Source organism: Bacillus sp. FSL R5-0523, from assembly GCF_037975295.1.
GTDB classification, from domain to species: domain Bacteria; phylum Bacillota; class Bacilli; order Bacillales; family Bacillaceae; genus Bacillus; species Bacillus subtilis.
The window spans coordinates 2,607,598-2,665,268 of the sequence record NZ_CP150251.1; the positions used below are offsets into that span (position 1 = coordinate 2,607,598).

The 57,671-nt window shown below is 44.5% G+C and carries 59 protein-coding genes, 1 other RNA gene and 1 other annotated feature (2 of these 61 only partly in view); of the genes, 11 read left to right on the plus strand and 49 right to left on the minus strand.

Annotation, left to right across the window (positions count from 1 at the left end):
• On the minus strand, window positions 1-729 hold the 5' portion of the coding sequence (locus tag NYE53_RS13425) for a formate/nitrite transporter family protein (RefSeq protein ID WP_003229815.1). Its footprint begins 72 nt before the window's first position; only the first 729 of its 801 coding nucleotides appear in the window; the start codon lies at window positions 727-729; the stop codon falls past the left edge of the window.
• A gap of 262 nt (window positions 730-991) precedes the next feature.
• A complete protein-coding gene (locus NYE53_RS13430) occupies window positions 992-1,360 on the minus strand; it encodes a DUF2294 domain-containing protein (RefSeq protein ID WP_004398508.1) in 369 nt (122 codons plus the stop codon).
• 315 nt (window positions 1,361-1,675) lie between these two features.
• On the opposite strand from NYE53_RS13430, the gene fdhF reads away from it, so the two are divergent.
• Together fdhF and NYE53_RS13440 are read left to right on the plus strand one after the other, a co-directional pair.
• Complete coding sequence (fdhF, locus tag NYE53_RS13435) at window positions 1,676-4,618, plus strand: formate dehydrogenase subunit alpha (protein WP_080015520.1); 2,943 nt, start codon at window positions 1,676-1,678, stop codon at window positions 4,616-4,618.
• A gap of 18 nt (window positions 4,619-4,636) precedes the next feature.
• Window positions 4,637-5,119, plus strand: a complete 483-nt coding sequence (locus tag NYE53_RS13440; protein ID WP_003229812.1) for a DUF1641 domain-containing protein — start codon at window positions 4,637-4,639, stop codon at window positions 5,117-5,119.
• 36 nt (window positions 5,120-5,155) lie between these two features.
• On the opposite strand, the gene NYE53_RS13445 is transcribed toward NYE53_RS13440, so the two are convergent.
• From NYE53_RS13445 to NYE53_RS13465, 5 genes are all read right to left on the minus strand, one after another.
• Window positions 5,156-5,386, minus strand: coding sequence for a YrhC family protein (locus NYE53_RS13445; protein WP_003237358.1), 231 nt, complete (start codon window positions 5,384-5,386; stop codon window positions 5,156-5,158).
• Between the two features lie 82 nt (window positions 5,387-5,468).
• The gene (locus tag NYE53_RS13450; RefSeq protein ID WP_017696065.1) at window positions 5,469-6,608 is read right to left on the minus strand and encodes a bifunctional cystathionine gamma-lyase/homocysteine desulfhydrase; all 1,140 of its coding nucleotides are present in this window, start codon (window positions 6,606-6,608) and stop codon (window positions 5,469-5,471) included.
• A gap of 1 nt (window position 6,609) precedes the next feature.
• Window positions 6,610-7,533 carry an O-acetylserine dependent cystathionine beta-synthase gene (locus NYE53_RS13455; RefSeq protein ID WP_014477492.1) on the minus strand — a complete coding sequence of 308 codons (924 nt, stop codon included), beginning with the start codon at window positions 7,531-7,533 and terminating at the stop codon, window positions 6,610-6,612.
• Window positions 7,534-7,596: 63 nt separating this feature from the next.
• Window positions 7,597-8,292: a 5'-methylthioadenosine/S-adenosylhomocysteine nucleosidase gene (mtnN, locus tag NYE53_RS13460; RefSeq protein WP_009967881.1), complete on the minus strand. Its 696-nt coding sequence runs from the start codon at window positions 8,290-8,292 to the stop codon at window positions 7,597-7,599.
• A gap of 20 nt (window positions 8,293-8,312) precedes the next feature.
• A complete protein-coding gene (locus NYE53_RS13465; RefSeq protein ID WP_041339565.1) occupies window positions 8,313-8,954 on the minus strand; it encodes a class I SAM-dependent methyltransferase in 642 nt (213 codons plus the stop codon).
• A 192-nt stretch (window positions 8,955-9,146) separates the two neighbouring features.
• Here NYE53_RS13465 and NYE53_RS13470 point away from each other — a divergent pair, with 192 nt between their 5' ends.
• Window positions 9,147-9,350, plus strand: coding sequence for a YrzA family protein (locus tag NYE53_RS13470; protein WP_014477495.1), 204 nt, complete (start codon window positions 9,147-9,149; stop codon window positions 9,348-9,350).
• 36 nt (window positions 9,351-9,386) lie between these two features.
• Here the strand turns inward: NYE53_RS13470 and NYE53_RS13475 are convergent, their stop codons facing one another.
• The 13 genes from NYE53_RS13475 to NYE53_RS13535 form a co-directional block, all read right to left on the minus strand.
• Window positions 9,387-10,088 carry a YrrS family protein gene (locus NYE53_RS13475; RefSeq protein WP_003246156.1) on the minus strand — a complete coding sequence of 234 codons (702 nt, stop codon included), beginning with the start codon at window positions 10,086-10,088 and terminating at the stop codon, window positions 9,387-9,389.
• 64 nt (window positions 10,089-10,152) lie between these two features.
• Window positions 10,153-11,907, minus strand: coding sequence for a penicillin-binding protein 2 (locus tag NYE53_RS13480; protein WP_024572771.1), 1,755 nt, complete (start codon window positions 11,905-11,907; stop codon window positions 10,153-10,155).
• Window positions 11,908-11,960: 53 nt separating this feature from the next.
• Entirely contained in the window at window positions 11,961-12,434 is a 474-nt protein-coding gene (gene greA / locus NYE53_RS13485; protein WP_004399078.1) for a transcription elongation factor GreA, read from the minus strand.
• Window positions 12,435-12,684: 250 nt separating this feature from the next.
• A complete protein-coding gene (gene udk / locus NYE53_RS13490; RefSeq protein WP_003225916.1) occupies window positions 12,685-13,320 on the minus strand; it encodes a uridine kinase in 636 nt (211 codons plus the stop codon).
• Window positions 13,321-13,326: 6 nt separating this feature from the next.
• A complete protein-coding gene (locus NYE53_RS13495; protein WP_064670987.1) occupies window positions 13,327-14,595 on the minus strand; it encodes a U32 family peptidase in 1,269 nt (422 codons plus the stop codon).
• An 18-nt stretch (window positions 14,596-14,613) separates the two neighbouring features.
• Window positions 14,614-15,543, minus strand: a complete 930-nt coding sequence (locus NYE53_RS13500; protein ID WP_339245130.1) for a peptidase U32 family protein — start codon at window positions 15,541-15,543, stop codon at window positions 14,614-14,616.
• A gap of 5 nt (window positions 15,544-15,548) precedes the next feature.
• Window positions 15,549-16,202 carry an O-methyltransferase gene (locus NYE53_RS13505; protein ID WP_014480416.1) on the minus strand — a complete coding sequence of 218 codons (654 nt, stop codon included), beginning with the start codon at window positions 16,200-16,202 and terminating at the stop codon, window positions 15,549-15,551.
• A 151-nt stretch (window positions 16,203-16,353) separates the two neighbouring features.
• On the minus strand, window positions 16,354-17,436 hold the full coding sequence (gene mltG / locus NYE53_RS13510; protein ID WP_003229799.1) for an endolytic transglycosylase MltG: 1,083 nt from the start codon (window positions 17,434-17,436) through the stop codon (window positions 16,354-16,356).
• A gap of 130 nt (window positions 17,437-17,566) precedes the next feature.
• Window positions 17,567-17,848, minus strand: a complete 282-nt coding sequence (locus tag NYE53_RS13515; RefSeq protein ID WP_003246199.1) for a DUF1292 domain-containing protein — start codon at window positions 17,846-17,848, stop codon at window positions 17,567-17,569.
• Between the two features lie 17 nt (window positions 17,849-17,865).
• Entirely contained in the window at window positions 17,866-18,282 is a 417-nt protein-coding gene (ruvX, locus tag NYE53_RS13520; protein WP_003229795.1) for a Holliday junction resolvase RuvX, read from the minus strand.
• A 7-nt stretch (window positions 18,283-18,289) separates the two neighbouring features.
• Complete coding sequence (locus NYE53_RS13525) at window positions 18,290-18,556, minus strand: IreB family regulatory phosphoprotein (RefSeq protein WP_003225903.1); 267 nt, start codon at window positions 18,554-18,556, stop codon at window positions 18,290-18,292.
• Window positions 18,557-18,640: 84 nt separating this feature from the next.
• On the minus strand, window positions 18,641-21,277 hold the full coding sequence (alaS, locus tag NYE53_RS13530) for an alanine--tRNA ligase (RefSeq protein ID WP_046160680.1): 2,637 nt from the start codon (window positions 21,275-21,277) through the stop codon (window positions 18,641-18,643).
• A gap of 330 nt (window positions 21,278-21,607) precedes the next feature.
• Complete coding sequence (locus NYE53_RS13535) at window positions 21,608-22,669, minus strand: AI-2E family transporter (RefSeq protein WP_339245132.1); 1,062 nt, start codon at window positions 22,667-22,669, stop codon at window positions 21,608-21,610.
• Window positions 22,670-22,827: 158 nt separating this feature from the next.
• Between NYE53_RS13535 and NYE53_RS13540 the strand changes: the two genes are divergently transcribed.
• From NYE53_RS13540 to NYE53_RS13555, 4 genes are read left to right on the plus strand one after another with little or no spacing between them, the layout of a single operon-like run.
• Window positions 22,828-23,556 (plus strand): amino acid ABC transporter ATP-binding protein, encoded by a 729-nt coding sequence (locus NYE53_RS13540; protein WP_015384232.1) that lies wholly within the window; start codon window positions 22,828-22,830, stop codon window positions 23,554-23,556.
• 21 nt (window positions 23,557-23,577) lie between these two features.
• Window positions 23,578-24,399, plus strand: coding sequence for a glutamine ABC transporter substrate-binding protein GlnH (glnH, locus tag NYE53_RS13545; protein ID WP_015384233.1), 822 nt, complete (start codon window positions 23,578-23,580; stop codon window positions 24,397-24,399).
• 60 nt (window positions 24,400-24,459) lie between these two features.
• A complete protein-coding gene (locus NYE53_RS13550; RefSeq protein ID WP_038829647.1) occupies window positions 24,460-25,110 on the plus strand; it encodes an amino acid ABC transporter permease in 651 nt (216 codons plus the stop codon).
• Window positions 25,111-25,126: 16 nt separating this feature from the next.
• Window positions 25,127-25,783, plus strand: coding sequence for an amino acid ABC transporter permease (locus tag NYE53_RS13555; RefSeq protein WP_339245135.1), 657 nt, complete (start codon window positions 25,127-25,129; stop codon window positions 25,781-25,783).
• A 34-nt stretch (window positions 25,784-25,817) separates the two neighbouring features.
• Here NYE53_RS13555 and NYE53_RS13560 read toward each other — a convergent pair whose 3' ends face one another.
• The 8 genes from NYE53_RS13560 to cymR form a co-directional block, all read right to left on the minus strand.
• Window positions 25,818-25,949 (minus strand): YrzQ family protein, encoded by a 132-nt coding sequence (locus tag NYE53_RS13560; RefSeq protein WP_003229780.1) that lies wholly within the window; start codon window positions 25,947-25,949, stop codon window positions 25,818-25,820.
• A 21-nt stretch (window positions 25,950-25,970) separates the two neighbouring features.
• Entirely contained in the window at window positions 25,971-26,162 is a 192-nt protein-coding gene (locus tag NYE53_RS13565) for a hypothetical protein (RefSeq protein ID WP_003225893.1), read from the minus strand.
• Window positions 26,163-26,173: 11 nt separating this feature from the next.
• The gene (locus NYE53_RS13570) at window positions 26,174-26,698 is read right to left on the minus strand and encodes a hypothetical protein (protein WP_080010572.1); all 525 of its coding nucleotides are present in this window, start codon (window positions 26,696-26,698) and stop codon (window positions 26,174-26,176) included.
• 56 nt (window positions 26,699-26,754) lie between these two features.
• Window positions 26,755-29,151: an ATP-dependent RecD-like DNA helicase gene (locus tag NYE53_RS13575; protein WP_339245138.1), complete on the minus strand. Its 2,397-nt coding sequence runs from the start codon at window positions 29,149-29,151 to the stop codon at window positions 26,755-26,757.
• A gap of 24 nt (window positions 29,152-29,175) precedes the next feature.
• A complete protein-coding gene (locus NYE53_RS13580; protein WP_339248547.1) occupies window positions 29,176-29,796 on the minus strand; it encodes a tetratricopeptide repeat protein in 621 nt (206 codons plus the stop codon).
• Between the two features lie 85 nt (window positions 29,797-29,881).
• Window positions 29,882-30,997 carry a tRNA 2-thiouridine(34) synthase MnmA gene (gene mnmA, locus NYE53_RS13585; RefSeq protein WP_339245141.1) on the minus strand — a complete coding sequence of 372 codons (1,116 nt, stop codon included), beginning with the start codon at window positions 30,995-30,997 and terminating at the stop codon, window positions 29,882-29,884.
• 30 nt (window positions 30,998-31,027) lie between these two features.
• Window positions 31,028-32,167 (minus strand): cysteine desulfurase family protein, encoded by a 1,140-nt coding sequence (locus tag NYE53_RS13590; protein WP_339245144.1) that lies wholly within the window; start codon window positions 32,165-32,167, stop codon window positions 31,028-31,030.
• Window positions 32,168-32,185: 18 nt separating this feature from the next.
• On the minus strand, window positions 32,186-32,602 hold the full coding sequence (cymR, locus tag NYE53_RS13595; protein WP_003225879.1) for a cysteine metabolism transcriptional regulator CymR: 417 nt from the start codon (window positions 32,600-32,602) through the stop codon (window positions 32,186-32,188).
• Between the two features lie 202 nt (window positions 32,603-32,804).
• On the opposite strand from cymR, the gene NYE53_RS13600 reads away from it, so the two are divergent.
• Window positions 32,805-34,070 (plus strand): replication-associated recombination protein A, encoded by a 1,266-nt coding sequence (locus NYE53_RS13600; protein WP_015714437.1) that lies wholly within the window; start codon window positions 32,805-32,807, stop codon window positions 34,068-34,070.
• A 39-nt stretch (window positions 34,071-34,109) separates the two neighbouring features.
• Here NYE53_RS13600 and NYE53_RS13605 read toward each other — a convergent pair whose 3' ends face one another.
• The 5 genes from NYE53_RS13605 to NYE53_RS13625 all read right to left on the minus strand — a co-directional run bounded on the left by NYE53_RS13605 (window position 34,110) and on the right by NYE53_RS13625 (window position 38,827).
• Entirely contained in the window at window positions 34,110-34,874 is a 765-nt protein-coding gene (locus NYE53_RS13605; RefSeq protein WP_014477514.1) for a tRNA threonylcarbamoyladenosine dehydratase, read from the minus strand.
• Between the two features lie 81 nt (window positions 34,875-34,955).
• Window positions 34,956-35,148: non-coding RNA, 6S RNA (gene ssrS / locus NYE53_RS13610), on the minus strand.
• 60 nt (window positions 35,149-35,208) lie between these two features.
• Window positions 35,209-36,987: an aspartate--tRNA ligase gene (gene aspS / locus NYE53_RS13615; protein ID WP_339245148.1), complete on the minus strand. Its 1,779-nt coding sequence runs from the start codon at window positions 36,985-36,987 to the stop codon at window positions 35,209-35,211.
• Between the two features lie 13 nt (window positions 36,988-37,000).
• Window positions 37,001-38,275, minus strand: a complete 1,275-nt coding sequence (gene hisS / locus NYE53_RS13620) for a histidine--tRNA ligase (RefSeq protein WP_014480430.1) — start codon at window positions 38,273-38,275, stop codon at window positions 37,001-37,003.
• An 89-nt stretch (window positions 38,276-38,364) separates the two neighbouring features.
• Window positions 38,365-38,597, minus strand: a binding site (T-box leader).
• A gap of 59 nt (window positions 38,598-38,656) precedes the next feature.
• A complete protein-coding gene (locus tag NYE53_RS13625) occupies window positions 38,657-38,827 on the minus strand; it encodes a YrzK family protein (protein WP_004399157.1) in 171 nt (56 codons plus the stop codon).
• A 132-nt stretch (window positions 38,828-38,959) separates the two neighbouring features.
• On the opposite strand from NYE53_RS13625, the gene NYE53_RS13630 reads away from it, so the two are divergent.
• Entirely contained in the window at window positions 38,960-40,516 is a 1,557-nt protein-coding gene (locus NYE53_RS13630; RefSeq protein WP_339245150.1) for an SH3 domain-containing protein, read from the plus strand.
• A gap of 26 nt (window positions 40,517-40,542) precedes the next feature.
• On the opposite strand, the gene dtd is transcribed toward NYE53_RS13630, so the two are convergent.
• The 8 genes from dtd to comN form a co-directional block, all read right to left on the minus strand.
• Window positions 40,543-40,983: a D-aminoacyl-tRNA deacylase gene (dtd, locus tag NYE53_RS13635; protein ID WP_004398689.1), complete on the minus strand. Its 441-nt coding sequence runs from the start codon at window positions 40,981-40,983 to the stop codon at window positions 40,543-40,545.
• Between the two features lie 12 nt (window positions 40,984-40,995).
• Complete coding sequence (relA, locus tag NYE53_RS13640; protein ID WP_003229747.1) at window positions 40,996-43,200, minus strand: GTP diphosphokinase; 2,205 nt, start codon at window positions 43,198-43,200, stop codon at window positions 40,996-40,998.
• Between the two features lie 167 nt (window positions 43,201-43,367).
• Window positions 43,368-43,880, minus strand: a complete 513-nt coding sequence (locus tag NYE53_RS13645) for an adenine phosphoribosyltransferase (RefSeq protein WP_003229745.1) — start codon at window positions 43,878-43,880, stop codon at window positions 43,368-43,370.
• 5 nt (window positions 43,881-43,885) lie between these two features.
• On the minus strand, window positions 43,886-46,246 hold the full coding sequence (gene recJ, locus NYE53_RS13650) for a single-stranded-DNA-specific exonuclease RecJ (RefSeq protein ID WP_339245152.1): 2,361 nt from the start codon (window positions 46,244-46,246) through the stop codon (window positions 43,886-43,888).
• Window positions 46,247-46,312: 66 nt separating this feature from the next.
• Complete coding sequence (locus NYE53_RS13655; RefSeq protein ID WP_339245155.1) at window positions 46,313-46,636, minus strand: lipopolysaccharide assembly LapA domain-containing protein; 324 nt, start codon at window positions 46,634-46,636, stop codon at window positions 46,313-46,315.
• Window positions 46,637-46,711: 75 nt separating this feature from the next.
• On the minus strand, window positions 46,712-47,209 hold the full coding sequence (locus NYE53_RS13660) for a cation:proton antiporter regulatory subunit (RefSeq protein ID WP_047182962.1): 498 nt from the start codon (window positions 47,207-47,209) through the stop codon (window positions 46,712-46,714).
• A gap of 157 nt (window positions 47,210-47,366) precedes the next feature.
• On the minus strand, window positions 47,367-49,580 hold the full coding sequence (gene secDF, locus NYE53_RS13665) for a protein translocase subunit SecDF (RefSeq protein WP_015714442.1): 2,214 nt from the start codon (window positions 49,578-49,580) through the stop codon (window positions 47,367-47,369).
• A gap of 38 nt (window positions 49,581-49,618) precedes the next feature.
• Window positions 49,619-49,915, minus strand: a complete 297-nt coding sequence (comN, locus tag NYE53_RS13670) for a post-transcriptional regulator ComN (RefSeq protein ID WP_003229735.1) — start codon at window positions 49,913-49,915, stop codon at window positions 49,619-49,621.
• Window positions 49,916-50,030: 115 nt separating this feature from the next.
• On the opposite strand from comN, the gene spoVB reads away from it, so the two are divergent.
• Window positions 50,031-51,587, plus strand: a complete 1,557-nt coding sequence (gene spoVB, locus NYE53_RS13675; RefSeq protein ID WP_015251562.1) for a stage V sporulation protein B — start codon at window positions 50,031-50,033, stop codon at window positions 51,585-51,587.
• Between the two features lie 3 nt (window positions 51,588-51,590).
• On the opposite strand, the gene NYE53_RS13680 is transcribed toward spoVB, so the two are convergent.
• Window positions 51,591-52,247, minus strand: coding sequence for a DUF421 domain-containing protein (locus NYE53_RS13680; protein ID WP_015483509.1), 657 nt, complete (start codon window positions 52,245-52,247; stop codon window positions 51,591-51,593).
• Window positions 52,248-52,444: 197 nt separating this feature from the next.
• Here NYE53_RS13680 and NYE53_RS13685 point away from each other — a divergent pair, with 197 nt between their 5' ends.
• On the plus strand, window positions 52,445-52,834 hold the full coding sequence (locus NYE53_RS13685) for a TIGR04086 family membrane protein (RefSeq protein WP_251187560.1): 390 nt from the start codon (window positions 52,445-52,447) through the stop codon (window positions 52,832-52,834).
• Between the two features lie 57 nt (window positions 52,835-52,891).
• Here NYE53_RS13685 and yajC read toward each other — a convergent pair whose 3' ends face one another.
• The 7 genes from yajC to bofC form a co-directional block, all read right to left on the minus strand.
• Window positions 52,892-53,158, minus strand: coding sequence for a preprotein translocase subunit YajC (yajC, locus tag NYE53_RS13690; RefSeq protein WP_004398708.1), 267 nt, complete (start codon window positions 53,156-53,158; stop codon window positions 52,892-52,894).
• Window positions 53,159-53,194: 36 nt separating this feature from the next.
• On the minus strand, window positions 53,195-54,340 hold the full coding sequence (gene tgt, locus NYE53_RS13695; protein WP_003229725.1) for a tRNA guanosine(34) transglycosylase Tgt: 1,146 nt from the start codon (window positions 54,338-54,340) through the stop codon (window positions 53,195-53,197).
• Window positions 54,341-54,366: 26 nt separating this feature from the next.
• Window positions 54,367-55,395, minus strand: coding sequence for a tRNA preQ1(34) S-adenosylmethionine ribosyltransferase-isomerase QueA (gene queA, locus NYE53_RS13700; RefSeq protein WP_003229723.1), 1,029 nt, complete (start codon window positions 55,393-55,395; stop codon window positions 54,367-54,369).
• A gap of 29 nt (window positions 55,396-55,424) precedes the next feature.
• Window positions 55,425-55,625: a DUF2905 domain-containing protein gene (locus tag NYE53_RS13705; protein WP_003222669.1), complete on the minus strand. Its 201-nt coding sequence runs from the start codon at window positions 55,623-55,625 to the stop codon at window positions 55,425-55,427.
• Window positions 55,618-56,622, minus strand: a complete 1,005-nt coding sequence (gene ruvB / locus NYE53_RS13710; protein ID WP_003229718.1) for a Holliday junction branch migration DNA helicase RuvB — start codon at window positions 56,620-56,622, stop codon at window positions 55,618-55,620. Before ruvB ends, NYE53_RS13705 begins: the two co-directional genes overlap by 8 nt.
• 10 nt (window positions 56,623-56,632) lie before the next feature.
• Complete coding sequence (gene ruvA, locus NYE53_RS13715) at window positions 56,633-57,238, minus strand: Holliday junction branch migration protein RuvA (RefSeq protein ID WP_003229717.1); 606 nt, start codon at window positions 57,236-57,238, stop codon at window positions 56,633-56,635.
• Window positions 57,239-57,375: 137 nt separating this feature from the next.
• Window positions 57,376-57,671, minus strand: the 3' portion of a protein-coding gene (gene bofC, locus NYE53_RS13720) for a sporulation cell-cell signaling protein BofC (RefSeq protein WP_339245159.1). Its footprint extends 217 nt past the window's final position; 296 of the gene's 513 nt are visible here — the last part of the coding sequence; its start codon lies off the right edge, out of view; it ends in the stop codon at window positions 57,376-57,378.

Genomic DNA, 57,671 nt, shown 5'->3' on the forward strand with positions numbered 1-57,671 from the left:
AAATACAGCTCCGCCGATGACATTACCGATAAAAGCCGGAATGATGTTTCCGATGAACTGCCCCCACGTGAATGAGCCTGCAAAAATGGCAGCAGGAATCACAAACATGTTGGCGACAACGTGCTGAAATCCGATAGCCACAAAAGCCATGATTGGGAACCAGATGCCAAGGATTTTTCCTGCTGCGTCTTGGGCGCCGAAAGAAAGCCACACTGCAAGACATACAAGCCAGTTACAGCCGATGGCGGAAATGAGAACCTTGCCAAAGCTCATATCAAGCTTTCCTTGGGCAACGGCAATCGTTTTTTCTAAATAAGGACCTGTTTCAGTCAATCCAACCAAATGCCCGAAAAAGTACGCAACAAACAATGCGCCGATTAAGTTCATAATTGTGACGATTCCCCAGTTAATCGCCAACTCTTTTACTGATATTTTTCTCGAGAATAACGCCATCGCAACTGACATCATATTGCCTGTGATCAGTTCAGCGCCAGCGAGAACGACTAGGATCAGGCCTACTGGAAATACTGCTGCACCAATCAAACTGGACAGGCTCCCCCATTCTTTCGGAAGATCGCCGATTACCCTGATATCAAGCAAATACCCAAGCGCGATAAATGCACCGCCTAAAAACCCCAGCACAAGCAGTGACGGCAGCGGGAGCTTAATTTTTTTCATCCCTGCTTCAATTGCTGCTTCCGCTATTTCATCCGGTTTTCGAAAAGCCATAATTAAACGCCTCCATTACTTCTTCTTTTCTCACAGTTATGCAAGAAAGGCAATAAAAAAGGCAGCACTCAAATAACCTGTGTCAAACCAGGCGTTTGAATGCTGCCTAACTTGTATGCATACCCATACAACAATATCAAGCAGTATGTGAGATATTGAAAGAGAATATATACAGTTCGTGCATACATTCCATTGCTTTAGCCTTCTATAACTGTAGCAACATCATATCAAATGTGACAAATTTGTGTCAATGACAAATATACTAGCTTTGCAGAGCTTCTTTTTGCTCATCTATTTTTCGGTCAAAAACAAATACAGATACAGCGATGTTTTCCTCAATTTTAATATCAGAAAACAAATGGACTAGCTTAGCTCCCATGAGTTCCTCCATTCCTTCCGGTGTTTGTTTGGAATAAAGGTCTTGAATTAGGCTTGTCCGGGCCGCATGTACCATCTCTCTTCCTTCAGGCGTGCGGGCGATAAACTGCTCGCTTGCACTCAGATTTCCGTACAGTGTTGAAACTGCCATGTTTTCTACAAATACAGTATGAATTCTCTCAGGCCCTTTTCCGAACAATTCTTTGCGAAGTTTTCGAATAATATCATTGAATTCATGAATTTTTTTAGACATGCTGATTACCCCTTCCGATATTGCCTTATAAAGGCTTTTCCCGGTTCCCCTCAGGACATTTCACTTGGTTAAAATTTTCCTGCCATATTGTATTATAATAAATATCACATTATAATAAAAGCAGTGTTGATGGATTTGTAATAGGATCTTGTTATGAGTCTATCGTTTTATAAAAATCAAGGATTGGTCTGTTAGTAAGACTTGCTAGTGAACTATTCCGCCATGTGTGTTTACACCTTCTTAGAATTAAGGGCAGGTGTATCTATACATGGCTTTTTTTGACTTCTTGAAAGAAAGATGGAGGGGAATATGAATATGATGGACGTTAAGTCGATCAGTGTCCGTGTAGACGGAACAGAAATTCAAGCACGAGCAGGGGCCACAATTTTAGATATTTTAAATGAAAACGGAATTGAGTACCCGCAGATTTGCCACGTACCAGAGGTTGACCCGATTCAAACTTGTGATACTTGCATAGTAGAGGCAAACGGCAAGCTGGTTCGTTCATGCGCGACGGTTGCAGAAAACGGGATGTCTATTGATCTTTCAGGAAATCGAGTGAAAGAAGCGCAAACCGAAGCGATGGACCGCCTTCTTGAAAATCATTTGCTGTATTGTACAGTTTGCGATAACAACAATGGAAACTGTACGCTGCATAATACAGCGGAAATGATGGGGATCGAGCATCAAAAATACCCATACACGCCAAAAGAAGATCCTTCTTGCGCGGTTGATATGTCTCATCCTTTTTACCGCTATGATCCAAACCAATGTATTGCCTGCGGCCAGTGTGTTGAGGTCTGTCAAAACCTTCAGGTAAATGAAACACTCTCAATCGACTGGGAACGCGAACGCCCTCGCGTTATTTGGGATGAGGGAGTTCCGATCAATGAATCTTCTTGTGTCAGCTGCGGTCAGTGTGTCACAGTATGTCCATGTAATGCATTGATGGAAAAATCAATGCTCGGGCAGGCTGGCTTTATGACAGGGATTAAAGAGGACGTTATGGAGCCGATGATTGACCTCGTGAAAAACGTTGAACCGGGATATGGCAGCATTTTTGCCATTTCGGAAGTTGAAGCGGCCATGCGAGAAACGAGAACGAAAAAAACAAAAACTGTATGTACGTTCTGCGGTGTCGGGTGTTCATTTGAAGTATGGACAAAAGGCCGGGATATTCTAAAGATCCAGCCTGTTTCTGATGCTCCGGTTAACGCGATTTCCACATGTGTCAAAGGGAAATTCGGCTGGGATTTCGTCAATTCTGAAGAGCGGATCACAAAACCTTTAATCCGTAAAAACGGAGCTTTTGTGGAATCTTCTTGGGAAGAGGCCCTCGATCTTGTTGCAAGCAGACTAGGATCAATTAAAGAGCAGTACGGTAAAGGCTCTGTAGGGTTTATCTCTTCTTCTAAAATTACGAATGAAGAAAACTACGTCATTCAAAAGCTAGCGCGTCAGGTATTTGAAACAAACAACGTCGATAACTGTTCACGCTACTGTCAGTCTCCTGCTACAGACGGATTGTTCCGCACTGTCGGCATGGGCGGTGACGCCGGCACGATTAAAGATATCGCCAAAGCCGGTCTCGTCATCATCGTCGGCGCCAATCCGGCGGAAGGACACCCGGTGCTCGCAACACGCGTCAAACGGGCGCACAAGCTTCACGGTCAAAAACTGATTGTTGCCGACCTGCGTAAAAATGAGATGGCCGAGCGATCTGATCTGTTCATCAGCCCTAAACAAGGCACAGACCAAGTTTGGCTGATGGCTGTTACGAAATATATGATTGACCAAGGCTGGCACGATCAGGCGTTTATTGATGAGAACGTCAATTACTTTGAAGATTATAAAGAAACCCTTAAAACGTATACGCTTGATTATGCAGAACGCATCACAGGCCTTTCAAAAGAAAACATCATTCAAATTGCTGAAATGATTCGTGATGCTGACGGCACTTGTGTCCTTTGGGGAATGGGTGTCACACAAAATACAGGCGGTTCTGATACATCAGCAGCCATTTCAAACCTGCTTCTCGCTACGGGCAACTATCGCCGTCCAGGTGCCGGCGCTTATCCTCTGCGCGGACACAATAACGTGCAAGGCGCATGTGATATGGGAACATTGCCTGGCTGGCTGCCGGGATATCAGCATATTACAGATGACAAAGCACGCGCTAAATTTGAAGAGGCATATGGTGTCGAGATTGATGGAAAGCCTGGTTTAGATAATATTCAAATGCTTCATGCCATTGAAGAAGGAAAAATGAAAGCTATGTATCTTGTCGGTGAGGATATGGCACTGGTCGATTCAAACGCGAACCATGTGCATGATATTTTATCAAGCCTTGATTTCTTCGTGGTACAGGACATCTTCCTGTCAAGAACAGCTCAATATGCTGATGTCGTCTTGCCGGCCACTCCTTCACTTGAAAAAGACGGAACATTTACCAACACAGAACGCCGTGTCCAGCGATTGTACCAGGCGCTTCCGACGCTTGGTGACGCAAAACCGGACTGGTGGATTATTCAAGAGGTGGCAAACCGTTTAGGAGCGAATTGGAATTACAGCCATCCAAGTGACATTTTCTCTGAAATGGCAAGTCTTTCTCCTCTGTTTGCCAAAGCAAGCTATGAGGTGCTAGAAGGCTGGAACAGCTTCCTATGGGGCAGCTTCACAGGTGAAAGCACACCGCTTCTGTATGAAGACGGATTTAATTTCCCTGACAAAAAAGCCCGCTTTGCCCTTTCTGATTGGACTGAGCCAGCGGCATTTCCGGAGGAATATGACCTTCATATCAATAACGGCCGGATGCTGGAGCATTTCCACGAAGGAAACATGACAAATAAATCGAAAGGCATCCAAGCGAAAGTGCCGAATGTATTCGTTGAGATCTCGCCTGAGCTTGCACAAGAGCGAGGTGTTTGTGACGGTTCGCTTGTACGGCTCGTTTCTCCGTTCGGAGCAGTCAAATTGAACGCGCTGATCACAGACCGGGTACGGAAAAATGAACTCTATCTGCCAATGAACTCGACAGACAAGGAGTCAGCGATTAACTTCTTGACGGGCCCTGCAGCTGATAAACGGACGAACACGCCTGCTTATAAACAGACAAAGGTCCGCATGGAAGTGCTTGGCGGCTGTGAAACAGCGCCGCTTCCAAAAACAAATCCGCGCAACAAAAAACGGCATCCGCAAAACGGAGTCGAAGCAGAAAGAAAATGGAACCGTCCTGGCTATGTCCATCTGACTGATTAAACGATAGGAGGAAAACGAATGGCCACTCCGATTACGACGATCAAAAAAGAAACAAAAACAGCCGAGCAAATTAAGCTTGAAAAAATAGAAGAACTGAAAGAGCTGCTGGCGGAAAATGAGGACGCCGTCTCTAAAACGATGACGTTAATGAATGAACTCAATGATCTTGGAATTTTTGATGCGGCAACAAGCATGCTCAGAGCGAAGGAAGACATTGCCAAGATTGCGCTTGGCCAAGTTTCCCGCGAGCCTGTCACCAACCTCATCAACACGATGATGGCCGCCGGAGGCGCATTGACAAAAGCCGATCCTGAGTTTACAGCAAAGCTTTTAGAAAGCGTAATGGCTGGGACTGAACAGGCACAAAGCTTTTTAAAAGAAGACAAGAAAGTCGGGGTTCTCGACCTGTTAAAAGCAATGAACGACCCTGACATCAACAGAGCCGTCGGCTTCGGCCTTCAGTTTTTAAAAGGCATGGGAAAAGAACTTCGAGAACAATAACAGAAAAACAGCCATCGCTTGATGATGGCTGTTTTTTTATTCGTCGGCTTCTTCCAAACGCTTCTTGTAAATAAGTGAACGGTCAGCGCAAAAGAAGGCACCGGCTAAAAATACGCAATCCGCTAAAAACATCGTCGATTTCTGGCCTAATGTTAAGCCTTGATCAGGGAGAACTGCGCCTATATATAAAAAAGTGCTGACTGCAAGCAATGTAAAAGCAAAATGCTTGTAGTCTTCTTTTAAAGATTTCATTCTATTTTTGTTCAAAAGAATCACCTGCCAGATTCATAGTATACGACTATTATAATATAATCCGGCGGCTTACAGAGAAAGTAATTCTATCCATTTGTTATATATTTTCAAGCGCTTGGCCGATATCTTCCAACAAGTCTTCCGCATCTTCAATTCCTACAGAAATTCTGATCAAGCCGTCCGTAATGCCGAGCTCAAGCCGGCGTTCTCTCGGAATAGAGGCATGTGTCATTCTTGCAGGAACAGAAATTAAGCTTTCAACCGCCCCCAGGCTTTCAGCAATGGTAAACAGTTTCAGATTTCCTAAAAACGCATCAACCCGTTCTTCACTGCCAATATCAAAGGAGATCATGCCGCCGAAGCCCGATCCTTGCGTTTTTGCAAGCTCATGTCCGGGATGATTTGAAGAACCAGGGTAATATAACGTTTGGACAGCAGGGTGATTCTCAAGAAAGCTTGCGATTTTCCGCGCATTTTGATCGATCGCTTCCATTCTGAGTCCCAACGTTTTGATTCCTCTCATTAACAGCCAGGAATCTTGAGGGCCAAGCACGCCGCCTGTGGAGTTTTGCACAAAATGCAGCTCTTCTCCAAGCTCTTTCGAAGCTGTCACAACTAAACCTCCGACGACATCACTGTGTCCGCCAAGATATTTTGTCGCACTGTGAAGTACGATATCAGCGCCTAAAGTAAGCGGCTGCTGAAAATAAGGAGTGTTAAAGGTATTGTCTACAATAAGCAGAACACCCGCTTTTTTTGCGATATCAGCCATGAGCGTCAGGTCGGTGATTTTGAGCAACGGGTTTGTCGGTGTTTCAATATAAATGGCTTTTGTATTAGGGCGAATCGCTTTTTCAACTTCTTCCCTGCTGCTCGTATCAACAAATGTTGATTCAATGCCAAGACGGTTAAGCACCTTTGTCATCACGCGATATGTTCCGCCGTACACATCATCAGTCAACACGACATGATCTCCGCTGTTAAACAGCATCATAACCGCTGTAATGGCAGCCATTCCTGAGCTGAACGCATAGCCTGCTTCCCCGCTTTCCAGTTCTGTCACAAGTGCTTCGAGAGCGGTTCGAGTCGGATTGGCCGTTCTTGAATACTCGTAGCCTGTATGCTGTCCTGCTTTCGGCTGCTTGTACGTGCTTACTTGATAAATGGGCACGGAAACTGCGCCTGTTTTCTCATCACCTGTGATTCCGCCATGTATCATCAATGTTTTTTTCTTCATATCAGATGCCTCCTTCGTATATTTGTTTGCTGATATATCGATCGCTGCTGTCAGGAAATACTGTGACAATGTTAGTTCCAGCGGATGCTTTTTTCGCTTCCTCCAATGCCGCATAAAGCGCTGCACCTGAAGAGCTTCCGATCAGCAGGCCTTCTTTTTCTGCCGCTTCTTTCACAAGTCTAAACGCATTCTCATCTGTTACGGTGTAGATCTCGTCAAAATGGCTCTTATCCATATAATCGGGGATAAACTCCATGCCGATGCCTTCTGTTTTATGAGCGTGAGGCTCTCCTCCGTTTAAAATCGAGCCCTCCGGTTCAACAATCACCGTTTTGACTGCTGGATTTTTTTCTTTTAAGAAGGAAGCAGTTCCTGCGAACGTGCCCCCTGATCCTGCCCCTGCGACAAACGTATGAATATTCCCATCAAGCGCTTCCCACATTTCAGGTCCAAGCGTCTTATAGTAAGTCGATGGATTTACTCGGTTTTTAAATTGCAAAACGCAATAAGAATTTTCAATTTCAGTCTCCAGCTGAATGGCTTTTTGAATGGCGCCCTGCATTCCGTCTTGACGCGGTGTATGAATGATTGATGCGCCAAGCGCTTGCATAATTTGCTGTTTCTCTCTGCTGAAATGTTCAGGGACACAGAAAATCGCTTTCAGCCCATATTTTCTGGCACTTAACGCAAGGCCGATCCCTGTATTGCCTGCCGTAGCTTCTATAATCACTCCGCCGGGCTTCACCTTGCCTGAATCGAGCGCGTCACGAATCAGCATATCTCCCAGTCTGTCTTTGATGCTTCCCCCTGGATTCATCATTTCAAGCTTGGCATACACCGCGACTCCTTCTGGAACATCAAAGTTCTTCAAGCGGAGAAGCGGTGTATTCCCAATCAGCTCGGTAATGTCCGTAATCACTGTCATATATGTCCTCCTCCTTATTAGAGGGTGTTTTTAGAAAAAACGGAGGAGAACGTTCTCCCCGTTTTAATGAATTCGTTTGATCACCTTTAACACAAGCTCTGTTGAATGGACAGCCGCCTGCTCTAAAAATTGGTCAAATGAAACATGTGATTCTTTTCCTGCGATATCAGATAGCGCTCTGATGACGACAAACGGCGTTTTAAATTGATGGCACACTTGAGCCACTGCCGCAGCCTCCATTTCAACCGCATACAAATCAGAAAATCTCGCACGCACCTCTTCAACCCGCTTCGGATCGTTCATGAAAGAATCGCCTGTTGCAATCGTTCCTTTTGCAACCTGAATGCCGTCGAGTTCAGATACCGCTTCTTCAGTGATGCTGATCAGCTTTTCATCCGCCGCATAAGCAGCCGGAAGACCCGGCACTTGGCCGTATTCATAGTCAAAAGCCGTTACGTCTACATCATGATGGCGAACGTCAGTAGAAATGACGACATCCCCTACATTCAATGTATGATGAAATCCGCCGGCTGAGCCTGTGTTAATGACATAATCAGGCTTGTAACGGTCAAGCAGAAGCGTCGTGCTGATCGCAGCATTTACTTTTCCAATTCCTGATTTTAAAAGAATCACTTCAGTTCCTTCATATTCGCCTGTTGTAAATTCACAGTGTGCGATCGTTTCTGTTTTTGCATTTTCAAGTTTGTTTCTTAAGATGGTAACTTCCTCTTCCATTGCTCCGATGACTGCTAGTCTCATCTATTCACATTCCCTTCACTTTACCGTTTGATCGCCTCCATTATCCACACGAAGTCGTTTTGCTGAGTGAATCGGACTGCAAAACCTTCAGCTGTAAACATTTCTTTCAACGCATCCAATGTAGGATAATGCTCTGTCTCTAAATCATTTGCAAGCTGATAAAAGCCTTGAGAACGGGCTTTATCGATAGCCTGTTGATACGCTTGCGCATCTTCAAAGACGGTATCGGCAAACACTATTTTATCATGCAAGTGAAGGTATTTGCCATATTGCTTTATGGCAGCCCGCTTTTCTTCGTCAGTCAAATGATGAAAAGCATATGAACTGACAATTGTATCAGCCTGAAATGGCGGCTCAGGGAATGTCAGGAAGTCTCCATCAACGATTTCCGATCTGCCTGAAAGCTTGTCAGAAGCCAGTTTACGCATTGCTGGAGAAGGTTCGATTCCAAATACAGTTTTGCCTGCATCGAGCAGCTTAGCCGTCAAATTCCCTGTCCCCGGGCCAAATTCTAACACATGCGTTCCAGATTTGCTGACGATGGCATCAAGGATATGATCGTAGCCTCTGAACGCTTCTTTATACTGAATATCTAAACCTTGTACTGTTTGATCATAAGTTGCTGCCCAATCTTCAAAGAGAGGGATAAATTCACGTCCCATATTTGTCACACTCCATATTTAATAATTCCTATAAGCATACTATGAATTAATGATGGAACAGTTCCTATAATACCACATCTTCTGAAAAGCAGGTACTAAAACACTTTGTGTATTTTATGCCATCTCATATTGCGCATTGACCGCAAAAAAGCTTATACTTCATATGACTTGTGAAAGCTGGAGGGTCAAGACATGAATTTTCAATTAGATCTGATTAAAGACAAAGTGGAATTTTTTGAAGCCGCTTCATTGCAGGAGCTTGAAAAGAAAATCAATACACAAATTGAAAACAATAAAGCCATCATGCTCCGGGTGAAATCTGTTTCACACCAAACTGCTGTGGCAGAAGGAAGAATATTGTACAGCGCGGTGGTTCATTTCGCAGCTGAAGCCTAAAACAAAAGCAGCCGGTTTTAACCCGGCTGCTTTTGTTTATTTTAGCTTTTCTACTTTTGTCGGCTTCCAGCCTTTTTCATCGACCCATGTAATCGTGACTTGATATTTATTCCCAGTCGCCTTGTCCAAAATCTTGCCTTTGGCATCCTGAGGGCTGCCGTTATTTCCGAGCCAGAGCACCGTCATGTTATCTGTTGAGACACCAGTTGCGTATGAAATGGCTTTCAGCATCTCAGCCCAGTCTTGTGAGCTTGAATCATAAGTAGCGGCATGCTCGCCAGTCTGCTCAGTTCCGACTGCTTTCCAGTCAGGATTTTCATACGTTTTTTCCACATCGCTCGATGAGCCGCCTTCTGTTACTTTTGCATCTTTAAGCCCGTCACCGGCTGAATCTGAGCTTGAATCTGAATCAGAGTCATCTTTTTTAGAAGAAGAATCATCTTTTTTGGAATCAGAGTCAGAAGACTTCTCAGAATCCTTTTCGCTGTCAGATGTATCTTTCTTGCTGTCTTTTATATCCTCATCCGATTTCTTTTCCGTCTTTCCTGAAGCCGGAGATTCCTGTTTTTGCGCCGTTTCAGAATCCTTGCTGACATCTTTGCTAGAAGGACTGTTAATGAAGAGATTCGCTGCTACTACGACAATTAGTATGGATACGATTGCGATTAAAATGTTAAGCACTAAATTGGCTTTTCTGCGTTTATCACGATTTTCATAACGAGATTGATTATTGCTCAATAATTCTGCACTCCTTTATCCCTCTTGGCTCAGCATATATTTTAACATGTGCTGAGAAGTTGTTCTATTTCTGATTGATTTCAATTTCGTGTACTTTTTTAACAATATCATAAAACACCGAATTTGTCAGAGCCTTATCTCCCGGTGTATCCATGTGTAAAACAACCAGAGCGTATTTCGGCTTATCCGCGGGAAAATATCCGGCAAACCATTTTTCATAGAGCGTTTCCTTCTCTTTTGAAAGCTTGCCTGTTTGGGCTGTGCCCGACTTCCCTGCTACAGTATACGGAAGATCTTGAAACCTTCTGCCCGTTCCGGAAGGAGATTCTACCACCCGCCGCAGTATTTTTTGAAGCTGCTGTGACGTATATTTGTCTATCGTTTCCCCTTTGAGCTTCTGATCTTTAAACGTAACGAGCGTTGTGCCGTTCTTATACTCAATTTGTTCGGCAATTTTCACCTGCCGTTTTTCTCCGCCGCGGGCGATTGTCGCCATCATATTGGCTACCTCCAGCGGCGTTACCTTTACGTTTTTCTGCCCGATTGCTGTTTGCGCAATGGCTTTTTTGACTGATTTGTCTTTTTCATCCCCCCAAATCACGCCGCTTTTTTCGTTATACAGCTGGCGGAAATCGGTTTCGTGGTACAGTTTTCCCTCCCAGCCTGCCCGATCAGTGAGAGCCAGCTTCTCGGACATATCTTCAATAACCGAGCTGTCTTTTTTCATTAATTGTTCTGCAAGACTCGTAAATGTGTAATTACAGCTTTGTGCAAAACTTTCATCAAAAGACAAGGTTCCTTTGTCGTCCCCCGGTTCCCCGTACAGGTTTAAATTGCAATTAAAGGTTTGACTAGGCTTCACCATATTATTTTCGATTGCAGCTGCGGCAATGACTGTTTTAAAAACTGATCCGGGATAGATTGGCGTCAGCATATAATTTTGAAGTGTGTTTTGCCGGGACACATCCGCATCTGGTTTGCTTACAATTCCCAGAACACTGCTATTTTCGATGTCCAGCAGCACAGCTCCTCCCTTTTTCAGCCCCTGTTCATCCAATACCTCCTCCATCGCTTTTTGAATGCTTTGATCGATCGTTGTTTTGACCTGGAGCGGATAAAATGTATTGGCTTCAGCTGTATATTTGACGTCCATGCCAAACAAAGGGTTTCCTTTTCCGTCCACATGATATAAAAGCTTTGTGTCTTGTTCCGGAAGCAAAAACTCGTCAAATGTCCGTTCTAAACCAGTTGTTCCGATTTCTGTTGTAATCGGAAGGCTCTCCTTGTCAGGATATTTCTTGCGAAGCAGCGCCGGATCTTGGTTCGTGCTCCCTATCGTATGTGAAGCAAGGCTGGGCTTGTCTTCATTCTCCATATATACGCCGTAAATGCCGGGATATTTCAAAGAATTGATTTTTGTGATAGATTGTTTTGAAAGTGTTTTGATTTTCTTTTGCTGCAAAATGACCGGTTTTTTTGCCTTACCTAGTGTCTGGCGCAAATCATCTTCAGACATGCCGAGGATGTCCGCAACTTTTTTGATCGGCCAATCCTGCGTCAGCAGAAAAGGGAACAAAACAACCGCAGGCTCGCTTTGTCCTGTCAGCGCCCGCCCGTTTCGATCTAAAAAAGAGCCTCTTCCATCTGAAATAAGCACTTCCTCCGTCCGCTGTTTCACACTTTCTTGAATCAAATTAATTTTCTTTTTAGAAAATGATTCTGTGAAAAACAGCTGGATTTCTGCAAGCCTCAGCAGAAGCAGAAAAAATACAATCAAAAATGCGATGACTGCCAGCTTCATTCGTTTCGATATCTTCATAAAAAAACACCTCACCCACATTGTGGACGAGGTGTTTCGCTGCTAAACAAATATTATGAAATTTTCACAATTTTCACGAGCATTTCTCCGCCCGGTGTTTGTACTGTGACTTCTTCATCTACTTTTTTGCCCAAGAGGCTTTTTGCGATCGGTGAGTCGTTTGAGATTTTCCCTTCAAACGGGTCAGCTTCCGCGCTTCCGACGATCGTATATGATTCTTCATCACCGTCAGGCAGTTCGACGAAAGTGACGGTTTTACCCAAACCGACAACGTTAGAGCCGCCGTCATCTTCAATGATTTTCGCATTGCGAATCATATTTTCAAGAGTCGTCACGCGGCCCTCTACAAATGCCTGCTCTTCTTTCGCTGAATCGTATTCAGAGTTCTCGGAAAGGTCTCCGAAGCTTCTCGCAATTTTGATTCGCTCTACTACTTCTTTTCGTTTAACCGTTTTCAAATATTCTAATTCTTGTTCAAGTTTTTGTTTTCCTTCTGCAGTCATAGGAAAAACTTTCTCTTGTGCCATGTCCCTTCACTCCTTCTGGTTGTCCCTCAACATCTTCGATTATGTATGAGAGCATAAACTAAAAAATACAAGAATGAGAACACAGGGCAGTCCTCGTTCTTCTCTCCCATATAGGTACTGTTTATCTTAAACTGAATCGTGTCGTTCTGCAAATATTTCGCGTTTATAAACAGGGAAAGAAGGGAATTCGCACATTCCCTTCCTGCCTATACATAATATGGTCAGAGTTATTTATGTCTATGCTATGGTATTACAAAATCGCGTTTTGTTCAAGAATGGTTTGAATTTTTGTGACCATCAGATCAATTGCGACGTGATTCTGACCGCCTTCCGGGATAATAATATCAGCGTATCGTTTCGTCGGCTCGACGAATTGGTTATGCATCGGACGGACCACTGATACATATTGTTCAATGACAGAATCAATAGAGCGTCCGCGCTCATTAATATCTCTCATAATCCGTCTGATGATACGCAAGTCAGCGTCCGTATCAACATAAAGCTTGATATCCATCAGATCACGAAGCCTTTTGTCTTCAAGAACAAGAATGCCTTCAAGGATAATAACATCCTTTGGCTCTACGTGAACCGTTTCTTCTGAACGTGTGTGAAGCTTATAGTCATAAATCGGCTTTTCAATCGGGCGGTAATTCAATAGATCCTGAATATGCTCGATTAAATAGTCATTATCAAACGCAAGCGGATGATCATAGTTTGTGTTCAGCCTTTCTTCAAACGGAAGATGGCTTTGGTCTTTATAATAAAGGTCCTGCTGGATCATTAAAATTGAGTGTCCTTTAAACTGTTCATAAATGGACCGTGTGACACTCGTTTTTCCTGAACCGGAACCTCCTGCGATTCCAATGACTACTGGATTCTTACCCATGGGCTGTTACTTCCCCTTTCTCATCATGTTGCTCGGATAAATCTTTTTGTCTAGTTTGAATTTGACAATTTGCAGGGGATGGCGGGCAGCATCTAGCTCATTTCCGTCTTCGTCCCAAATGGTTTCAATCGTATGTGTAAAGTTTTCGATTTCTGGTCCGAAAAATTCCACTTCGTCGCCTTTTTTGAAGAAATTGCGCTGCTGAAGCGTGACCATTTGTGTATCTTCATCATAATTCAGCACTAAGCCGACAAAATCATATGTCGTTTTCTTGGCGTGTTCGCCGAACATTTGCTCTTCATAGCCTGGCGTTCCTTCAAAGAAAGCTGTCGCAGTGTCCCTGTTGGCGCACTTATCAAGCTCTTCAAGCCATTCTTTTTGAATCACAAAGTTCTCTGGATCAGCGCAATAAGCGTCGATTACTTTGCGGTATACGCTGACAACAGTTGCTACATAGTGAATGGATTTCATGCGGCCTTCAATCTTTAAGCTGTCGATCCCCATTTCAATCATTTTTGGAATGGATTCAATCAGCTTCAAATCTTTCGGGCTCATCGCAAATGGTGCATCTTCTTCACCATACAAAGCAACGGCGTTGGCACCGTCTGTTTGATAGAGATCATAATCCCAGCGGCATGACTGGCAGCAGCCTCCGCGATTGGAATCCCGCGCTGTCATGTGATTGCTCAGCACGCAGCGGCCGGAATATGCAATACACATTGCGCCATGAATGAAGGATTCGATTTCGATATCTACCTTTTCTTTCATTTCTCTGATTTCAAGAGCGCTAGTTTCACGTGCCAGCACGACGCGGTCGAGACCTTCTTCCTTCCAGAACTGGACAGCCTTCCAGTTCGAAAGAGACTGCTGTGTGCTCAAGTGAACCTCAACATTCGGCGCCACTCTGCGGCATGTTTCGATAATAAGCGGATCTGCCACAATGATACCGGCAACGTTGGCGTCTCCAAGTGCTTTTAAATAGTCTTCAAGCCCGTCCATGTTTTCATTATGGGCGAAAATATTCGTTGTTACGTAGATCTTCGCGCCATATTTCTTTGCGAATTCAACGCCTTCTGCAATTTCTTCGATCGTAAAGTTATCGGCATTCGAGCGCAGCCCGTATTCCTGTCCCCCGATAAAGACCGCGTCCGCTCCGTAATGAACAGCGATTTTCAGCTTTTCAAGATTACCCGCAGGTGCGAGAAGCTCCGGCTTTTTCATAATCACACGCTTTCCATTAACGATTGTGGATATTTTATCATTTACGGCAGTCATAGCTTAACCTCCTTTTGATTAATAAACCGTTTCCTTGAAGAAGAATCCGGTATCAATTTTTCTGTTTACTGGCTGGATGCTTTCAATGTGTTCGATCCAGTCTTCTTTTTTCGCTTCGTATTCGTCACGGTTTTCCACGCACAAATCAATTGCTTCTCTGTACATTTTGGTGACTGCTATTAGGTATTCAGGCGTTTTCAAAACACCATCGATTTTGAAAGAATCAATTCCGGCATCTATCAATTCCTCGAGCTCATCAATGATGCACACATCGTTCGGGCTCATGATGTGAGTGCCGTTTTCATCTTCGAAAATCGGATATTTATTATCACGTTCTTTATCGTGTAAAAACATGCCTGATTCTTTTTTCTTTCTTTCAATGTCCATGACTTTGCCCTGATATTCAAAATAGTTTCCAATCAAAGAACGCTTCGATTGGAACATGCACGTCATTCCATGCACCTGGATTTCAATTTCGACTTCAGCATTTTCTTTAATCTCAACAATGCTGTCCATGTTTAATTCTCTGGCAAGCACAGAACGCGCCGCACCCTTGCGTCCCCAGTAGTTGCATGTATAATAGTTGGTGCCTGTCGTTTCTGTGCTCCAATGAAGCTTCAGATCAGGCGCAGATTCACGGGCAGCCATCAGCACGGCAGGATCGCCGAATACCGCTGCATCGACACCGGCTTCTGCTAAGAAAGCCAGATATTCGCCAAGCTCACCCACTTTATCGTTATGGAAAATTGCATTTACAGCAACGTATATTTTTGCCCCTTCTTTGTGAGCAATCTCTACGGCTTTTGTTACATCTTCACGAGAAAATTCTCCGGCTAATCTCAAGCCGTATCTCTGTTCCCCAACTAAAAACGCAGTTGCCCCAGCCTGTATGAGCGGCAAAATGTCCGCTGTACTCGTCGGCGTCACTAAGAGCTCTGGTTTTTTCATGACGTTCACCTCTTCTTTTTACTAATCGCAAGTCCGTCCCCGACAGGAATAATCGCAGTTTGATAATCCGGATGATTCATCAGCCAATGATTATATTCATCAATTTTTGCTACAAGCCTGCGCCTTCTCTTCGGTTCTATTTTGCTGTAATCCTCTGCCACCAGACCTTTAAACAGCACGTTGTCTGTTATAATCACCCCGTCCGGTGAAAGCATCGGTTCATATAAATGAAAAAAGTTTTGATACTGACCTTTTGCAGCGTCAATAAAAATGACATCGTAAGGCGCAGTTACATGAACGGCGTCGGCTAATTCAAGCGCATCTCCGTAAAAAACATGAATCCGGTCATCAAGCTGAAATTCCTTGATATTGTTTACCGCTTCTTCATGCCGTTTCTCATTGCGTTCAATTGTATATATTTCAGCAGACGGCAGCTCCAGCGCCATTCGAATAGCTGAATAACCAATGGCCGTTCCGATTTCTAGTATTTTTTTCGGCTGTTTCACAGACAAAATTTGAAGCAGCACCTCCATGCCCGCTTTTTCCATGATCGGGACATGATGTTCTTCTGCATATGCTTCAAGCTTCTTCACGTTATCCGGCCGAGGCTTTAATAATGCTTCTATATAGTCATTTATTTGTTCATACCGGTCAGTCACTACAAACAGCCTCCCGTTCTAAAAAGGAGTGCCCCAGTCTTATGCGCAGGACACTCTCTGAATACATCATGATACATCGGTAAACAACCCGATATATTTTATCATAAAACCTTGCGGAAAGCGAACAAAAGGAGAGCTTTTTGCTCTCCTTTTATTTCTCGTTTTTTGAGGAAATGTATTTTTCTTTTGCTTTATTATGCTCTTTTAGCGTTTTTGTAAATACGACCTCACCATTTGATTTGGCCAAGAAATACAGATAGTCCGTTTTATCCGGATGCAGCGCCGCTTCCCATGATGACATACCGGCATTGGCAATCGGCCCTGGCGTCAGCCCTGTGTTTTTATACGTATTGTATGGCGAATCGATTTCCAGATCCTTATAAAGAACCCGATCTTTATGCTTGCCTGCCGCGTACAGCACGGTCGGATCTGTTTGGAGCGGCATTTTCTTTTTCAGGCGGTTATAAAAGACGCTCGCAATTTTATGGCGGTCGGCTTTTTCAGTCGCTTCTTCTTCTATCAAAGAAGCCATTGTCAGCAGCTTATGCACAGAGACTTTGTTTTTCTTCATTTCTGATTTATATGTTTCCACATAAGAATTTGTCTGCTTAATCATTGCCTTGATAATGTCTTCAAGTGATGTGTCCGGATCGTTAAAAGGGTATGTAGCCGGGAATAGGTACCCTTCAAGCGGGTGCTTAATGTTTTTATTGAAAACATCATTTGTCACAGTGTCCGGGAATTCTTTCTTCAGCTGATTGATAAATGTTTCATCGTCCAGCTTCGCTATGACTTGTTTTTTAGAGTATTTTGTTTCATCAGCAATAGCAGCCGCGATTTGGGTCAGCTGTGCTCCCTCAGTTACTGTGATTTGAAAAGCGTAGCCTGTAGCCCCGCTTGTCAGCTTCTGAATAATGGCATCTAAATCCATACCTTTATTCAGATGGTAGAATCCGGCCTGAAACCCGGAAGCACCTTTATATTTCACATAGTACTGAAACGCCTTCTCGCTTTTTATGACATCATTTTTCTTTAATATCGATGCGATGGCTGAAACAGACGAACCGCTCGGAATGTTAATATTAACTGTCGTTTTACTGTCTTTTTCAACAGGTTCAAGCAATGATTTCCCATATAAAAATGCCCCGCCAATGATGAGAAACAGCACAACAATGGAAGACAGTATGATTCTTTTTTTATTAAAAAACGATTTTTTTTGCTGATTGATATACATTAGGTCTCCTCCCATCAGCTCTTATACTACATGATTCATTGTATTTCGGCAATTTATTACAAAAAGAGGCCTGCATAAAGCAGAAAAAAGCCGGAGCAGTATAGCTCCGGCTTTGGTTTGGCGCGATGTTTTACTCTTCGTCTTCGTCCGCTAAGAATGTGTTTAATGTTTCTTCGATCATATCCCATTCTTCGTCAGTTTCAATCGGGAATAGCTCACCGTTTTCACCGTCTTCGTTGGGCGTGAAGCTGGAAGCAAGAATTTCTACTTCTTCGTCATCTTTTGATTCGATTGGATAGTACAAGACATAAGACTTGCCAAACTCTTCGTTTTCAAATGTAAACAGCACTTCACAAAGCTGTTCATTTCCTTGATCGTCAACAATTGTAATATTTTTTTCGCCGTGTTCCATTTTCTTCACCTCTGGCTTTAATTTAAGCTGTCAAGATATCCTTGTAAAATCATAACAGCCGCCATTTTATCAATGACTTTTTTTCGTTTTTGCCTGCTGACGTCAGCTGCAATCAGCATTTTTTCAGCCGCCATTGTGGTAAGACGCTCGTCCCACAGCACAACAGGAACATTGTACGTTGTTTCAAGCACTTTCGCAAATGTTTGGCTGGCTTCGCCTCTCGGGCCGACTGTTCCGTTCATGTTCTTAGGAAAGCCGAGCACGATTTTATCTATAGTATAGTCCTTTATCAGTTCAGATAAACGGGATAAACCATAATCGCCTTCTGCTTCATTTATCTTTATGGTCTCAATGCCTTGAGCAGTCCAGCCCATTTCATCGCTCAGAGCTACACCGAGTGTTTTGGTTCCTAAATCGAGTCCTAATATTCTCATTCTTTATTTACGCCTCTTTATGCTGTTCTAAATAAGACTTTACCAATTCCTCGATTAATTCGTCTCTTTCAAGTTTGCGAATTAAATTGCGAGCGTCACGATGCCTAGGAATATAAGCGGGATCACCTGACAGCAAGTATCCGACAATCTGGTTGATTGGATTGTAGCCCTTTTCCTGAAGCGCGTCATACACTGTAATCAGCACCTCATTTACGTTAGTCTCAGCAGAATCATCGGAGAAATTAAATTTCATCGTTTTATCAAACGAGCTCACCGTTTTGCACCTCTTTCCCAAATTCGCAGGCAAAGTTCAGCCTGGGGTCCTAATCTTACCATCATTCTACACTACATGGGCGAATTATAAAACGGATTTCACCCAATCTTCTACAGAAGCCAAAGCTTCTTCTAATTTTTCCGGCTGTTTACCGCCTGCCTGCGCCATGTCCGGACGGCCTCCGCCGCCTCCGCCGCAAACTTCCGCAGCTTGTTTAACCAGCTTGCCGGCGTGAAGGCCTTTCTCAATGAGGTCCTTTGTGACTCCGGCAGAGATATTAACTTTATCGTTTTGTACCGCACCAAGCACGATCACCGCAGAGCCAAGCTTTGCTTTGAGTTCATCGACCATAGTGCGGAGATGATTCATGTCTTTTGCATTTACTTTTGCCGCAAGCACGTTTACGCCGTCAACTTCTTTTACTTTCGACAGGATTGCTCCTGCTTCCACGTTGCCTAGTTTTGCAAGAAGAGATTCATTTTCTCTTTGTGCATCCTTCAGTTCAGCCTGCAGAGCCGCAACCCGTTTCGGCACTTCTTTGATATTTGTTTTCAGCTCGTCAGCGGTTTGCTTCAATACAGAAATCTGGCTGTTCATTTCGACGTAAGCGCCTTGTCCCGTTACAGCTTCAATCCGTCTTGTGCCTGCTCCGATTCCGGATTCAGAAACGATTTTAAACAAGCCGATTTCTGCTGTATTTCTGACATGGCAGCCGCCGCACAACTCTAAGCTGTAATCTCCAACTTGAACGACACGGACAATATCGCCATATTTCTCGCCGAACAGTGCCATCGCACCCATTTCTTTTGCTTCAGCGATCGGTTTCAAATCAATGCTGACCGGGATGCTCGCCCAGATCTTTTCGTTTACGATTCTTTCAATTTGTTCGAGCTCTTCTTTTGTCACTTGGCCAAAGTGCGAGAAGTCAAAACGAAGACGGTTTTCCGTTACAAGAGAGCCCGCCTGATTGACATGAGTTCCAAGAACATCTTTTAGAGCCTGATGCAATAAATGCGTTGCCGTGTGGTTTTTAATGACGCCGCTTCTCATATGGTCTTCAACTTCAGCCGTAACATGCAGGCCTTTTTGAACAGTACCGCTCTCTACAACACCTTCATGCACATGCTGGCCGTTCGGCGCTTTTTGAACATCTTTAATTCTTACAACGGCCTGCTCGTTTCGGAGATAGCCTTTATCGCCGATTTGGCCGCCGCTTTCTGCATAGAACGGTGTTTCATCAAGAATGATTTGAACGCTTTCTCCTTCATGAGCCTCTTCGATTAGTTGGCCGTCCTGAAGAAGCACAATGATATTGGCATCAGCTTTGGTTTGAGAGTAGCCGACAAATGTGCTTTCATCTGTCACGTCGCGCAGTGCGCCGCCCTGCACCTGCATGCTGCCGACATCCTGGCGGGCGTTTCTTGCCCGTTCACGCTGCTGGTTCATTTCCTCCTCAAAACCCTCATGATCAACCGTCATGTTCTCGTCTTCTGCGTATTCTTCAGTCAATTCAACCGGGAATCCATACGTATCATACAGTTTAAACACATCAGCACCTGAGATAACGCTGCTGCCCTTGTCTTTTTCTTTTTTGATCATTTCTGACAGGATCGCAAGCCCTTCATTAAGGGTCTCATGGAAGCGTTCTTCCTCGGTTTTAATGACTTTTGCGATGAAATCCGCTTTCTCTTTCACTTCAGGATAGAAATCAGCCATGATTTCTGCGACAACCGGCACTAAATCAAACATGAACGGACGATGGATGTTGATCGTTTTGGCATAACGCACGGCACGGCGTAATAAGCGTCTTAATACATAGCCGCGGCCTTCATTTGACGGCAGCGCACCGTCACTGACAGCAAAGGCAACCGTTCTGATATGGTCGGCAATCACTTTAAACGCAGTGTCTTTCACATTGTCTTTGCCATATGTTTCACCAGAAATCGATTCTGTTGCTTTAATGATCGGAACAAACAAATCGGTGTCAAAGTTTGTCGGAACATTCTGGATGACAGATACCATTCTTTCAAGACCCATGCCTGTATCAATGTTTTTCTTTGGAAGCGGTGTGTACGTGCCGTCAGGGTTATGGTTGAACTCTGAGAACACAAGGTTCCATACTTCCAGGTAACGGTCGTTTTCCCCGCCTGGGTAAAGCTCCGGATCTTCTGGATCATTACCGTATGCTTCACCGCGGTCGTAAAAGATTTCCGTATTCGGTCCGCTCGGCCCTTCACCGATATCCCAGAAGTTCCCTTCCAGACGGATAATTCTTTCTTCAGGAATACCGATTTTTTTCGCCCAAAACTCATATGCCTCTTCATCTTCAGGATGAACCGTAACAGAGAGAAGCTCTTTGTCGAAGCCAATCCACTTGTCGCTCGTTAAAAACTCCCAAGCCCATGTAATGGCTTCTTCTTTGAAATAATCGCCGATGGAAAAGTTTCCGAGCATTTCAAAGAAAGTGTGATGGCGCGCAGTTTTACCTACATTTTCTATATCGTTTGTTCTGATCGCTTTTTGAGCGTTTACGATTCTTGGATTTTCCGGCACGACACGGCCGTCAAAATATTTTTTCAGCGTCGCAACACCGCTGTTGATCCAAAGCAGTGAAGGATCCTCATGAGGCACTAATGACGCGCTTGGCTCTACCGCATGTCCTTTTTCTTTAAAGAAATCCAAAAACATTTGACGCACTTCCGCAGAAGTTAAGTGTTTCATTGTATTTCCTCCTCTATAAAAATCGAAATTCTCTTCAGTGACAGCAAAAAAGCCCTCCCCCTATGCAAACCAACGTTTACACAGGGACGAGAGCTGTCTCGCGGTACCACCCTGATTACGGGCATTCATGCGCCCGTCACCTTTAACCCTGTAACGCAGGATAAGCGGCAGTGATTAACTGCACTCAGGATTAGCTTCCTCCGATCTTCTGATAAAGCTCCTTTCAGCTTATGGAGCTTCTCTCTTTAACAGGGCTTCGGCGTACTCAGATCCGTCACTCGAGATTCGTATGTATTCTACGAGAAATTATAGACAAGCGGCACGCCGATGTCAATGCTCCGTCCTCATCCGCAAAAAATGGATCATCATTACTTTTAAAACAGCCGTCGCAGGAACAGCCAGAATCATCCCGACGATTCCCGCAAGCTCCCCTCCGGCAAGGAGTGCAAGCATGATAACGACCGGATGCATTTTAAGGCTTCTGCCGACAATGAACGGACTGAGGATATTTCCTTCCATAAACTGCAGAATAAACACCGTAATCACCACAACAAGAACCGCCTTCACTGAGATCGTCATCGCAATTAACAATGCAGGAACAGCTCCAATGAAAGGGCCAAAATACGGGATGACATTCGTTACTCCAGAGATAAGGCCAAGTATCAGCGGATATGGAAGCCCAAATACCCAGAACGAAATGCCTGCAATCACGCCAAGAATCAAGCAGACCAAAAGCTGGCCGCGGATATAATCGCCAAGCGAATCATCCACATCCCGCAAAAAGGCGCTGCCCCGCTTTCTCCACGACTTCGGAGTCAAGTACCATACTGTCTTTTTCATTAACTCAATGTCCTTCACCATATAAAACACGAGAAAAGGGATTGTTGCAGCAATTAAGAAGTAATCAAGCACATTGCGGATCCCGCTGATCGCACCCTCGATCGTTCCCGCAAAAAACGCCTCCGTCTGGCGGATCATTTTATCTATACGGTGATGCATACCATCAGGCCAGTCATCCGTATGGTTATGCACATGAAGAAGAAGCCCGTTATACGTTTCGGCAAACATGGGTATATTTTCTGACAAATCCGTCAGCTGCACGATTAAAACAGGCACCCCTTTATACAACGCCCAGCCAATCCCGCCAAAAAAAAGAACATAAATGACCAAGATGCTCAAAGTCCTAGGCAATCCTTTGCTATGCAGCCATTCCGTGACCGGAAGCAATAAATAAGATATAAAAATAGAAATGATCAAGGGAATAAAGATCGTTTTTATGACGAACCAAAAGGGTGACCATAACATATCAAGCATAAAAAAGACATAGACTGTTAACAGAACCAGCAAACAAATAGCCACCCACAACAAAAGCTGCACCGGTTTTTGGAGCATCTGCTTTCACCTCACCTATATCTTTTGAGGTTTACACGGAATTATTCTTTATGTTTCTTTAGTCAGCCAGAAGTCATGGACATTTTTCCGCATTTAATTTTCAGAAAAGTTTGATTTCATGTATACTTTTTAGTCAAATTTCTGATAGGAGGATTGCGATGATCACATTTCAAAATGTAAACAAGCATTACGGAGATTTTCACGCGTTAAAACAAATTAATCTTCAAATCGAAAAAGGGGAAGTCGTTGTTATCATCGGCCCATCCGGTTCCGGTAAAAGCACATTGCTCAGATGCATCAACAAACTTGAGACGATCAATGAGGGAGTGCTCACAGTAAACGGCACCGCCATTAACGACAGAAAAACTGATATCAATCAAGTGCGGAGGAATATCGGGATGGTGTTTCAGCACTTTCATTTATATCCGCATAAAACAGTGCTGCAGAACATCATGCTGGCTCCGGTAAAAGTGCTTAGACAATCACCTGAACAAGCAAAGGAAACGGCGCGGTACTATCTTGAAAAAGTCGGCATCCCAGACAAGGCTGACGCCTATCCTTCCCAGCTTTCCGGCGGGCAGCAGCAGCGTGTTGCCATCGCAAGAGGACTGGCGATGAAGCCGGAGGTCATGCTGTTTGACGAGCCGACATCAGCACTTGATCCTGAAATGATCGGCGAGGTGCTAGATGTCATGAAAACTCTCGCCAAAGAAGGCATGACAATGGTTGTCGTGACACACGAAATGGGGTTTGCCAAAGAAGTTGCCGACCGGATTGTCTTCATTGACGAAGGAAAAATTTTAGAAGAAGCAGTGCCGGCTGAGTTTTACGCGAACCCGAAGGAAGAACGGGCCCGCTTATTCTTAAGCCGTATTTTAAATCATTAAAACAGAAATGGGGGAGCTTGTATGAAAAAGATTTTTTCTTTAGCATTGATTTCTTTATTCGCTGTCATCTTGCTTGCCGCTTGCGGCAGCAAGGGATCAAACGGAGAAGCCTCAAAGGAGAGCAAAAAAGATACGCTAGCCGCCATTAAAGACAATGACAAAATTGTCTTCGGCGTAAAAACGGACACTCGACTGTTCGGTCTTAAAAATCCAAGCTCAGGTGAGATTGAGGGTTTTGATATTGATATTGCCAAACAAATCGCTAAAGACATTTTAGGTGATGAGAAAAAAGCTGAATTTAAAGAGGTCACCTCAAAAACAAGGATTCCTATGCTGCAAAACGGCGATATCGACGCCATTGTCGCCACAATGACGATCACTGATGAACGAAAAAAGGAAGTTGACTTTTCTGATGTCTATTTCGAGGCCGGGCAATCGCTTCTCGTGAAAAAAGGCAGCAAAATCAAGAGTGTCGAGAATCTTGGCAAAGGCTCAAAAGTTCTTGCAGTAAAAGGCTCCACCTCCTCTCAAAACATTCGTGAAAAGGCGCCTGAAGCATCGGTTTTAGAATTTGAAAACTACGCAGAAGCCTTTACAGCCCTTAAATCGGGGCAAGGCGATGCCCTCACCACAGATAATGCGATTTTATATGGAATGGCTGATGAAAATAAAAATTATCAATTAACAGGAAAGCCTTTTACAGATGAGCCTTACGGGATCGCCGTGAAAAAAGGGCAATCGGCTCTCGCGAAAGAAATCAACGCTTCACTTAAAAAGATGAAGTCGGATGGCAGATACGATGAAATTTACAAAAAATGGATTAAAGAAGACCCAGCTGAATAACAACCATCCCGGGATGAGCAGGCGATGCTCATCCCAATTTGATAAGGAGTGAATAGGCTGATGAATGTGTCAATTCTTTTCGATAACTTTGGCATGTATATGGACGGTTTTTACCATACCTTGCTCGCAAGTGTTATCGCGCTGGCCGGCAGTTTTGTCCTCGGCGTTGCTGTAGCGGTTATGAGAATAACAGTCTTTAAGCCGCTGCAATGGCTCGGGACCGCATATGTAGAGTTCATCCGCAACATCCCTCTTCTTTTAATTACCTTTGTTTTCTATTTCGGACTTCCAAACGCAGGCCTGAGGCTTGACGGTTTTCAAGCGGGAACGGTTGCTCTCACCATTTATACCTCTGCGTTTATCGCTGAAGCCATCAGAGCAGGCATCCAGTCTGTTTCAAAAGGGCAGATGGAAGCGGCACGCTCGTCAGGCTTTACCTACAGCCAAGCCATGCTCCATATCATTTTGCCGCAGGCAATCAAAATCGTCATTCCCCCTTTAGGCAATCAATTTTTAAACTTAGTCAAAAACTCTTCGATTCTTGGGGTTGTGGCCGGATTGGATCTTATGTACCAAGCCGATTTAGTTTCGTCGAGCACACTCGTTGTATTTGATGTTTATATTTTTGTGGCGCTTTTTTACTTAGTGCTGACGATTCCGCTTAGCATCGGTGTTAACTATCTGGAAAAACGGCTGGAAAAAAGCTATTGATAAGGAGTGAGTTACATTGGATTTCATCGGTGCTTATTCACAGGAGCATTTAGCATTTTTATGGGATGGCTTTCTCGTTACCTTGTACGTTGCTTTCATCTCCATCATTCTGAGCTTTTTCTTCGGTTTAATGGCAGGAACCCTGCGTTATGCGAAAGTTCCCGTTCTTTCTCAATTGATTGCGGTTCTCGTTGAAACGATCAGAAACCTCCCCTTGCTGTTAATTATTTTCTTTACGTTTTTCGCCCTTCCTGAAATTGGTATTAAGCTTGAAATTACAGCTGCTGCAATTACAGCACTAACGATTTTTGAATCCGCTATGCTATCTGAAATTATCCGAAGCGGACTGAAATCAATTGACAAAGGACAAATTGAAGCGGCGCGCTCCTCCGGGCTGAGCTATACACAGACCCTGTTCTTTATCGTTATGCCGCAAGCGCTTCGCCGCATGGTTCCGCCCATCGTAAGCCAGTTTATTTCTTTATTAAAAGATACATCGCTCGCTGTTGTGATCGCCCTGCCTGAACTGATTCACAACGCGCAAATTATTAACGGCCAAAGCGCAGACGGCAGTTATTTTTTCCCGATCTTTTTACTTGCGGCCCTTATGTATTTCGCAGTCAACTACAGCCTTTCACTCGCAGCAAGACGCCTCGAGGTCCGGCAAACATAGAAAAGGATACTCTTTGGAGAGTATCCTTTTTGCATTAAAACATTTTCGTAATTCTTCTTCTCATCCGCTTCATGCTTCGATTATTCAGCATGTCAGATTGAGTCGCCATTCGGTACACGAGAGCTCCGGCTCCCATTGCCAAAAGAGAAGTCATCGTCCGATTCATCCTGCGCATCTCCTTTCATGATTAAAAATTGATGCTGCGTTCATCCTCAGAAAACAAATCATCCAAGCTGCTTAACGTTCCGTCTTCTTCCACCTGATGAGTTGCAATCTTCCCTTTCGCCACTGTCAGTTCAATAAAACAGCCCCAACAATAATATTGGTTCACGCCGATTTTGCCGATATCCTTACTTTTGCAATTCGGGCATATAAGCATACCTCACACCTCTATCCGTTCAGAACGATCTCGTCTTTCCGCACCTCGACAAGCGAATCCGCTCTTTGGATCTGGCGCTTGCTTCCCGCCAGGTCAGAAAAGAAACCGTCCGAGAGTTCATATGCTACGATTATGCCCCTGTCCAAACAAAAGTATACATCTTCCAGCATCCCCAATATATCGCCCTCTTGCGATTTCACAAGCTTCATCTTCATCTGCTCGTATGTGAAGCATGATTTCGGAAGAGGCAAAAGCTGTTCTGAACTGACCGAAGCCAATATGCGGTCATCAAGAATGGAAGAGATATCACACGCCCGTAATAGCGCATGATGATGATGCAAAAAGCGTTTTTGTGCAAGAATAAACCCGAGACAATCTCCCTTCATAGAAAAACAAATATCAGAAATTGCCCCGAGATAACAAGAAGTTCGTTCTGAGTATACTGGGAATCCTTCTACTTCATGGCATGTTCTCAAAGTGTGATCAACCACCTTTTGTTGAACAGGCTTAGGTTTTGCTTTGCGCCTTAGACTCATACGATGAAATCAATTCCACTGCAAATGAAAAAAACTCCCGCTTGCACGGGAGCATTTTATTGCTGTTCTTCTTTCATAAAATCGAATGGTGTAATGCCTTCCATGCCAATGTTGGCGTCGTGTACGCTGAACGGGAGCTCTTTTTGGAGAGCCTCAAGCTCGGCATCCATTTCCTCAACCTGTACGGACAGCCTGTTTTTTAAGGAGGTCTGTCTGACAGTTGCATCATTATTTTTCACGCCCCACTCCAGCGCCTCCTCCTCACCGCATAAAATGAGAAATTTCTTCGCTCTTGTAATCGCGGTATAAAGAAGGTTTCTTCTGAGCATTCTATAATAGCCTTTCACAACAGGCAAAACCACAATCGGAAATTCACTTCCCTGCGATTTATGAATAGAACAGCAATACGCATGGGTAAATTGATTAAAATCTTTTTTCGTAAATGTCATTTCATTGCCGTCAAAAGAAACGACGGCCATGTCTTCTTTTTCTGTATTTTCCTTTGCATAAAATATCGACGTGATTTCGCCAATATCTCCGTTGAACACATTGTTTTCCGGCTGATTGACAAGCTGCAAAATTTTATCTCCGGTTCTGTAGACAACATCCCCGAACTTCAATTCTCTCCGTTTTTCTTTAGGAGGATTTAAAATGTCCTGCAACATCACATTCAATTCATTAATGCCGGCTTTTCCTCTGTACATCGGAGCGAGGACCTGAATGTCCTTTGCCGTATAGCCTTTTTTCAATGCATTAGCGACAACCTTCTCAACAACTTCTTTAATTTGCGAGCCTCCGCAGCGAATAAAGGAACGGTCCTTTGTCGGGACAGTCAAATTGTTCGGCAGCAATCCATTTTTCATCTGGTGGGCAAGCTCGACGATTGATGACCCCTCCGCCTGACGATAGATGTCTGTCAGTCTCACAGTCGGAATCACCTGGGATGCCAGCAAGTCTCTGAGCACTTGTCCCGGACCGACAGAAGGCAGCTGGTCTTCGTCTCCGACAATGATGATTTGTATATGATCAGGGATCGCCTTGAACAAATGATTCGCCAGCCATATATCAAGCATACTGGCTTCATCGATAATTAACAGCTTCCCTTCGATCGGCTGATCCTCTGTATGAGTAAAGCCTTCAGCACCGTTCCAGCCAAGCAGCCTGTGTATCGTGACTGCAGGGAGTCCCGTTGATTCACTCATCCTTTTTGCTGCTCTCCCTGTCGGAGCGGCCAAAACAATCGGAAAAGCTTCATCCTTTTTATAAGCTGACGGATCTAGTGACACACCGTGAAGCTCTCCATAGAGCTCGACAATCCCTCTGATTACCGTCGTTTTCCCTGTTCCCGGACCGCCTGTTAAAAGAAGCATCGGCGAGGAAAGGGCTTTTTGAATCGCTTCCTTCTGGCTGGGGGCATACTGAACGTTCATCCGTTCTTCCAGTTCTCCCAACGCGAGCAAAAACTCTGATTCGGGAAACTGGTTCTCATATTCGGTTTGGCTAGCGATATGTTTCACACGCTTTGCAACGTTTTGTTCTGCGTAAAACAGCGAAGGAAAATAACAGCGGCCATCTTCTATGACAATGTCTTTATTTTCTCCAAGGGCAATAATCGCGTTAGCGGCATCCATTTCTGTGATGCGCTGCCCTTCCCTTGCTGACTGGTTTAACAGAGATTGGGTGTCAATGATCAGCTGTTCCGTTTCTATGTACGTGTGCCCCTCTGACAGACAAGTCGTTTCAAGCGTGTACAAAATAGCAGCTTTTACCCGCTCAGGATGGTTACCCGAAAGACCCATTCTGCTGCCCAGCTCATCCGCTTTCCCAAACCCGATGCCTTCTACATCCTTCACAAGCTGATAAGGATTTTTCTGAATCTTTTCAAGCGTCTCGGATTCATAGGCTTGATAGATTTTCATAGACAGCTGCGGGCCAAAACCAAACTGATTCAAGGAAATCATGATTTGCTCCAGTCCCTGATGCCGCTGTAATGCGCCAGCCAGCGTGTCGGCTTTCTTTTTTGAGAGTCTGGGAACATCATAAAGCACTGAAGCATCAGCCAATATTTTATTAATGGCGCTGTCGCCCAGCTTTTTCACAATTTCTTCAGCTGTTTTTTTGCCGATCCCCTCGAATAAATCACTCGATAAATATTGAATGATGCCTTCCTTAGTCGTTGGAATCTCCTTTTTGAAATGCTCCGCCTGAAATTGGAGCCCGAACTTTGGATGGGTTACGATCTTTCCGTAAAACGTGTAGGTCTCTTCTTCTTGAAGCGCAGGGAAGTAGCCCGTCACGGATACGGCTTTATCTTCAATGGCTTCGGAGGTCTCTGTGACTTTCACTTTCAGAACCGTATATAAATTGGTGTCATTATGATAGATGACTGTGTTGACTGTCCCTTTTAAATAGGGCTCTTCCTCCAGTTTAAGCTGATCCGGATGCTGCTGCACGAGCTGTCCCTCCTCCTGTGCCTGTTATGATGGATCAATCAGTTTTTTAGCATGAAGCGCAAGCATATGATCTGGCTGGATATCGATTGCCTTGTCCAGCATTTCAAGCGCTTTTTCTCGGTTTTCTTTATAAGCATAAGCGACACCGGCATTATAAAATGCATCTGCATGCCCCGGGTCTTGCTCTGTCACAGCTGCGAATTGGCTGAGCGCTTCGTCCAGCATTCCCTCGTTGGCTAAGCACATCCCGAATTGAAAGCGCGCTTCCGTATCGTTTTCATTCAGTTCGACAGCTCTTTGTAAATATGGCAGCGCAAGCTTAGGCTGTTCGAGCTTGACAAGTACCGTTCCGAGCATGTAAAACAGGTCGCCGTTTTCCATCCCCGCACGAAGTGCTTTTTCAAACATGTCTTTCGCTTCTTTGTACATTTCTTTTACAACATAGACATTTCCTGCTCCATAATAAGCAGTGGCTGCGCTACTGTCTAATTCAAGCGCTTTATCATAAAACGCAAGCGCACGTTCCAGCTCGTTTACGGATGAAAGCAGGTTGGCAAAATTGATATACGGAATCGCGTCTTCTTTATTTTCTTCAATCGCTTTTGTAAATGCCTTTGCCGCTTTCTCGTAATCGCCTTCCTGCATCGCCTCTATACCGAGTTGATTATAATCCACCGATCATCTTCCTTTCATTAAAAAACCCCAACTCAGTGTTGAGGTTTTTCATCTTTTATACGTACCACAATTTTGTTCCGTCTTTGTACACATCATCAATTGTCCCGCCGCCAAGGCATTCTTCGCCGTCATAGAAGACAACGGCTTGTCCCGGCGTTACAGCGCGGACTTGTTCATCAAAGATGACTTCCGCTTCACCCTCGCCAGTCATGCGCACCGTTACTTTATGATCTTCTTGGCGGTAACGGAATTTAGCCGTGCAGGAAATCTCTTCGCCCTTCATGATATCCGAACGCACCCAGCTGATATTTGTTGCTGTGATTTTGTCAGAATATAAAAGCGGGTTATGGAACCCTTGATCCACGTAGAGGATGTTCTTTTCAAGATCTTTGCCTACCGCAAACCACGGCTCGCCGCTTCCGCCGATGCCAAGGCCGTGACGCTGCCCGATCGTATAGTACATCAACCCGTCGTGGCGGCCTTTTACTTCGCCGTCCATCGTCATCATATCGCCCGGCTGTGCAGGGAGATATTGGCTGAGAAACGTTTTGAAGTTGCGTTCGCCGATAAAGCAGATGCCTGTACTGTCTTTTTTCGTCGCCGTTGCAAGTTCTGCTTCTTTGGCGATTTCACGCACACGGCTTTTTTGAAGTTCGCCGATCGGAAACATGACTTTGCTCAGCGTATCTTCTGTCAGCTGATTCAAGAAGTACGTTTGATCCTTGTTTTCATCAATGCCGCGCAGCATTCTGACTTTTCCGCCGCTTCTGTCTACTCTTGCATAGTGGCCAGTCGCTAAATAGTCGGCGCCAAGTGACAATGCATGCTCCAAAAAGGCCTTGAATTTAATTTCTTTGTTGCACAATACATCCGGGTTTGGTGTTCTGCCTGCTTGATATTCATCAAGGAAGTATTGAAATACCTTCTCATAATATTGCTTTTCAAAGTTTACGGCATAATACGGAATTCCGATTTGGTTGCAGACGCGGATCACATCTTCATAATCCTCTGTCGCCGTGCAAAAACCGTTTTCGTCCGTATCATCCCAGTTTTTCATAAAGATTCCGATTACATCATAGCCCTGTTCTTTTAACAGCAGGGCCGCCACAGATGAGTCTACTCCGCCGGACATGCCGACGACGACTCTTGTATCCTCCGGCCGTTTTTCCATTTCATTCACTCCAATTACTAAGCCGCCTTATTATGTCAGCCGTTTGACAACGTCGGCCACATGTTTGGCAGCAGTTTTCACTTGCTCAGCCGTATTGCCGAGGCCGAAGCTGATTCGAATAGAGGACGTCAGCCGGTCACTCTCTTCTCCGAACATAGCAGTCAGAACATGTGACGGCAGGACTGAACCGGCCGTACACGCTGAACCGCTGGAGACAGCGACACCCGCCATATCAAGATTGACCAGCAGCGCTTCCACTGACACACCGGGGAAATAAAGATTCAGAACATGCGGCAGACTATGCTCTTTGTCCCCGTTGATCTCGAATGCCACACCTGCATCTCTAAGCGTGTCGGCAAAGATTGCTTTAAACGATTGATACTTCTCGTTTTTTTCGTCCCGTTCTTCACTTGACAGCTTGATCGCTTCTTTCAGCCCGACAATGCCTGGAACATTTTCGGTTCCGGCACGGCGTTTTCTTTCTTGCTCTCCTCCGAATAAAAGCGGTGAAAGCTTCACATCTTTACTAGCATATAAAAAGCCTGTCCCTTTTGGCCCGTTGAGCTTGTGCCCGGAAACAGACAGAAGGTCAATATGGCTGTTTTTCACATCAATTGGCAGCAACCCGAATGCCTGAACAGCATCGGTATGAAAATAAGCTTTGTGTTCCTTTAACAGCTCACCGATTTCTTCGATCGGCTGCACTGTTCCAACTTCATTATTTCCATACATCACTGTCACAAGGATTGTATCATCACGCAGTGCTTCTTTCACCTGTTTTGCACTGACTCTTCCATTTTGGTCAACGCCCAGATACGTTATGTCAAATCCGTCTTCCTCAAGTTTTTCACATGTGTGAAGCACGGCGTGATGCTCAATTTTTGTTGTGATGATATGTCTGCCAAGATCTTTTCTTGCAAGTGCGGTTCCCATGATCGCCAAGTTATCAGCTTCCGTTCCCCCGCTTGTAAAAATGATCTCCTGCTCTGCCGCTCCGATTTCTGCTGCGATCTGCGCTCTTGCTTCATCCACCCATTTTCGAGATTCTCTGCCAAATGAATGAATACTGGATGGATTACCAAAACTGCCGGAGAAGTGCGGTATCATTTTTTCCAGCACACGCTCATCCATCGGAGACGTTGCGGCATGATCTAAATAAATCCGTTCCATTATGTTTACACCTCTGATCTAAATATAGAACATATAAGCTTCTTGCTCTCCGTCTGTATAGCTGGCAAGATCCTCTAATGTTGTACTGTCTAAAACCTCTTTTACAGCATCCCGGATGCGAATCCAGAGCTCACGCTTGGCAGGCTCCTCATCTTCCAGCACTTCAACAGGGCTGATCGGCCCTTCAAGCACACGGATAATATCTCCTGCGGTAATGGCATCCGGCTCACTGCCTAATACATATCCGCCATATGCGCCTCTGATGCTTTTCACTAAACCGGCATTTCTGAGCGGCGATACCAGCTGCTCCAAATAATGCTCGGACAAATTATTCGTCTGTGCGATGCTTTTTAATGAAGTCGGGCCTTCACCGTGCTTTTTTGCAAGCTCGATCATAATGGTGAGCCCGTATCTTCCCTTAGTTGATATTTTCAACATGAACACCTCTGTTATTTCATGATTTTCCACATTTATAATGGTAATTTCTATATGTTTCGTCCGTTTATTATCTTATAGACCAACTGTTATTATAACATACCTTCAGCGAATTTTCATTGAGGCAGAAGGAAAGGGGCCTTACCCCTTTTCTAATGTACGGTTTTCCGTTACCCTGTAATTAAGTAAGGAGAGATGATAGATGAAGCCATTGGCATATCGGATGCGTCCGACAAAAATAGAGGATATTATCGGCCAGCAGCATCTGGTGGCTGAAGATAAAATTATTGGCAGAATGGTCCAGGCAAAACATTTGTCATCCATGATTTTGTATGGGCCGCCCGGAATTGGAAAAACATCAATCGCAACAGCAATCGCCGGTTCAACAAGTATTGCTTTTCGAAAGCTGAATGCTGTCATTAACAATAAAAAAGATATGGAAATCGTAGCTCAGGAAGCCAAGATGTCCGGCCAAGTGATTTTGATTCTGGATGAAGTCCACAGGCTGGATAAAGGAAAACAGGATTTTCTATTACCCTATTTAGAAAACGGGATGATCATTTTGATCGGAGCAACGACAGCTAACCCGTATCATGCCATTAATCCGGCGATCAGAAGCCGGACCCAGATTTTTGAGCTTGAACCGTTAACACCTGATCTGATTAAACAGGCACTGGAACGCGCGCTCCATGATGAGCATCGGGGCCTTGGCACCTATTCTGTATCCATTGATGATCAGGCGATGGAGCATTTTGCCCACGGATGCGGAGGAGATGTCCGCTCCGCTTTAAATGCGCTTGAGCTTGCCGTGTTGTCAACGAAGGAGTCAGCAGACGGTGAAATTCATATTACATTAGAAACCGCGGAAGAGTGCTTGCAGAAAAAAAGCTTTTCTCATGATAAAGATGGTGACGCGCATTATGATGTACTGTCCGCTTTTCAAAAATCGATCCGCGGCTCTGATGCCAACGCTGCTCTTCACTATTTGGCTAGATTAATTGAAGCCGGTGATCTGGAAAGCATCGCAAGACGATTGCTTGTTATCGCCTATGAAGATATCGGTTTAGCAAGCCCGCAAGCCGGCCCTAGAGTGCTGAACGCTATTCAGACCGCTGAGCGAGTCGGGTTTCCTGAAGCGCGAATCCCGCTGGCCAACGCAGTTATTGAGCTTTGCCTCTCACCGAAATCAAACTCTGCCATTCTGGCAATCGATGAGGCCCTGGCAGATATCAGAGCCGGAAAAATTGGGGATGTTCCGAAGCATTTAAAAGACGCGCATTATAAAGGGGCTCAGGAATTAGGAAGAGGAATCGACTATAAATACCCGCACAATTACGACAACGGTTGGGTCGAACAACAATACCTCCCTGATCCTCTGAAAAATAAGCAATACTATAAGCCGAAACAGACAGGAAAATTCGAATCAGCCTTAAAGCAGGTGTACGATAAATTAATGAAAAGAAAATAAAACAAAAACAGCCTTGATCATCAAGGCTGTTTTTATGCATTATTTATCCTTCACACGTTTGATTTCAATGTCTTTCAATAGATCCATGACAACATGTCCGCCCATAATCAAACCTGCAACTGACGGCACAAAAGCATTAGAGGAAGGCGGCATTTTTGCTTTACGGATTTTCGCTTCGTCATTTCCCACTTCTTTTCTGACATCTTCCCGAATGACAATCGGACTTTCATCAGAGAAAATCACTTGAACACCTTTTTTGATACCCTCTTTGCGCAATCTCGTACGGACGACCTTCGCAATTGGATCAGTGTGCGTTTTTGAGATATCAGCGATTTGGAAGCGCGTCGGATCCGTTTTATTTGCTGCACCCATGCTGGAGATGAGCGGAATATCCCGTTTCAGACATTCTTTCATTAAATGAATTTTATAATGAATCGTGTCTGACGCATCAATGACATAGTCAAGATCATAGTCAAAAAACTGCTCATACGTTTCCTCCGTATAGAACATTTTTAACGCGATCACTTCACACTCCGGGTTAATGTCTGCGATCCGCGCCTTCATTAAATCAACTTTCGGCTGTCCGACAGTTGAAAGCAGCGCGTGAAGCTGACGGTTTACATTTGTAATGTCGACATCATCTTTGTCGACAAGCAGAATGCGGCCGACGCCTGACCGCGCGAGAGCTTCCGCCGCGAACGACCCGACTCCCCCGACTCCAAGCACAGCAACTGTGCTGTTTTTCAGCGTTTCAAGGCCTTCTTTTCCGATAGCTAATTCATTGCGTGAAAACTGGTGTAACAAGAACCTCACTCCACATTCGTATTCTGGTTTCATCTATAAAATGGCTGATCCATGAGCAGCCGTTTTTCTGCGCACAAAAAATAAAGTCCCAATAGTGCCGTTGCAGCTTTCCTTTGTTTTGAACCCGCTCTCAGCAGGTGGGTGCCCTCTTTTAAATCTTGTAAGTCCTCTTTACCGAATGAAAAGAGGCATGTACGCCATTTAAAAATGCGGGCTCCCAAATCAAAAAAATGTTCGGTCAAAACTAGGTGTACAACTAACACATCAGGACTTTATTTAACTTGTCAAAATCATATCACAGACGATTTTGATTTTCAAGAATCGAACTGCACATTCAGTTCTTAACTTTTTTCTTAATAGAAAGATGAAGCTCGTCAAGCTGGGCGTCGCTTACTTCGCCTGGCGCTTCTGTCATCAGGCAGCTTGCACTTGCCGTTTTCGGGAATGCAATCGTATCTCTCAGGTTCGTACGTCCAGCTAGAAGCATAACGAGACGGTCTAAGCCGAGTGCGATTCCGCCGTGCGGAGGAGCGCCGTATTCAAATGCTTCCAGCAGGAATCCAAACTGTTCAGCCGCTTCTTCTGGTGAGAAGCCGAGAAGCGCAAACATTTTTTCCTGAATATCCTTTTCGAAAATACGGATTGAACCGCCGCCAAGCTCATAGCCGTTTAAGACGAGGTCATAGGCTTGTGCTTTCATGTCTTCAGGCGCTGTTTCAATCAGCTCAAGGTCTTCGCGGACAGGCATTGTGAACGGATGGTGCGCTGCGTAAAAACGGCCTTCTTCCGGATCATGCTCTAATAGCGGCCAGTCGATGACCCATAAGAAATTGAACAGGTTTTCGTCAATCAGCCCGCGCTCTTTCCCAAGCTTTAAGCGCAGGGCGCCGAGTGATGCAGCCACAACTTCGAATTGATCCGCTCCGAACAGCAGCAAATCACCTTCAGCTGCATCAAGTGCTTCAATCAGCTTAGACTGCTTTTCTTCATCAAAGAATTTAGCGATCGGGCCTTTCACTCCGTCTGCCTCAACCTTCACCCAGGCAAGCCCTTTTGCCCCGTAGTTTGCAGCAAAAGCGCCAAGAGCGTCGATGTCTTTTCTGGAGTAATCGCCGGCACCGCCTTTTACATTGATGGCTTTGACCACGCCGCCGTTTGCTACAGCTGATGAGAACACTTTAAATTCCGTATCCTTTACAATGTCAGACACATCCGTCAAAAGCATGTCAAAACGCGTATCCGGTTTATCAGAACCGTACTTGTTCATTGCTTCGTCATACGTCATTCGAGGAAGAGGAAGCTTAAGTTCCTCACCTTTTGTTTCACGCATAACCTTTGCCATCATCTCCTCAGCCAATGACATAATGTCTTCCTGGCTCATAAAGGACATTTCAATATCAATTTGCGTAAACTCAGGCTGGCGGTCCGCACGCAAGTCTTCATCGCGGAAACAACGGGCAATTTGATAATATCGTTCAATGCCTGATACCATCAGAAGCTGTTTAAATAGCTGCGGGGACTGCGGCAGCGCGTAGAACTCACCTTCGTGCACACGGCTCGGCACCAAGTAATCACGTGCGCCTTCAGGCGTGCTTCCTGTTAAAATCGGCGTTTCAATATCAAGAAACCCATTTTCATCTAAAAAGCTGCGAACAGCTTTCGTCACGTTATGGCGCAGCTGCATCGTCTGGAACATAGCCGGTCTGCGCAAATCTAAGTAACGGTGTTTTAAACGAACGTCCTCTGACACTTCTTCTGCTTGATCAGAAATCGCAAATGGAGGTGTCTTTGCAGCATTTAATACGTTCACTCCATCAGCATGTATTTCTATCGCGCCTGTTTTCAAATTCGGATTAACTGTTCCCTCTTCACGCGCCACCACTTTTCCTTGAATATCAAGCACGTATTCATTTCTGATGCCTTCCGCAATAGCAAGCGCTTCTTTTGACACATCAGGGTTAAAAACGACTTGAACAATGCCCGTACGGTCACGCAAGTCAATAAAAATCAATCCGCCGAGGTCTCGTCTTTTTTGGACCCAGCCTTTCAGCGTTACAGATTCGCCAATTGCTTTTTCAGTTATATCACCGCAATAATATGTTCTTCCAAACAATGCGTTTCACTCCTTATCCCTTTTGGTTTGCCTTCATCACATGTATAAATTCATCAAGTGCCACTTCAATCTGTTCGCCCGTCTGTGCATCCTTTACATTGATTTTGTTTTGGGCAAGCTCATCTTCACCCAAAATCGCAATAAATCTGGCATTTAAGCGATCAGCTGTTTTAAACTGGCCTTTCATTTTCTTATTTTCATAATCGATTTCACTGGAAATGCCTGCTTCTCTCAGTTTGTACACCAATGAAACAGAATAATCCTTTGCTTTTTCGCCGAGTGTGACGATATAGCAGTCGATTCCCTTATCAACAGGCAGCTCTCTTTTTTCAGCATCAATTGCCGCAAGCAAGCGTTCGATGCTCATCGCAAATCCGATGCCCGGTGCTTCAGGTCCGCCGATCTGTTCGACAAGCCCGTCGTAGCGTCCGCCACCGGCAAGTGTCGTAATCGCGCCAAAGCCTTCCGCATTGCTCATAATTTCAAATGCGGTGTGGTTGTAATAATCCAGCCCTCTCACAAGGTTCGGATCGATTTCATACGAAATGCCAAGATCATTTAAGTATTGTTTCACTTTGTCAAAATAAGCGGCTGATTCTTCATTTAAATATGTCAAAATCGAAGGTGCCGATTTCATCAGCTCATGATCTCGGTCTTTTTTGCAGTCCAAGATTCTAAGCGGGTTCGTGTGCAGCCGGGACTGGCAGTCTGAACAAAATTCTTCGATGCGAGGCTCGAAGTGTTTCACGAGCGCTTCTCTGTAGCTTTTGCGGCTATCTTGATCGCCGAGACTGTTTATGACAAGCTTAACGTTTTCTAAACCTGCTTTTTCATAAATACTCATCGCAAGCGCCATTACTTCAGCGTCGATTGCAGGGTCTTTCGAACCAATCGCTTCAATTCCAAACTGATAAAACTGGCGGTAACGGCCCGTCTGAGGACGTTCATAACGGAACATCGGCCCGACATAATAAAGCTTTGTCGGCTGTACAGGATTTGCGAACAGCTTGTTTTCATTAAAAGCGCGAACCGCAGCAGCTGTTCCCTCCGGACGAAGCGTCAGGCTTCTGCCTTTGCGGTCCTCGAAGGTATACATTTCTTTTTGTACGATATCCGTTGATTCTCCGACGCCTCTGGCAAACAGTTCTGTATGCTCAAAAATCGGTGTGCGGATTTCTTTATATTGATAAGTGCGGCAAGTGTCTCTCATAATTTGTTCAACATACTGCCAGCGATCTGATTCTCCAGGCAGAATATCCTGTGTTCCTCTCGGAATGTTATATCCCATAGGTAGACCTCCTTATGTATTCCTTATAAAATATCCAATGATCGTTAATGATGAAAATGAAAAAAACTCTCGCCCCTACTATACATGATAGTAGGGACGAGAGTTATACCCGTGGTGCCACCCTAGTTGGAATACGTTCATATTCCCGCTCGATCCTTTAACGCAGGTTCACGTTCACTGCCTAATGGCGTTATTCACGCGTTCAGCAGGAAACCTCCGGAGTGTTGTTTCGAGAAAGACGCAATGGGATCCGCTTTCAGCCTGGGGCGGGTTCCTCTCTAATCATGCAATCTGACCTACTCTTCTCCATTATTGGTTCAAATCTTTCATCATTTGCTATGTACTCAATTTCTATTATAATAATGGGATTGGGGTTCTCTGTCAAGCTTTATTCCGGTTGTTTTTCCTCAGCGCTGCTTCTTTGGACATAAGACCAAATTCAGATGCTGTTTCCGTAAGATAACCAGTCGTATCGGGATCTGCGTGATCGCTGTAATGCAGATTCGCTTCACCGTCGTGAAATGCACGTCCCATTTTTGGATGATATTTCATGATTTGCACACCTTTTTGATTGTATTTACGCTTAGTATAAACAAATCATTTTATTTTTATTTAAAAATCAGAAAGGACTTTACGATATTAAACAAGAATGCTTTTTTAATGATCATCAGAAAGGAGGACACAATGAACAAGAAATACTTTGTCCTTATTGTATGTATTATTTTCACCGCAGCGCTATTCCCGACCTTTTCATCCGTTACAGCTGCTCAAGGAGAAGCGATCATCGCAACAGATGAAATGAACGTCAGAAGCGGCCCTGGGCTTAGCTACGGCATTACAGCGGAAGTAAAAAAGGGAGAACGCTATCCGATTTTAAAGGAAGATGGAGACTGGGTGCAGATACAGCTTGGTTCCGGAGAAAAGGGCTGGGTAGTCTCCTGGCTTATTACAAAGGAAGACCAGGCCAGCACAAGCTCCTCAGGAAGCAGTGACACTGTGACATCAACAGACCCCGATCTGCGGATGAGAAGCGGCCCGGGCACTTCCTACGAAGTCATCGGCAAATTCCCGCAAGGCAGCCAAGCATCTGTCATTGATAAAGATTCGGGCTGGATCAAGATATCCTATCACAGTGCCACCGGATGGGTATCATCTGAATATGTCACATCAGGAGGCAGCAGTTCAGCGTCTGATGAGAGTGACCAAACCGGGGATTCCGGTGCGTCAACGACGGGCACAGTCGGTGTTTCTTCGCTAAATGTAAGAGCCTCCGCCTCACATGACGCGGCAATTATAACAAAACTTGATCGCGGAACGAAACTGACGGTTCTCAACGAGAAAAATGGCTGGGCTCACATTGAGGTGAACGGGCTAAAAGGCTGGGTTGCAAGCCATTACCTTTTGACTAGTTCTGTTCCAGCTGATGATTCAGCAAATGCCGGCAGTTCACCCTCCGCTAAAAAAGCCTATATCATGTACGGAGGAACGAATCTAAGAAGTGATGCGTCAACATCAGCTTCGATCGTTGAGCGCGCTGCCAAAGGAGATTCATACACCATTACCGGTTCAAAGGGAAGCTGGTATGAAATAAAGCTTGATAACGGGCAAACTGCTTATGTAGCCAATTGGGTGGTCCAAACGTCTAAAAGCGCAGAAGAAGCAGGTGAACCGCCAGTCTCTGATTCCCCGTCTGGAAACGGCTCTCTAAACAATAAAACGATTATTGTTGACCCGGGACATGGAGGAAAAGACAGCGGAACGATCGGGTATTCGGGGAAATTCGAGAAAAACCTGACGATCAAAACGGCAAAACTGCTCGCAAGCAAACTCAGATCGGCTGGCGCGGATGTATATGTGACACGCCAGGATGATACCTTTGTCAGCCTGCAGTCACGGGTCTCTACGTCTCACTACCGCAACGCTGACGCCTTTATCAGCATTCATTATGACAGCTATGCGGATACCTCTACAAGAGGCAGTACAGCATATTACTACAGTCCTGCCAAAGATCAGGAACTCGCATCAGATGTCCACTCAGAAGTGGTGAAGCGTTCTTCCATTCCAGACCGCGGCGTATTATTCGGAGATTATTATGTGCTCCGGGAAAACAGACAGCCCGCTATGCTGTACGAGCTGGGATATGTAAGCCATCCGCAGGAAGAAGCCATTGTACATAGCAATTCATACCAAGAAAAAGTAACAGATGGGATCGAAAGCGGATTAGAGAAATACTTCCAATAAAAAAAGCTGCCTTTTGGCAGCTTTTTTTATTTTGAATCCATAATGAGCGTAACCGGTCCGGAGTTTGTAAGCTGAACATCCATCATTGCTCCAAACGTTCCGGTCTCCACTTTGATTCCTTTTTCACGAAGCAGGTCATTCCATTTTTCATAAAGACCTAAAGCTTTATCAGGTTTGGCCGCGTTCATGTAGTTCGGCCGGCGCCCTTTTTTCGTATCTCCATAAAGCGTAAACTGTGAGACGGATAAAATCTCTCCTCCTATATCTACAAGAGACAGATTCATTTTTCCTTCACTGTCATCGAAAATACGGAGATTGACAACTTTATCGGCTAAATAAGCTGCATCATCTTCTGTATCATCATGAGTGATGCCGACCAGCACCATGAGGCCTTGTCCAATTTGGCCGACGACCTCTTCGTCCACTGTAACGCTTGCTTCTGTTACTCGCTGAACAACTAATCTCATTTTCTAACCCCTTTAGTTCATGACGCGGCGCACAGAATAGATATCTCTAATCTGTTTAATACGCTCGACGACTTTGTGCAAGTGATTGATATTCTGAATAAAAATCGCCATATGAATGGTTGCCACTTTATTGCGATCCGATTTGCCAGAGACAGATGAAATATTTGTTTTCGTTTCATTCACTGCCTGCAGCACTTCGTTCAGCAATCCGCGGCGGTCATACCCAAGAATCTCTATCTCAACATTGTATTCCTTGCGCTTTTGAACCTGTGACTCATGCTCCCACTCTACCGGGATCAGCCGCTCTTGGGCTTCATTCGTTTTGACATTCGGACAGTCTTCGCGATGGACCGAAACCCCTCTGCCTTTTGTGATAAAGCCGACAATATCATCACCTGGCACAGGATTGCAGCATTTTGATAAACGGACAAGGAGATTGTCGATGCCCTTGACACGAACGCCAGCTTCCCGTTTTCTTCCTTGCGGGTACGGCTTAGGTTCCCCAGTAACTTCCTGAACGATCTTTTCCTGTTCTTCCTGATCGCGCTGCTTTCTCTCTTTTTCTGTTAGGCGGTTCGCCACCTGCAGAGCCGTGATGCCGTTGTAACCGACCGCCGCGTACATATCCTCTTCATTTGAGAAATTAAATTTGTCAGCAACCTTTTGAATATTCTCCGGCGTTAAAACATCCTTCAATTCAAAATCCAAGTTTTTAATTTCTTTTTCGACCAGCTCACGGCCTTTTTCGACATTTTCTTCACGCCGCTGTTTCTTAAAGAATTGACGGATTTTATGCTTCGCTTGGGATGTTTGGGCAAGCTTCACCCAATCCTGGCTCGGACCGTAGGAATGCTTAGAGGTGAGAATTTCAACGATATCACCTGTCCGAAGCTTATGGTCAAGCGTAACCATTTTTCCGTTTACTTTGGCACCGATTGTTTTATTGCCGATTTCAGAGTGAATCCGGTAAGAAAAGTCAATCGGAACAGAACCGGACGGAAGCTCGATTACATCTCCTTTTGGCGTAAAGACATACACCATGTCAGAGAACAAATCAATTTTGAGCGATTCCATAAATTCTTCTGCATCTGTCGATTCATTTTGAAATTCTAAAATTTCACGGAACCAAGAAAGCTTTTTCTCAAAGGTTGCACCTTCATTGGCTGCTTTCCCTTCTTTATAAGCCCAGTGAGCCGCAACCCCGTATTCCGCTATTTCATGCATTTCAAAGGTGCGGATCTGCACTTCAAGCGGATCGCCTTTAGGCCCAATAACCGTTGTATGAAGCGATTGATACATATTCGGCTTCGGCATTGCGATATAATCTTTGAATCTGCCGGGCATCGGTTTCCAGCATGTGTGAATGATGCCAAGCACCGCGTAGCAGTCCTTTATGCTATTCACAAGAATACGGACAGCCAGCAAATCGTAAATTTCATTGAATTGCTTATTTTGCAGCACCATTTTTCGATAAATGCTGTAAATATGTTTCGGACGTCCCGAGAAGTCAGCCTTGATATTTACTTCTTCGACACGTTTCTTCACTTCATTGACTACCTCATCAACATAAAGCTCACGTTCTGCACGTTTCTTCTTCATGAGGTTGACAATTCTGTAATATTGCTGAGGGTTCAAATAACGGAGCGCCGTATCTTCCAATTCCCACTTAATTTTTGAAATCCCGAGACGATGCGCCAAAGGAGCAAAAATTTCCAGCGTTTCATTGGAGATTCTCCGCTGTTTTTCCTGAGGCAGATGTTTCAGTGTCCGCATATTGTGAAGACGATCCGCCAGCTTGATCAATATGACCCTGATATCTTGAGCCATAGCGACAAACATTTTGCGATGATTTTCCGCCTGCTGTTCCTCTTGAGATTTATATTTAATTTTGCCGAGTTTCGTTACGCCGTCTACAAGCATTGCCACTTCTTCGGAAAATGCTTCTTTCAGGTCATCGAGCGTCACATCTGTATCTTCCACGACATCGTGCAAAAATCCGCCCGCGATTGTGGAAGGGTCCATTTCAAGATCGACGAGAATCCCCGCAACCTGAATCGGATGAATAATATATGGCTCGCCCGATTTGCGGTATTGCTCGCGATGAGCATCTTCAGCGTACAGATATGCTTTTTCGACAAATGCGATATGCTCATCAGATAGATAGCTGCGCGCTTTATCTATAACTTGCTCGGCAGTCAATACTTGTTCGTTCGCCATGGAATCACCTTTTTTAAAATGTAAACTGTATTGTAGTTTATTATCAAGAAAAAAACGAAAGATGTAAAGAGCAGAAGTTCAAATAGCCAAATATTATATAAAATAAATGCAAAACAATAGGAAAAAAGCACCCTGACATGGAGTGCTTTTTCGTTATGCGGTTATCCTTAGTATTTCATCAATGTTAAGATGTCGTAATCTTCGAGCTTATTTCTGCCATCAAGGTAAGAAAGCTCGATTAAGAAAGCGATACCAGCAACAACGCCGCCAAGTTCTTCAACAAGTTTGATTGTCGCTTCAATTGTGCCGCCTGTCGCAAGCAGGTCATCTGTAATAAGCACACGCTGACCAGGCTTAATCGCATCTTTGTGGATCGTTAATACGTCTTTTCCGTATTCCAAGCCATAATCCACTTTGATTACTTCACGAGGCAACTTGCCTTCTTTGCGGACCGGCGCAAATCCTACGCCAAGCGCGTAAGCAACGGGACAGCCGATAATAAAGCCGCGCGCTTCAGGGCCAACGACCAAATCAATTTGCTTTTCTTTCGCATATTCAACAATTTGATCTGTGGCATAGCGGTATACATCGCCTTTATCCATCAGTGTCGTAATATCTTTAAATTGCACGCCCTCTTTCGGGTAATCCGGTACAATTGTTACGTATTGTTTTAAATCCATCTGTTTTATGTCCTCCTCGTACTTTCATAAGCCTCTGAATCTTGTTTCATCAGCTTATTCAGCCATTCCTTCAGCTCTTCAGCAGAAGAATAATTCAGCTTTTGATCCAGTTCCATCAGCTGCTGTTTCGCCTGATATGTTTGTGAGTCTGTTAAGTCGCGCTTCTTTGCTCCGCTCACAACAGACAGCACACCATTCTCTATTTTAACAAAACCGAGATCAAAAAACACCTTTGTCATGAAATTGATTGTTTCAACAGACCAGCCTTTATGTTTTGCAAGCTCTGAACCGTGTTTTTTCACGTCAAAAGCGCCTCTTTTCAGCAAGAACGCATAATACCATTTAAAGTGGTCTCTTGCGGGAAAAGTTGATAAAAAGTGGTCCTCATGATTGAGAAAAATAAAATATATCCGCTCAGGCGCCTTGCCTTCCAGCAAACGTGCGAGCATGTCCAACGAAGGCGGCGGATCCAGTAATACAATATATGCACCATCGAGGTCAAACGCCTTTGCTTGATCTTCAGAACTGATGACGTGCACTTCTCGGCGAAGGTCTTCAGTTTGAAGCAGTGTTGTTGAGTCTTCTTTGAAAGAGACAATGGCCCGTTTAGCAGATGGAAGGGCTGAAACTGTGTCTTCCCACGTCCGTTTTCCCCTTAAATCAAACAGCTGCCATTCAGAAACAGCGGCATCCTTTATCATAAGCTGCGGCTTTTTTCGATTGTTCCATTCGTTGATTGACATCTCACCGACAATGGAAATTCTTGAACCCGGTACAATGCCTTCTTCAAGCTCGCCTTTATTAAAACCGACGCAATCAAGCTGGGACGACTCATTTCTGATCGTCATTTTGACATGAGTTTTATTTGCCCCTATCTTGCGGACATCTTCCAGTACTGCGTTTTCTACGAGAACGTGCGGTTTCGGGTTCAGCATGCCAAAAGGAGACAGCATGTTCATTTCTGCGATGCTTTCAACTGTAATGTCTTCGACGCCGCAGACAAGATCGACTTCCTGTACGGGAATAAAATCCTCTTCCGTAAGCGTATTGTCCGCTATTACATTCAGCCTGCTTCGCAAATCCGGCACATCTTCGACTTTCAGCGTCATCCCCGCAGCCATTGGATGGCCGCCGAAATGAGGAAGAATATCTCTGCATTCAGAAAGGCTCTCAAATAAATTAAATCCTCTGATGCTTCGGGCCGAACCTTTAGCGATTCCCTTTTCTTCATCAATGCCAAGAACAATGGCCGGTCGGTAGAAACGGTCCACAAGCTTTGAAGCCACAATCCCGACGACTCCCGGGTTCCATCCGGCTTTGGCCACGACAATTGCAGTTTGATCGAGCCCTTGCTGTTCAACCATTTCAATCGCTTCATCCGTCATTTTGCTGACCATTTTTTGGCGCTCTTTGTTCAGCTGATCAATTTCTGCGGCAAGCTCTTCCGCTTCAAACGAATCCTCTGACATAAGCAAATGAACAGCGGGATCCGCCTGTTCGATTCTTCCGACGGCATTCAGCCTTGGTGCGAGCTGAAATCCGACAGTTTCTTCGTTCGCTTCTCCGATGTCTCCGCCTGACAGCTTAATCAGCTCTTTTAAGCCGAGCCGGTTTGTCCGTCGAAGCCTTTCAAGTCCTAGTGTTGCAATTAATCTGTTTTCGTCATGCAGCGGGACTAGATCGGCAATGGTGCCGATAGCCGCCAGGTCAAGCAGTTCATCAGGAAGTTCACCCAATAAAGCGTGGGCAAGCTTAAACGCGACTCCAACCCCGGCAAGCTCCTTAAACGGGTAAGTGCAGCCAGGCTGCTTCGGGTGGACGATCGCATGGACATCCGGAAGCTCCGGTCCCGGTTCATGATGATCGGTAATGATGACATCCAGTCCGAGTTCCTTTGCCACCTTCGCTTCATGCACAGCGGCAATTCCTGTATCAACCGTAATGATCAAAGAGAAGCCCCGTTCTTTAATCGAACGAAACGCCTGTTCATTAGGTCCATATCCTTCTTTAAAACGGTCAGGTATATAAAAATCAACTTGAGCCGACAGTTTTTGCAGCGTGTGAAGCATGACTGACGTACTTGTAACCCCATCGGCGTCATAATCGCCATATATCATAATCTTTTCTTGTTGTGAAATCGCCTGCTTTATTCGATCTGCCGCTTCTTTCATGCCTTTCATTTCAAAAGGATCATAAAAATCGGCATCCTTTGTATGTAAAAACAGCCTAGCGCTTTCTGCCGTATCAAAGCCTCTTTTTACAAGCAGGGACGCAACAAGAGGTGTTATATGCAATTGTTCTGTGAGTGATTTGACCTTATCCTGATCTGGTCGCTGGATTTCCCATCGCATTTTTGACGCTAACATAAATTCACCCCTCAACCACCCTATTATACTAGAGCAGGCTGAGGGGTTTCAAATAATATTCGAAAACTAGTCTTTTTTCTCAATCAAGGCTGATGCATCCTGTGTGTCAGTCTGATCAGCAAGATGAGTATCCTCTTGTTTATGTATTGCCGTTCTATTTTCTTTCCGCAGTGTTTTTATTTCCCGCTTCAATTTCATTACCTGAAAAATGCCGACAGAAAATACGATCAGCGCTCCCATTAAAACTGAGCCCAAAATAACAAGAATGAGCGGCCATTCTGATCTTCCAAACAGGTAATCAACTTCTACGGATCGAACATTAATGACTGCGAAAATAGCGACAATTAAGGTGAAAATAAGTGCGAAAATAATGGTCCATTGTTTATTCATTCTCTTTTCCCCCAAACTTCTTATTGAGGTAACTTTCCCCATCAAGACTGGTTTTAAACATTGCTTAACACTAGGTTAAGCTCCCTTTGCTGTTAATTTTTCCCGGATCAGCCTCTTCAGTCCGGTTCCCTCACCGGAAATCACAAGTGTATCGCCTTCGTCAATGACTGTTTCAGAGCTCGGATTCAGTTGTTTATCCTGATTCTTTTTAACAATTGCAATGACCGTCACATGATATTCCTGACCCACATTCAACTCACCAATCGTCTGATGAATGGCAGGCGCTCCCGCCTCTGCTTTACACCACTCTATAATCAAATCATCAAGGGCTGACTCGACCTGTTCTAATGCTTTCGGTTTATAGGCCATTCCGCCAAGAATTGCAGACATTTGCCTTGCTTCAGCGTCATCAAACTGCACGGAGGCAACACATTCCTCATGGTCGTTTTCGTCAAAATAGTAAAGCTCTCTCCGTCCGTCATGATGAATGATAATTGAAATTTTATCACGGTTTCTAGTAATCATTTCAACTTTTTGTCCTATGCCCGGCAGCTCTGATTCGCGAACCCTCATATATAAACCCTCCTACATATCTGAAAACCAGTCATAAACACTTTTAACACCATATATATGTTTAAATGTAAGCGTATGTCATTATAGCAAATGTCTATTTTAAGTTCAATGAAACTTCAAAAAACAGGCTGCCCTGCAGAGGACAGCCTGATATTTTTTATTGCGCCGAATCTTTTTTCAGTTCTCTTCCTTTCCATGCAAGCCAAATTTGTGCGGCAATGTATAGAGAAGAATAAACGCCTGTTAACAGCCCGACCAATAAAGCAATTGAGAAGTTAGTAATAGAAGATGCTCCAAAGATCAGCAATGTCACAACAACAATCACAACAGTTAATACAGTGTTAATTGAACGTGTAAAGGTTTGCTGCAGGCTCAGGTTTACAATATGGTTCAGATCGGCAAATGTTTTCGGCTTGCGCTTTTTCATATGCTCGCGGACCCTGTCAAATGTAACGATTGTATCGTTAATGGAATACCCGATTATCGTCAAGATGGCCGCGATGAACGTAACATCTACCTCAAGCCTTGTAATACTGAAGAACGTGACGATAAAGAATGCGTCATATAGCAATGAGGCGATAGCAGCAATCGCCATTTTGTATTCGAATCGGATTGAAACGTAAATAATGATGCCAATAGAAGCTATAGCAACTGCGTACAGCGCATTTCTTGCCAGTTCCTTACCGACTGTCGGTGAAACTGTGCTGACATTTGGCTCAGATCCGTATTTGTCTTTAAAATATGTTTTTACTTTTGCTATGGTTTCTTTATCTGGCACCCCGACAAAACGGGCAACACCGATATTGCTCTTTTCGCCTGACAGAACTACAGTATCAGGGTCCATACCCAGAGATTCAAAATCCTTTTCAACTTGCTCTGTCGTCAGCTTATGGTCGCTTTGTACTTCAATCCGTGCACCGCTTGCAAAGTCAATGCCAAGATTCAGCCTGAACACAAGCAGGATAATAATCCCGGCAACCGTGACCGCACTGGAGAAAATAAAGAAGTATTTGCGTTTGCTCGTGAAATCCCATTTTTGGAATGGCGTATGCGGCTCTGTATTTTCATCCGTATCCTGAATATCCATGATATGTTTCTTATTGACACCAAACCAGCCTTTTTTCCGATCAAGCCATCTGCTTTCCACAAGGAGAGCGAGGAGAAATCTCGATAAGAAAACGGCAGTGATAAAGCTTGTCAAAATCGATAGGATCAGCATTGTCGCAAACCCTTTAACAGAGCTTGTCCCAAAGATAAAGAGCACAACCGCTGCAATAATGGTTGTAATATTCGCATCAAAAATCGTCGCAAATGACCGTCTGTTTCCTGAACGGAAGGCAGAGCGGACTGACTTTCCTAGCTTGAGCTCTTCTTTAATCCGCTCATAGGTAATAATGTTGGCGTCAACAGCCATCCCGACACCTAAAATGAGAGCGGCAATTCCCGGAAGCGTGAGTACGGCATTCATCCAGTCAAAGATCTGGAGTGTAATGTAGATATAAACAGATAGCGTAATCACCGCGATTAATCCCGGCAGACGGTAATAGAAAAGCATAAATAAGAAAATAATTGCGATACCGACAATACCGGCAAACACCGTATCATGGAGAGCCTGCTGGCCGAATTGTGCACCTACTGATGTTGAATATTTTTCAGTCAGTTTCACAGGAAGTGCGCCTGCGTTTAAAATGCTGGCTAAATCTTTTGCTTCTTGAACCGTAAATTGCCCTTCAATTGTAACGTCAGTTGTGTTTAATTCCTGACTTACATTTGGGGCGGATACATATTTAGGGTGCTCTTTTTGAACCTCTTTTTTAAAGGAGTCCCCTTTTTCATAATCCATCCAAATAACAAGCTGGTTGTTTGGCGCCATTTTCATGACCTTTTTGGTCACTTCGCCGAATTTATCAGCATCTTTCAGTTTAATGCTGACAATCGGTTCATTTGTTTTGGCGTCATACGTTTGTTTAGCTCCGTTTTCGACGAGGTCAGAGCCATTCAGCAATTCTTTGTCATTCGTATCTCTGAAAGAAAGCTGCGCTTCAGTCGCCAGAATTTCACGCGCTCTGTTTTGGTTTGTCACACCTGCGAGCTGAACGCGAATCCGGTTATTCCCTTCAATTTGGATGTTCGGTTCGCTGACACCGAGAACATTGGCCCGGCGGTTCAATGCCTCTACTGTGCTGACCAGAACGTCTTTTGTGATTTTGTCACCTTTTTTTACAGGCTGTACATCATACAGCACCTCAAATCCGCCTTGCAAATCCAATCCTAATGTAATATTGTTAGCGGCAGGCTTCGTAAAGTAGCCCAAGCCCGTGCCGATCAATAGAACGAAAAGGAAAAACGCAATCAAGCGTCCTTTTTTCATTATGTATATCCTCCCTTAAACCTGTGCGAATCAACCTGCTATCTCAGCAGTTCTTCCAATGCTTCCTGGCCCTCTTCACTGCCCAGCCAATTAGACGTTTTAAATGACTCAACGGTTGCATAGTTCATAAATTCGCCAATTTTCACTGATAAAATATCACTCGCCAGTTCATAAATGTTCAGTTCCGTTTTCTTTTTCCACTTCTTATCTGTTAAGTATGACCACAAACTTTCGAGTTCAACATCATCATACCCGAGAATCTTAAACTCTTCCAGTTTGCTGTAAAGAAACGGCCTGACGTGGTCTTTATATAGATCGGCTGGATGCTTCTCCACGAATTCCACGCTCCTTTTTTATTGTTTTTCAAGAAGACTTGTCATGCTTGGACGACATATACGCATATCTTTATTGTATATGATTCCAGGTAGTTTGAGAAGGCAGGGGGTAAAAATGGCGAAACAGACGTTTTTAAAGGGCACTCTTATCCTTATCGCAGCAGGAATGGTTACAAGAATGCTCGGGTTTGTCAACCGGGTGGTTATCGCCCGTTTTATCGGTGAAGAAGGAGTCGGGCTTTACATGATGGCAGCGCCTACCTTCTTCTTGGCCACTACATTAACTCAATTCGGTCTGCCGGTCGCGATCAGCAAGCTAGTCGCTGAAGCCAGTGCGCGCGGAGATCATCAAAAAACGAAAAATATTTTAGTCATGTCTCTGACCATCACGGGAGTGCTCAGCCTCATCTTTACACCGCTGTTTCTGTTTTTCGCCCCGGTTATGGCTGAAACGATGCTGACAGATAAGCGAACACTGTATCCGCTCTTGGCCATTACGCCGGTTGTGCCGATTATTGCTATATCGAGTGTGCTGAGGGGATACTTTCAAGGAAAACAGAATATGAACCCGCTAGCTATGTCACAAGTCCTTGAACAGGTCGTCCGCATTTCACTCGTGGCTGTCTGCACAACGATTTTTCTCCCTTACGGAATTGAATATGCTGCAGCGGGGGCAATGCTATCCTCAGTGGCAGGGGAGCTGGCATCACTTCTTTATTTATTCGTTTGCTTTAAGTATAAAAAGACAATTAAAATCAGAAAGCATTTTTTCCAGTCAATTAAAAACGGAAAACAAACCTTTACCCAATTAATGAGCGTGTCCCTTCCAACAACCGGGAGCCGCTTTATCGGAAACCTCTCTTGGTTTTTCGAGCCAATCGTCGTCGCTCAAAGCCTTGCCATCGCCGGTGTGGCAACAGTTGCCGCAACAAAGCAATACGGGGAACTGACCGGCTTTGCCATGACGCTGCTGACTCTGCCCAGCTTTATTACATATTCTTTGTCGACCGCGCTTGTTCCTGCGATCAGTGAAGGAATGGAGCAGAAAAAATTGCAGGTGGTGGAATACCGCTTGGAACAGGCGATGCGTCTCTGTCTGCTCAGCGGGGGCATTTCAGTTGTTATTTTATTTGTATTTGCAGATGAGCTGATGAGAGTGATGTACGGTTCCTCAGGCGCAGCTGTATTTATAAAAGTAATGGCCCCGTTTTTTCTGCTTTATTATTTCCAAGGCCCGCTTCAAGCTGTGCTGCAGGCGCTTAATTTGGCTGGAGCTGCGATGATGAACAGCTTAATCGGAGCGCTTGTCAAAACAGGCCTTATTTTTGTCCTTGCCACAAGGCCTTCTCTTGGCATTATGGGCGCGGCATTAGCCATTGTGACAGGCATGGTGCTCGTCACGCTATTGCACGCAGCAACCGTAAGCAAAGTGCTGCCGATCAGCATCAAAATCAAGGAGTATGCGCTCAGCTTCGCTGTTATTGTAATTTGCGGATTTATCAGCTCCGCCATCAAACAATATATAAGCTTTGGAGCATCTGAGGCTGTCAATCTAGCCGGATGGATTGCGGTGAGCGCCGCCATTTATATAATCCTCCTGCTCGTTTTCCGTTTAATTAAAAAAGATGAGCTTCGCCGCATTCCCATTATCGGACGTCTAATCGTCCGATAACGGTCACGGGCGGTGCCCATCTTTTTCATCAATAAATAATTCTCCGTCTGTAAACGAGCAAAAAGAAATATCTGAAGGGTTTGTGTATCCGTGTTTTTGCAAACTTTCGAGCAGCCATTTTTTATCTTTACTGATTCTGGACAGGTTTTCTGTTTGAATGAAGCCGTCTATAATGAGCGGCATTTCGAGCTGTCGATGCTCTCCGCTGTTTTCTTTCTTAACAATAGTCAGTTTGCCCGACGGCTCTAAAATGGCAAATGATACGTCAGCTACTCTGTCGATGCTATTTTCTCTGAGCTGAACCATTAAATCATCAAAATTATAACGCTGTGATTTCATGGCGTCTTCGTCAATTTTTCCATATTTGATAATTATGGTCGGCTTACCGTCAAGAAGCTGGCGGACTTTTCGGTTTTTTAAAGAAAAGTATGCCAAAGTCACTTGAATGATCATTAATACAAGCATGGGCAAAATGGTATGAAATAGATGATCGTCTACGTTTTCTATGGCTAAAACGGCAATTTCAGCCATCATGATAAAGACAACGAGATCTAAAATACTAAGCTCTCCGATCTCCCGTTTGCCCATGAGACGAAAAATGATCAATATCACAAAATACAATACGACTGTGCGAAACGCAATAGTGAGAAGCTCTTCCATCATGCACCTCCAACTCATTATAGGTTGCAACAAAATGATCAATTTATGTAAGAAAAACCGATTGCATTTCACAAAGCTTTTACGTCTAATTCATGGGATAAGGGAATACATTTTTACAAAGACGAGCCATCAGCATGTCTGACGGTTTTGAACAAAAAGAACAGAAGCCTTTTAATACAGGCAGAGAGGAGACAATCATGGAGGAAACGAAACAAGTTGGAAAAGGCATTCTTTACGGCTTAATCGCCATATTTTCAGCCATGCTCCTGACAAGTTTGGCGGTTTCACTTTTATTGACCGCTACCTCGCTGGAAGAATCATCATTTAACTGGCTGATCACAGCTATCTCATTTCTCTCTTTATTTATCGGCGGGTTCATTTCAGGCGGGAAAGGCAAGGAAAGAGGCTGGATGATTGGAGCATTGACTGCCATAAGTTTTTCTCTGATTATCTTATTGTTTCAGTATTTAGGATTCGGAAAGACATTTACAGCAGAACAGCTGATCTTCCATCTGGGATTTTTAGGGGTGTGCATGCTGGGCGGGATTTTCGGCGTGAACATAAGGGGAAACAGGTCTTCCACATAAAAAAAGAGCGGGCTCACTTGCCCGCTCTTTTTTGTTTGCTATGTATAGCTCCTGCTGTTATTCAGCAGCAGAAACTTCTCTGATCGCGCGGCGGTCGAACGTAAGACGTGTGTTATCACCAGTCTTAATTACGACTTTGCTTTCGTCGATAGAGTCAACAGTACCGTGCAATCCCCCGATTGTCACTACTGAATCGCCTTTTTTCAGTTCCTCTTGCATTTGGCGTACAGCCTTTTGCTGCTTTTGCTGAGGACGAATCAGCAAGAAGTAAAGGACCGCAAACATTAAAATAATAGGAACCAATGTACCTAAAGTGCCAGTCATCATTTTCACCCCTTTCTGTAAGCCTGTTATGTTTATTTAGAAGCTTTTCGCATTTGGCTTGTTATAGCCGTAACGCTCAAAGAACTCTTCTCTGAAATCACCCAGACGATCCTCGCGAATAGCCTGTCTTACCTGCTCCATTAAGTGTAACAGAAAATGAAGGTTATGGTAAGTTGTTAATCGAAGGCCGAATGTTTCATTACAGCGAATCAAGTGCCTAATGTACGCGCGAGTGTAGTTTTTACATGTATAGCAATCACACTCTTCATCAATCGGACGGAAGTCTCTTTCAAATTTCGCATTTTTCATATTGAGTCGTCCTTCAGCAGTAAACACTGTGCCGTTTCTTGCAATCCGTGTAGGCAGCACACAGTCAAACATATCGACCCCGCGGATCGCTCCGTCGATCAGTGCATCCGGAGAACCTACTCCCATCAGATATCTCGGTTTATCCTTCGGCAAGAGTGGTGTTGTAAATTCGAGTACACGGTTCATGACATCCTTCGGTTCACCTACAGACAATCCGCCTATAGCATATCCCGGAAAATCAAGGGAAATCAAGTCCTTCGCACTTTGTGTCCGCAGATCTTCATATTCTCCGCCTTGTACAATACCAAACAGCCCTTGTTCATCCTGACGATTGTGGGCATTCAGGCAACGTTCCGCCCAACGGCTTGTCCGTTCAACTGACCTCTTCATGTAGTCGTACTCCGCCGGGTATGGCGGGCATTCATCAAATGCCATCATAATATCAGAGCCGAGTGCGTTTTGGATCTCCATCGCTTTTTCCGGAGATAAAAACAGCTTGTCTCCATTTAGATGATTGCGGAAATGGACACCCTCTTCCTCTATATTACGAAACTTGCTTAAAGAAAAGACCTGAAAACCGCCTGAATCTGTTAAAATTGCGCGGTCCCAGTTCATAAATTTATGGAGCCCGCCCGCTTCTTTGACAATGTCTTGACCCGGACGAAGCCATAGATGATAAGTGTTGCTCAAAATGATGCCTGCATCCATTGCTTTCAGCTCTTCAGGCGACATTGTTTTGACTGTCGCTAGTGTGCCGACCGGCATAAAAACCGGCGTTTCAAAGGAGCCGTGAGGCGTATGCACTTTGCCCAGCCGCGCTCCTGTTTGTTTGCATTCTTTTATAAATTCATAGCGTATTGGTTGTTCAGCCACTTTTGATGAGGCCTCCTGTTCTCAAATTATATAATCAGCATCGCGTCTCCGAAGCTGAAGAAACGGTATTCCTCTTCCACTGCATGGTTATAGGCACGCAGAATATTTTCTCTTCCAGCAAGCGCGCTGACCAGCATAATCAATGACGATTTCGGCAAATGGAAGTTTGTAATCATTCCGTCAATGGCTTTAAATTCATAGCCCGGATAAATAAAAATAGATGTCCAGCCGCTTGATGCTTTAAATTGCCCGTCATGTTCCCCGGCAATCGTCTCAAGCGTGCGTGTCGAGGTCGTGCCGACAGAAATGATCCGACCGCCATTTTCTCTTACTTTGTTTAAGGCTGCAGCCGTTTCTTCTGACATTTGATAAAACTCTGCATGCATATTATGCTCTTCCACTTCATCGGCACTCACAGGGCGAAACGTTCCAAGGCCTACGTGCAGTGTGATGAACTCAATTTGCACGCCTTTGTCTTTCAGCTGCTGTAAGATTTCTTCCGTGAAGTGAAGGCCAGCTGTAGGCGCAGCAGCAGAGCCGATTTCTTTTGAATACACTGTCTGGTAGCGCTCTTTGTCATCAAGCTGTTCTTTGATATATGGAGGGAGCGGCATCTCTCCAAGGGATTCAAGCACCTCGTAGAAAATACCGTCATATTGAAATTCCATCTTTCTGCCGCCGTGCTCAAGCTCTTCCGTGCAGATTGCCTTCAATCTTCCGTCTCCAAATGTGACAACAGTTCCTTTTTTCACCCGTTTCGCAGGTTTGGCAAGTGTTTCCCATTTATCACCGGTTTCCTGTTTCAGCAAAAGAAGTTCCACTTTCGCGCCGGTATCCTCTTTTGTGCCGAATAACCGCGCAGGCAGTACCCGGGTATTGTTCAGGACTAGACAATCGCCTTCGTTAAAGAAGCTGATAATGTGTTTAAACGAGCTGTCAGTAAGCTCTCCTGTATGTTTATCGAGCACCATCAGCCTTGAAGCATCACGCTGCTCCAACGGTACTTGTGCAATTAAACGTTCTGGTAGTTCAAAATCAAATAAATCGACTTTCATGATGATTTCACCTTTATTCTAGTCTTTTGTTATTTCATTCTGCCAAAAAGATTAAGCAAAATTGATAATACCACACTTATAATAATACAAGTGACAACCGGGAAGAAAAACGTGACATTTCCTTTTTTTACAAAAATATCTCCCGGCATCTTGCCAACAAAATGCAAAACTGCTCCGATAATAAGCAAAACAGCACCAAGAATCATGATGATCTTAGGAAATTCAGTCATATCGGGGAGCCTCCATTTGGAAATGATGATAAACGGCCGGTGTCACGATCCTTCCACGCGGCGTTCTTTGTATAAATCCAATTTGCAGCAAATATGGTTCATATACGTCTTCAATCGTATGCGATTCCTCGCCGATGGTAGCTGATATCGTATCAAGGCCTACTGGGCCGCCATTGAATTTTTCGATCATGCCCATCAGCAGCTTATGATCAATATGATCCAAACCGAGGCGGTCAACCTGAAGCCGCTCCAGCGCATTCTGCGAAATGTCTTCTGTAATCCTGCTGTCACCCAGCACTTGTGCGAAATCGCGCACCCTTCTCAGCAGGCGGTTCGCCACGCGGGGCGTCCCTCTCGATCTTCTTGCAATTTCAAGAGCCGACGGTTTATCAATCTCAACCTCGAATACATCAGCGGTTCTTGTGACAATATCCGCCAGTTCTTCTTGTGTATAGTACTCAAGGCGAGACATGACGCCGAATCTGTCTCTTAAAGGAGCCGTCAAAAGCCCCACCCTCGTCGTGGCCCCCACCAGCGTAAAAGGCGGGAGGTCGAGCCGAACCGAGCGGGCAGATGGGCCTTTGCCAATCACAATGTCAAGGCAAAAGTCTTCCATTGCAGGATAAAGCACCTCTTCGATCGATCTGTGCAGCCTATGTATTTCATCAATAAATAATACATCTCCCGGTTCCAGCGCCGTTAATATAGCAGCCAAATCACCAGGCCTTTCAATCGCAGGCCCTGATGTCGTCCGCAATTCCACGCCCATTTCATTAGCAACAATCGAAGCAAGCGTTGTTTTTCCGAGTCCGGGCGGCCCGTACAGAAGAACATGATCCAGCGTCTCCTGTCTCATTTTCGCCGCATCTATAAACACGCGCAAATTTTCTTTTACCTTATGCTGCCCGATATACTGTGCCAGATTTTGTGGCCTCAGGCTCTGCTCTATCACTGATTCATGGTTGTCTGCTTCACTTGAGACGAGCCGTTCATCCATGAACATCACCTTACTTTAATAGTTTTTGTAATGCTTTTTTCACATATTGGTCTGTTGTCAGCCCAATTTCTTCTTTAAGGTGAGGAAGCACCTTTTTGATTTCTTTTTCAGCATATCCGAGAACCCTGAGGGCTTCAAGTGCTTCTTCAAGAGCCGTTTCCGCTGTTTGCTTTTCAAGCCTTTCTTCATGATTAAACAGATTTTCAATCATTTCAGGCACAACATCTGCCAGCTTTCCTTTTAAATCTAGAATAATCTGGCGTGCGGTTTTCTTTCCTACTCCAGGAAACTTGACCAAAAAAGCTTCATCTTCATTTTCAATTGCTTGGATGACCGCTCCGGGATCACCCGAGCCCAAGATGGCAAGTGCTCCTTTCGGGCCAATTCCGGTCACGTTTAACAGCTTTGTAAAGAGCGCCTTCTCCTCTCTTGTTGAAAAACCGTAAAGCGAAAAAGCATCCTCTCTGATATGATGGTATGTAAAAATCGTTTCTTGGCTTCTCTCCTTATATATAAACGGATTCGGCGTGAAAATCTGATAGCCGATGCCGCCGTTCTCTATGACAATATATTGGGGAGATACATAATCAATCGTCCCTTTAACAAATTCAATCACGCAAATTCACCTCTTTGACTGTTCTTCATTGTACCATAAAAACAGCCAAAGTCTTATAGAAAAGTTAACATATGTTCGCTTCTCTCTCATTCTTCACGAAAAAAAAGACATGAATACATGTCTTCAATCAGCGGACGTTACCCGCTGTATGTCTTCATATGTTCGATGACATCCTCAAACTCCGCTTTTGTCCGAAATGGAATGCCTTTCAGCAGATTTTTTTGCATATGGCTTTCCAGCCTTTCTAAATCAATTTGAAAAAAAGACTGAATTGGTTCGGAAGCTGGCTCAGGCCGCCCATGAAAAGTGGAAATCACTCCATTATCCGATACACCGATATACCCGTTGACCTTGCTGAGCGGAGATATATCGTCCATTTGCTTCCGGAAGAGCACATATCCCTTTTTTTGTTCCACAAGCGTCCACCCGGCAT

What these genes read in the sequence shown, in the direction of transcription:
- mnmA (WP_339245141.1), bottom strand. Translation starts at nt 30,997, where the DNA reads ATGGAAAAACGGCCGGAGGATACAAGAGTCGTCGTCGGCATGTCCGGC.
- fdhF (WP_080015520.1), top strand. Translation starts at nt 1,676, where the DNA reads ATGATGGACGTTAAGTCGATCAGTGTCCGTGTAGACGGAACAGAAATT.
- NYE53_RS13465 (WP_041339565.1), bottom strand. Translation starts at nt 8,954, where the DNA reads ATGGGACGTGAATTTATCCCTCTCTTTGAAGATTGGGCAGCAACTTAT.
- NYE53_RS13580 (WP_339248547.1), bottom strand. Translation starts at nt 29,796, where the DNA reads ATGCAGGAAGGCGATTACGAGAAAGCGGCAAAGGCATTTACAAAAGCG.
- NYE53_RS13655 (WP_339245155.1), bottom strand. Translation starts at nt 46,636, where the DNA reads ATGAATAAACAATGGACCATTATTTTCGCACTTATTTTCACCTTAATT.
- queA (WP_003229723.1), bottom strand. Translation starts at nt 55,395, where the DNA reads ATGAAAGTCGATTTATTTGATTTTGAACTACCAGAACGTTTAATTGCA.
- spoVB (WP_015251562.1), top strand. Translation starts at nt 50,031, where the DNA reads ATGGCGAAACAGACGTTTTTAAAGGGCACTCTTATCCTTATCGCAGCA.
- glnH (WP_015384233.1), top strand. Translation starts at nt 23,578, where the DNA reads ATGAAAAAGATTTTTTCTTTAGCATTGATTTCTTTATTCGCTGTCATC.
- ruvB (WP_003229718.1), bottom strand. Translation starts at nt 56,622, where the DNA reads ATGGATGAACGGCTCGTCTCAAGTGAAGCAGACAACCATGAATCAGTG.
- NYE53_RS13430 (WP_004398508.1), bottom strand. Translation starts at nt 1,360, where the DNA reads ATGTCTAAAAAAATTCATGAATTCAATGATATTATTCGAAAACTTCGC.
- ruvX (WP_003229795.1), bottom strand. Translation starts at nt 18,282, where the DNA reads ATGAGAATATTAGGACTCGATTTAGGAACCAAAACACTCGGTGTAGCT.
- NYE53_RS13560 (WP_003229780.1), bottom strand. Translation starts at nt 25,949, where the DNA reads ATGAATCGGACGATGACTTCTCTTTTGGCAATGGGAGCCGGAGCTCTC.
- relA (WP_003229747.1), bottom strand. Translation starts at nt 43,200, where the DNA reads ATGGCGAACGAACAAGTATTGACTGCCGAGCAAGTTATAGATAAAGCG.
- NYE53_RS13540 (WP_015384232.1), top strand. Translation starts at nt 22,828, where the DNA reads ATGATCACATTTCAAAATGTAAACAAGCATTACGGAGATTTTCACGCG.
- mltG (WP_003229799.1), bottom strand. Translation starts at nt 17,436, where the DNA reads ATGTATATCAATCAGCAAAAAAAATCGTTTTTTAATAAAAAAAGAATC.
- dtd (WP_004398689.1), bottom strand. Translation starts at nt 40,983, where the DNA reads ATGAGATTAGTTGTTCAGCGAGTAACAGAAGCAAGCGTTACAGTGGAC.
- greA (WP_004399078.1), bottom strand. Translation starts at nt 12,434, where the DNA reads ATGGCACAAGAGAAAGTTTTTCCTATGACTGCAGAAGGAAAACAAAAA.
- NYE53_RS13495 (WP_064670987.1), bottom strand. Translation starts at nt 14,595, where the DNA reads ATGACTGCCGTAAATGATAAAATATCCACAATCGTTAATGGAAAGCGT.
- NYE53_RS13470 (WP_014477495.1), top strand. Translation starts at nt 9,147, where the DNA reads ATGAATTTTCAATTAGATCTGATTAAAGACAAAGTGGAATTTTTTGAA.
- NYE53_RS13515 (WP_003246199.1), bottom strand. Translation starts at nt 17,848, where the DNA reads ATGGAACACGGCGAAAAAAATATTACAATTGTTGACGATCAAGGAAAT.
- NYE53_RS13550 (WP_038829647.1), top strand. Translation starts at nt 24,460, where the DNA reads ATGAATGTGTCAATTCTTTTCGATAACTTTGGCATGTATATGGACGGT.
- NYE53_RS13450 (WP_017696065.1), bottom strand. Translation starts at nt 6,608, where the DNA reads ATGAAGAAAAAAACATTGATGATACATGGCGGAATCACAGGTGATGAG.
- NYE53_RS13645 (WP_003229745.1), bottom strand. Translation starts at nt 43,880, where the DNA reads ATGGATTTAAAACAATACGTAACAATTGTACCGGATTACCCGAAAGAG.
- NYE53_RS13565 (WP_003225893.1), bottom strand. Translation starts at nt 26,162, where the DNA reads ATGCTTATATGCCCGAATTGCAAAAGTAAGGATATCGGCAAAATCGGC.
- NYE53_RS13570 (WP_080010572.1), bottom strand. Translation starts at nt 26,698, where the DNA reads ATGAGTCTAAGGCGCAAAGCAAAACCTAAGCCTGTTCAACAAAAGGTG.
- NYE53_RS13455 (WP_014477492.1), bottom strand. Translation starts at nt 7,533, where the DNA reads ATGACAGTGATTACGGACATTACCGAGCTGATTGGGAATACACCGCTT.
- NYE53_RS13535 (WP_339245132.1), bottom strand. Translation starts at nt 22,669, where the DNA reads ATGCTCCAAAAACCGGTGCAGCTTTTGTTGTGGGTGGCTATTTGTTTG.
- NYE53_RS13660 (WP_047182962.1), bottom strand. Translation starts at nt 47,209, where the DNA reads ATGAGGGTTCGCGAATCAGAGCTGCCGGGCATAGGACAAAAAGTTGAA.
- alaS (WP_046160680.1), bottom strand. Translation starts at nt 21,277, where the DNA reads ATGAAACACTTAACTTCTGCGGAAGTGCGTCAAATGTTTTTGGATTTC.
- NYE53_RS13480 (WP_024572771.1), bottom strand. Translation starts at nt 11,907, where the DNA reads ATGAAGATATCGAAACGAATGAAGCTGGCAGTCATCGCATTTTTGATT.
- NYE53_RS13500 (WP_339245130.1), bottom strand. Translation starts at nt 15,543, where the DNA reads ATGAAAAAACCAGAGCTCTTAGTGACGCCGACGAGTACAGCGGACATT.
- udk (WP_003225916.1), bottom strand. Translation starts at nt 13,320, where the DNA reads ATGGGTAAGAATCCAGTAGTCATTGGAATCGCAGGAGGTTCCGGTTCA.
- NYE53_RS13630 (WP_339245150.1), top strand. Translation starts at nt 38,960, where the DNA reads ATGAACAAGAAATACTTTGTCCTTATTGTATGTATTATTTTCACCGCA.
- NYE53_RS13705 (WP_003222669.1), bottom strand. Translation starts at nt 55,625, where the DNA reads ATGACTGAATTTCCTAAGATCATCATGATTCTTGGTGCTGTTTTGCTT.
- NYE53_RS13625 (WP_004399157.1), bottom strand. Translation starts at nt 38,827, where the DNA reads ATGAAATATCATCCAAAAATGGGACGTGCATTTCACGACGGTGAAGCG.
- secDF (WP_015714442.1), bottom strand. Translation starts at nt 49,580, where the DNA reads ATGAAAAAAGGACGCTTGATTGCGTTTTTCCTTTTCGTTCTATTGATC.
- hisS (WP_014480430.1), bottom strand. Translation starts at nt 38,275, where the DNA reads ATGGGATATAACATTCCGAGAGGAACACAGGATATTCTGCCTGGAGAA.
- NYE53_RS13680 (WP_015483509.1), bottom strand. Translation starts at nt 52,247, where the DNA reads ATGGAAGAGCTTCTCACTATTGCGTTTCGCACAGTCGTATTGTATTTT.
- yajC (WP_004398708.1), bottom strand. Translation starts at nt 53,158, where the DNA reads ATGACTGGCACTTTAGGTACATTGGTTCCTATTATTTTAATGTTTGCG.
- recJ (WP_339245152.1), bottom strand. Translation starts at nt 46,246, where the DNA reads ATGTTAGCGTCAAAAATGCGATGGGAAATCCAGCGACCAGATCAGGAT.
- NYE53_RS13600 (WP_015714437.1), top strand. Translation starts at nt 32,805, where the DNA reads ATGAAGCCATTGGCATATCGGATGCGTCCGACAAAAATAGAGGATATT.
- NYE53_RS13440 (WP_003229812.1), top strand. Translation starts at nt 4,637, where the DNA reads ATGGCCACTCCGATTACGACGATCAAAAAAGAAACAAAAACAGCCGAG.
- NYE53_RS13685 (WP_251187560.1), top strand. Translation starts at nt 52,445, where the DNA reads ATGGAGGAAACGAAACAAGTTGGAAAAGGCATTCTTTACGGCTTAATC.
- mtnN (WP_009967881.1), bottom strand. Translation starts at nt 8,292, where the DNA reads ATGAGACTAGCAGTCATCGGAGCAATGGAAGAGGAAGTTACCATCTTA.
- NYE53_RS13590 (WP_339245144.1), bottom strand. Translation starts at nt 32,167, where the DNA reads ATGGAACGGATTTATTTAGATCATGCCGCAACGTCTCCGATGGATGAG.